Origin of the sequence: Flavobacterium panici, assembly GCF_903819335.1 — a bacterium.
Lineage (GTDB): Bacteria > Bacteroidota > Bacteroidia > Flavobacteriales > Flavobacteriaceae > Flavobacterium > Flavobacterium panici.
On sequence record NZ_CAIJDE010000034.1, the window covers coordinates 346,029 to 403,699 of the forward strand.

At 33.5% G+C, this 57,671-nt stretch carries 45 protein-coding genes and 1 tRNA gene; 18 read left to right on the forward strand and 28 right to left on the reverse strand.

The features are described from left to right. Nucleotides 1-147: 147 nt before the first annotated feature. Complete coding sequence (locus FLAPXU55_RS07745; protein WP_180857198.1) at nt 148-1,065, reverse strand: helix-turn-helix domain-containing protein; 918 nt, start codon at nt 1,063-1,065, stop codon at nt 148-150. Nucleotides 1,066-1,136: 71 nt separating this feature from the next. Beyond that, complete coding sequence (locus FLAPXU55_RS07750; protein WP_180857199.1) at nt 1,137-1,940, reverse strand: SDR family oxidoreductase; 804 nt, start codon at nt 1,938-1,940, stop codon at nt 1,137-1,139. A 360-nt stretch (nt 1,941-2,300) separates the two neighbouring features. On the opposite strand from FLAPXU55_RS07750, the gene dnaE reads away from it, so the two are divergent. Together dnaE and FLAPXU55_RS07760 are read left to right on the forward strand one after the other, a co-directional pair. Further along, complete coding sequence (dnaE, locus tag FLAPXU55_RS07755; RefSeq protein ID WP_180857200.1) at nt 2,301-6,839, forward strand: DNA polymerase III subunit alpha; 4,539 nt, start codon at nt 2,301-2,303, stop codon at nt 6,837-6,839. A 177-nt stretch (nt 6,840-7,016) separates the two neighbouring features. Continuing rightward, nucleotides 7,017-7,949, forward strand: a complete 933-nt coding sequence (locus tag FLAPXU55_RS07760; RefSeq protein WP_180857201.1) for an outer membrane beta-barrel protein — start codon at nt 7,017-7,019, stop codon at nt 7,947-7,949. A gap of 209 nt (nt 7,950-8,158) precedes the next feature. Here FLAPXU55_RS07760 and FLAPXU55_RS07765 read toward each other — a convergent pair whose 3' ends face one another. From FLAPXU55_RS07765 to FLAPXU55_RS07780, 4 genes are all read right to left on the reverse strand, one after another. After that, nucleotides 8,159-9,154, reverse strand: coding sequence for a Gfo/Idh/MocA family protein (locus tag FLAPXU55_RS07765; RefSeq protein ID WP_180857202.1), 996 nt, complete (start codon nt 9,152-9,154; stop codon nt 8,159-8,161). Between the two features lie 403 nt (nt 9,155-9,557). Then, complete coding sequence (locus tag FLAPXU55_RS07770) at nt 9,558-11,666, reverse strand: prolyl oligopeptidase family serine peptidase (protein WP_180857203.1); 2,109 nt, start codon at nt 11,664-11,666, stop codon at nt 9,558-9,560. 258 nt (nt 11,667-11,924) lie between these two features. After that, nucleotides 11,925-14,132: a TonB-dependent receptor gene (locus FLAPXU55_RS07775; protein ID WP_180857204.1), complete on the reverse strand. Its 2,208-nt coding sequence runs from the start codon at nt 14,130-14,132 to the stop codon at nt 11,925-11,927. 151 nt (nt 14,133-14,283) lie between these two features. Then, nucleotides 14,284-14,637: a hypothetical protein gene (locus FLAPXU55_RS07780; RefSeq protein WP_053471482.1), complete on the reverse strand. Its 354-nt coding sequence runs from the start codon at nt 14,635-14,637 to the stop codon at nt 14,284-14,286. 214 nt (nt 14,638-14,851) lie between these two features. On the opposite strand from FLAPXU55_RS07780, the gene FLAPXU55_RS07785 reads away from it, so the two are divergent. Then, on the forward strand, nt 14,852-15,559 hold the full coding sequence (locus tag FLAPXU55_RS07785; RefSeq protein WP_180857205.1) for a porin family protein: 708 nt from the start codon (nt 14,852-14,854) through the stop codon (nt 15,557-15,559). Here the strand turns inward: FLAPXU55_RS07785 and FLAPXU55_RS07790 are convergent. Then, the gene (locus FLAPXU55_RS07790) at nt 15,554-16,159 is read right to left on the reverse strand and encodes a hypothetical protein (RefSeq protein WP_235992004.1); all 606 of its coding nucleotides are present in this window, start codon (nt 16,157-16,159) and stop codon (nt 15,554-15,556) included. The two genes, FLAPXU55_RS07785 and FLAPXU55_RS07790, sit on opposite strands and share 6 nt — an antisense overlap. Nucleotides 16,160-16,528: 369 nt before the next feature. Here FLAPXU55_RS07790 and FLAPXU55_RS07795 point away from each other — a divergent pair, with 369 nt between their 5' ends. The 4 genes from FLAPXU55_RS07795 to FLAPXU55_RS07810 all read left to right on the forward strand — a co-directional run bounded on the left by FLAPXU55_RS07795 (nt 16,529) and on the right by FLAPXU55_RS07810 (nt 21,281). Continuing rightward, complete coding sequence (locus tag FLAPXU55_RS07795; RefSeq protein ID WP_180857206.1) at nt 16,529-18,997, forward strand: bifunctional UDP-N-acetylmuramoyl-tripeptide:D-alanyl-D-alanine ligase/alanine racemase; 2,469 nt, start codon at nt 16,529-16,531, stop codon at nt 18,995-18,997. Between the two features lie 68 nt (nt 18,998-19,065). Continuing rightward, the gene (gene mscL, locus FLAPXU55_RS07800) at nt 19,066-19,449 is read left to right on the forward strand and encodes a large conductance mechanosensitive channel protein MscL (RefSeq protein ID WP_180857207.1); all 384 of its coding nucleotides are present in this window, start codon (nt 19,066-19,068) and stop codon (nt 19,447-19,449) included. Between the two features lie 85 nt (nt 19,450-19,534). Beyond that, on the forward strand, nt 19,535-20,146 hold the full coding sequence (locus FLAPXU55_RS07805; protein WP_180857208.1) for a hypothetical protein: 612 nt from the start codon (nt 19,535-19,537) through the stop codon (nt 20,144-20,146). 142 nt (nt 20,147-20,288) lie between these two features. Next, complete coding sequence (locus FLAPXU55_RS07810; protein ID WP_180857209.1) at nt 20,289-21,281, forward strand: aspartate-semialdehyde dehydrogenase; 993 nt, start codon at nt 20,289-20,291, stop codon at nt 21,279-21,281. A 179-nt stretch (nt 21,282-21,460) separates the two neighbouring features. Here the strand turns inward: FLAPXU55_RS07810 and FLAPXU55_RS07815 are convergent, their stop codons facing one another. The 4 genes from FLAPXU55_RS07815 to FLAPXU55_RS07830 all read right to left on the reverse strand — a co-directional run bounded on the left by FLAPXU55_RS07815 (nt 21,461) and on the right by FLAPXU55_RS07830 (nt 23,979). Then, nucleotides 21,461-21,778: a 2Fe-2S iron-sulfur cluster-binding family protein gene (locus FLAPXU55_RS07815; protein WP_012023404.1), complete on the reverse strand. Its 318-nt coding sequence runs from the start codon at nt 21,776-21,778 to the stop codon at nt 21,461-21,463. 58 nt (nt 21,779-21,836) lie between these two features. After that, the gene (locus FLAPXU55_RS07820; protein ID WP_053469914.1) at nt 21,837-22,316 is read right to left on the reverse strand and encodes a hypothetical protein; all 480 of its coding nucleotides are present in this window, start codon (nt 22,314-22,316) and stop codon (nt 21,837-21,839) included. A gap of 217 nt (nt 22,317-22,533) precedes the next feature. Continuing rightward, nucleotides 22,534-22,773: a NifU family protein gene (locus FLAPXU55_RS07825; RefSeq protein WP_053469915.1), complete on the reverse strand. Its 240-nt coding sequence runs from the start codon at nt 22,771-22,773 to the stop codon at nt 22,534-22,536. Between the two features lie 75 nt (nt 22,774-22,848). After that, the gene (locus FLAPXU55_RS07830; RefSeq protein WP_053469916.1) at nt 22,849-23,979 is read right to left on the reverse strand and encodes an Mrp/NBP35 family ATP-binding protein; all 1,131 of its coding nucleotides are present in this window, start codon (nt 23,977-23,979) and stop codon (nt 22,849-22,851) included. 417 nt (nt 23,980-24,396) lie between these two features. Between FLAPXU55_RS07830 and FLAPXU55_RS07835 the strand changes: the two genes are divergently transcribed. After that, nucleotides 24,397-26,016 carry a L,D-transpeptidase family protein gene (locus FLAPXU55_RS07835; RefSeq protein ID WP_053469917.1) on the forward strand — a complete coding sequence of 540 codons (1,620 nt, stop codon included), beginning with the start codon at nt 24,397-24,399 and terminating at the stop codon, nt 26,014-26,016. A 64-nt stretch (nt 26,017-26,080) separates the two neighbouring features. Here FLAPXU55_RS07835 and FLAPXU55_RS07840 read toward each other — a convergent pair whose 3' ends face one another. The 3 genes from FLAPXU55_RS07840 to FLAPXU55_RS07850 all read right to left on the reverse strand — a co-directional run bounded on the left by FLAPXU55_RS07840 (nt 26,081) and on the right by FLAPXU55_RS07850 (nt 30,767). Beyond that, nucleotides 26,081-28,507, reverse strand: a complete 2,427-nt coding sequence (locus FLAPXU55_RS07840) for an ABC transporter permease (RefSeq protein WP_180857210.1) — start codon at nt 28,505-28,507, stop codon at nt 26,081-26,083. Nucleotides 28,508-28,643: 136 nt separating this feature from the next. Continuing rightward, a complete protein-coding gene (locus FLAPXU55_RS07845) occupies nt 28,644-29,351 on the reverse strand; it encodes an ABC transporter ATP-binding protein (protein WP_180857211.1) in 708 nt (235 codons plus the stop codon). A 171-nt stretch (nt 29,352-29,522) separates the two neighbouring features. After that, entirely contained in the window at nt 29,523-30,767 is a 1,245-nt protein-coding gene (locus FLAPXU55_RS07850; RefSeq protein ID WP_180857212.1) for an efflux RND transporter periplasmic adaptor subunit, read from the reverse strand. A 158-nt stretch (nt 30,768-30,925) separates the two neighbouring features. On the opposite strand from FLAPXU55_RS07850, the gene FLAPXU55_RS07855 reads away from it, so the two are divergent. Together FLAPXU55_RS07855 and FLAPXU55_RS07860 are read left to right on the forward strand one after the other, a co-directional pair. Further along, the gene (locus FLAPXU55_RS07855; protein WP_180857213.1) at nt 30,926-32,278 is read left to right on the forward strand and encodes a sigma-54-dependent transcriptional regulator; all 1,353 of its coding nucleotides are present in this window, start codon (nt 30,926-30,928) and stop codon (nt 32,276-32,278) included. A gap of 207 nt (nt 32,279-32,485) precedes the next feature. Next, on the forward strand, nt 32,486-33,811 hold the full coding sequence (locus FLAPXU55_RS07860; RefSeq protein ID WP_180857214.1) for a sensor histidine kinase: 1,326 nt from the start codon (nt 32,486-32,488) through the stop codon (nt 33,809-33,811). Nucleotides 33,812-34,033: 222 nt separating this feature from the next. Here FLAPXU55_RS07860 and FLAPXU55_RS07865 read toward each other — a convergent pair whose 3' ends face one another. From FLAPXU55_RS07865 to FLAPXU55_RS07885, 5 genes are all read right to left on the reverse strand, one after another. After that, nucleotides 34,034-34,360 (reverse strand): MGMT family protein, encoded by a 327-nt coding sequence (locus tag FLAPXU55_RS07865; protein ID WP_180857215.1) that lies wholly within the window; start codon nt 34,358-34,360, stop codon nt 34,034-34,036. 201 nt (nt 34,361-34,561) lie between these two features. Further along, on the reverse strand, nt 34,562-35,200 hold the full coding sequence (locus tag FLAPXU55_RS07870) for a LysE family transporter (RefSeq protein WP_053469924.1): 639 nt from the start codon (nt 35,198-35,200) through the stop codon (nt 34,562-34,564). Between the two features lie 41 nt (nt 35,201-35,241). Next, nucleotides 35,242-35,919, reverse strand: a complete 678-nt coding sequence (gene trmB / locus FLAPXU55_RS07875) for a tRNA (guanosine(46)-N7)-methyltransferase TrmB (protein WP_053469925.1) — start codon at nt 35,917-35,919, stop codon at nt 35,242-35,244. A 499-nt stretch (nt 35,920-36,418) separates the two neighbouring features. Then, on the reverse strand, nt 36,419-37,801 hold the full coding sequence (locus FLAPXU55_RS07880) for an ammonium transporter (RefSeq protein ID WP_180857216.1): 1,383 nt from the start codon (nt 37,799-37,801) through the stop codon (nt 36,419-36,421). Between the two features lie 263 nt (nt 37,802-38,064). Beyond that, entirely contained in the window at nt 38,065-38,553 is a 489-nt protein-coding gene (locus FLAPXU55_RS07885) for a nuclear transport factor 2 family protein (protein WP_180857217.1), read from the reverse strand. Nucleotides 38,554-38,880: 327 nt separating this feature from the next. On the opposite strand from FLAPXU55_RS07885, the gene FLAPXU55_RS07890 reads away from it, so the two are divergent. Further along, the gene (locus FLAPXU55_RS07890) at nt 38,881-39,564 is read left to right on the forward strand and encodes a hypothetical protein (RefSeq protein ID WP_180857218.1); all 684 of its coding nucleotides are present in this window, start codon (nt 38,881-38,883) and stop codon (nt 39,562-39,564) included. Nucleotides 39,565-39,705: 141 nt separating this feature from the next. On the opposite strand, the gene FLAPXU55_RS07895 is transcribed toward FLAPXU55_RS07890, so the two are convergent. Next, nucleotides 39,706-40,020, reverse strand: a complete 315-nt coding sequence (locus FLAPXU55_RS07895; protein ID WP_053469929.1) for an HPF/RaiA family ribosome-associated protein — start codon at nt 40,018-40,020, stop codon at nt 39,706-39,708. 341 nt (nt 40,021-40,361) lie between these two features. Between FLAPXU55_RS07895 and FLAPXU55_RS07900 the strand changes: the two genes are divergently transcribed. Beyond that, nucleotides 40,362-40,598: a hypothetical protein gene (locus tag FLAPXU55_RS07900; RefSeq protein WP_053470135.1), complete on the forward strand. Its 237-nt coding sequence runs from the start codon at nt 40,362-40,364 to the stop codon at nt 40,596-40,598. 33 nt (nt 40,599-40,631) lie between these two features. On the opposite strand, the gene FLAPXU55_RS07905 is transcribed toward FLAPXU55_RS07900, so the two are convergent. The 6 genes from FLAPXU55_RS07905 to FLAPXU55_RS07930 form a co-directional block, all read right to left on the reverse strand. After that, nucleotides 40,632-41,054, reverse strand: coding sequence for a very short patch repair endonuclease (locus FLAPXU55_RS07905; RefSeq protein WP_180857219.1), 423 nt, complete (start codon nt 41,052-41,054; stop codon nt 40,632-40,634). 2 nt (nt 41,055-41,056) lie between these two features. Next, nucleotides 41,057-42,730, reverse strand: coding sequence for a hypothetical protein (locus tag FLAPXU55_RS07910; RefSeq protein ID WP_180857220.1), 1,674 nt, complete (start codon nt 42,728-42,730; stop codon nt 41,057-41,059). Continuing rightward, on the reverse strand, nt 42,727-44,307 hold the full coding sequence (locus FLAPXU55_RS07915; RefSeq protein WP_180857221.1) for an AAA family ATPase: 1,581 nt from the start codon (nt 44,305-44,307) through the stop codon (nt 42,727-42,729). Before FLAPXU55_RS07915 ends, FLAPXU55_RS07910 begins: the two co-directional genes overlap by 4 nt. Next, on the reverse strand, nt 44,304-45,560 hold the full coding sequence (gene dcm / locus FLAPXU55_RS07920) for a DNA (cytosine-5-)-methyltransferase (RefSeq protein ID WP_180857222.1): 1,257 nt from the start codon (nt 45,558-45,560) through the stop codon (nt 44,304-44,306). The genes FLAPXU55_RS07915 and dcm overlap by 4 nt, the downstream gene beginning before the upstream one ends. After that, nucleotides 45,557-45,778, reverse strand: a complete 222-nt coding sequence (locus tag FLAPXU55_RS07925; RefSeq protein ID WP_180857223.1) for a helix-turn-helix domain-containing protein — start codon at nt 45,776-45,778, stop codon at nt 45,557-45,559. The genes dcm and FLAPXU55_RS07925 overlap by 4 nt, the downstream gene beginning before the upstream one ends. A gap of 196 nt (nt 45,779-45,974) precedes the next feature. Next, the gene (locus FLAPXU55_RS07930; RefSeq protein ID WP_180857224.1) at nt 45,975-48,437 is read right to left on the reverse strand and encodes an AsmA family protein; all 2,463 of its coding nucleotides are present in this window, start codon (nt 48,435-48,437) and stop codon (nt 45,975-45,977) included. A 240-nt stretch (nt 48,438-48,677) separates the two neighbouring features. Between FLAPXU55_RS07930 and trxA the strand changes: the two genes are divergently transcribed. Next, on the forward strand, nt 48,678-48,995 hold the full coding sequence (gene trxA / locus FLAPXU55_RS07935; protein ID WP_008466289.1) for a thioredoxin: 318 nt from the start codon (nt 48,678-48,680) through the stop codon (nt 48,993-48,995). A 200-nt stretch (nt 48,996-49,195) separates the two neighbouring features. Here the strand turns inward: trxA and FLAPXU55_RS07940 are convergent, their stop codons facing one another. Together FLAPXU55_RS07940 and FLAPXU55_RS07945 are read right to left on the reverse strand one after the other, a co-directional pair. Then, a complete protein-coding gene (locus FLAPXU55_RS07940; protein WP_180857225.1) occupies nt 49,196-51,271 on the reverse strand; it encodes an ATP-binding protein in 2,076 nt (691 codons plus the stop codon). After that, complete coding sequence (locus tag FLAPXU55_RS07945; protein WP_053469936.1) at nt 51,272-51,976, reverse strand: LytR/AlgR family response regulator transcription factor; 705 nt, start codon at nt 51,974-51,976, stop codon at nt 51,272-51,274. A gap of 203 nt (nt 51,977-52,179) precedes the next feature. Between FLAPXU55_RS07945 and FLAPXU55_RS07950 the strand changes: the two genes are divergently transcribed. The 5 genes from FLAPXU55_RS07950 (at nt 52,180) to FLAPXU55_RS07970 (ending at nt 57,290) form a co-directional block, all read left to right on the forward strand. Continuing rightward, nucleotides 52,180-52,731: a hypothetical protein gene (locus FLAPXU55_RS07950; RefSeq protein WP_180857226.1), complete on the forward strand. Its 552-nt coding sequence runs from the start codon at nt 52,180-52,182 to the stop codon at nt 52,729-52,731. A gap of 53 nt (nt 52,732-52,784) precedes the next feature. Continuing rightward, nucleotides 52,785-53,369, forward strand: a complete 585-nt coding sequence (locus FLAPXU55_RS07955) for a DUF4082 domain-containing protein (RefSeq protein ID WP_180857227.1) — start codon at nt 52,785-52,787, stop codon at nt 53,367-53,369. A gap of 264 nt (nt 53,370-53,633) precedes the next feature. Continuing rightward, entirely contained in the window at nt 53,634-56,207 is a 2,574-nt protein-coding gene (locus FLAPXU55_RS07960) for a M1 family aminopeptidase (RefSeq protein ID WP_180857228.1), read from the forward strand. After that, complete coding sequence (locus FLAPXU55_RS07965; protein WP_180857229.1) at nt 56,204-57,130, forward strand: DUF58 domain-containing protein; 927 nt, start codon at nt 56,204-56,206, stop codon at nt 57,128-57,130. Before FLAPXU55_RS07960 ends, FLAPXU55_RS07965 begins: the two co-directional genes overlap by 4 nt. Before the next feature lie 86 nt (nt 57,131-57,216). Continuing rightward, nucleotides 57,217-57,290 (forward strand) — tRNA-Asp (locus FLAPXU55_RS07970). Nucleotides 57,291-57,671: the final 381 nt, after the last annotated feature.

The following is a 57,671-nucleotide window of genomic DNA, read 5'->3' on the forward strand; positions in this document are numbered from 1 at the left end:
TTTTGAAGGCTTTTAAAGGAGTTTTTAAGACGTTATTTAGATTCAATAAATCATCTAAATACTACGACATCCAAGAAGTGTATTTTTATGAAATATTATGCTTTTTTAAGACAAAAAGGACTTTTTTAAAGAGAATAATTTCGAAGATTAATTCAATGAGTTTTTAAACTCTAATGGAGTAAGGGTGGTTTTCTTTTTAAACAGTTTACTAAAGGACTGAGGATATTCAAAACCCAATTGATAGGCAATTTCTGCCACCGAAAGATTGGTTGTCATCAGGAAATCTTTTGATTTTTCTATTAATTTGGAATGAATGTGCTGCTGAGCATTTTGCCCTGTTAAATTGCGAAGCATATCGCTTAAATAATGACTGGAAACATTTACTTGTGAAGCAAGAAAATCGACTGAAGGCAAACCTCTTTTTAGGGTTTCGGCGTTATTGAAATAATCATTTAAAGTATTTTCTACTTTAAGTAATAAATCATTGCTGACCGTTTTTCTGGTAATAAATTGGCGTTTGTAAAAACGATTGCTGTAATTCAGCAAAACATCAATATATGAAATGATAACATCCTGGCTCATTTCGTCAATAGCCGTATGAAGTTCATTGTCAATGCTATTTAATAAACCTATAATTGTTGTTTTTTCGCTGTCGGAAAGATGAAGCGCTTCATTCGTATCGTAAGAGAAGAAACCATATTTTTTAATGTTTTTCCCTAAAGGATAATTTCTAATAAAATCCGGATGAAAAAATAGTGTGTAACCGTGATATTCGGTTCCTTCTTCATTATCCGTAAAAATTAATTGATTGGGAGAAGTGAACATTAAACCGCCTTCGTTAAAATCATAATAACCCTGACCGTAACCCATTTTACCATTAGTAGAATATTTATAAGATATTTTATAAAAATCGAGTAAAAAAGAGTTATTCGTTTCCGCTTTAACAGCCAGTATTTTATTGTCAACCAAACTGATCATAGGATGCAGTGGTTTTGGCAGATCAAATAAAGTATGGAACTGCGATACAGAGGAAATTTTGGTTGGAGTATTGTTTTTCTTTTCCATGATATAAAGGTATAAAAAATGAAAATTAATACCGCACAGATTATCAAAACCTGAGCGGTATTAGAAATAGATTAAGCTCCCAAAAATTGTTTGCCAAATGAAGCGCGAAAAACTTCGTCACCTTGTTCTAATCTTTGTTGGTAAAGTGCTTTTGCATCTTCTCCCGCCACATATCTAAGTTTGTTTTTTCCGTCTGTAGCAGCTTCATAAACAACATCGGCAATATGTTCCGGAGTCGATGCCATTTCAAACATTACATCTACATTTTCAAACATTTTGTCTGCCATTGCTTGGTATTCAGGTTTAACTCCAGTATCAAGTGAACCGTGTAAAAATTCTGTTTTAATGCCACCTGGAGAAACTGTTTTAATATTGATTCCAAATTGATTCAATTCATAAGCCATACTTTCGCTCCAGCCTTCTAATCCCCATTTTGTTGCGTGATAAACAGAACCTAAAGGAAAAGAAATCAATCCGCCAATAGAAGTAGTTGAGATAAATAATCCATTTCTTTTTTCTCTGAAATACGGAATAAAAGCATTCGTAACACGAATAGTTCCTAATAAATTAGTGTTTAATTGTTTCGTGATTTGGTCATCGTTAAAACTTTCCAAAGGGCCAATTAATCCATAACCAGCATTATTAAAAACGATATCAATATCGCTTAATGCAATTGCTTTTTGGACCGTGCTTTGTATTTGATCATAATTTGTAACGTCTAATGGTAAAAGGGTTACGTTTTCTAAACCAGCAAGTTCAGTTTCCTTTTCTGGAGTTCTCATTGTTGCAATTACATTCCAGCCTTTTGCCTGAAATAATTTTGCTGTTGCTTTTCCTAAACCTGATGATGCGCCTGTGATAAAAATTGTTTTCATGATTATTATTTTTTAATTGTTATAATTTGATGAAGCAAAGTTCAGCATACAGTACAGCTTAAAAGTGTTCATTTTGGTGTAATGAGTATCCAAAATGAATAATCGGAGTTTTTTAAGAAAAAAAGAATCAAATTCGGTTCTTTTTATGTTTAGAAAACAAAGATGTTAATTATGCTTTTGTTGATAACTTCGTTTTTCATTCGCTTAAAAAAAAGCGTAAATTTGAACTTCTTCCATTTTTCATTTCGATTTTTGTTATGTTTCATGTTGTCAGTATTTTGCAACATGATAGACTTGGAATTTGGACACGAGCGAAGCGAACTGGCGAAGCAATTTTAAAATTTGACTTTTTACAACTCTATGTATTTAATATTCGATACCGAAACAACCGGATTACCAAAACGCTGGGATGCCCCAATAACCGATTCTGATAACTGGCCTCGCTGTATACAAATTGCGTGGCAGCTTCATGATGAAATGGGACAGCTTATTGAGCATCAGGATTACTTGGTAAAACCAGAAGGATTTAATATTCCGTATGATGCCGAGCGTATTCACGGAATCTCAACTGAATTGGCTGAAGCCGATGGAATCTCACTGGCCGAAGTTTTAGAGAAATTCAATATCGCGTTAAGCAAAACCAAATTTATTGTTGGACAGAATTTAGGTTTCGACGTTAATATTATGGGGGCTGAATTCCATAGAATGGGAGTGGAGTCTCAAATGAGTTCAATGCCTGTTTTGGATACTTGTACCGAAGTTACAGCTTCATTATTACAACTTCCCGGAGGTCGTGGAGGAAAATTCAAACTTCCAACTTTGACCGAATTACACAGCTATCTTTTCGACCAGCCTTTTGCGGAAGCGCACAACGCAACTGCCGACGTTGAGGCAACTACGCGTTGTTTCCTGGAATTGGTTAGAAGAGAAGTTTTTACAAAAGAAGAATTAGACGTTCCGCAGGGTTATTTCAAAGACTTTCAGGAAAGAAATTCGGATCCGTTTAAGCTTATTGGTTTAAAGCATATCAATTTGAAAGCAGCTTCTGATAAAATCAGAGAACAGCTTAAAGCTTTACAAGTTGACGATAATCAAACTACTGTTTCAGAATCTGATAAAGCAGATTTTAAAGCGGCAAAATTTGCACATCTACACAATCATACACAGTTTTCAGTTTTACAATCTACAATCGGAATTGGAAATATTGTTGCGGCTGCAGCCAAAAACGGAATGCCGGCCGTTGCGATGACTGATACCGGAAACATGATGGGTGCTTTTCACTTTGTGAGCGCCGTTATGAATCACAACAAAGCAGCATCTGGAAAAAACAAAGCTTTGGTTGAAGCCGGAGAAGAACCGACAGAAACAGAGGTAAAACCAATCGTAGGCTGCGAGTTTAATATTTGTGAAAACCATTTAGACAAAAGCAAAAAAGACAACGGTTATCAGGTTGTTTTATTGGCTAAGAACAAAGCCGGTTATCATAATCTGGCTAAAATGGCTTCGATTGCTTATACCGAAGGATTTTATTATGTACCGAGAATTGACAAAAATATAGTCGAAAAATACAAAGAAGATATTATGGTTTTGTCTGGGAATTTATACGGAGAAATTCCGAGTAAAATCCTGAACATTGGTGAAAACCAAGCCGAAGATGCTTTGATTTGGTGGAAAGAACAATTTGGCGAAGATTTCTATTTAGAAGTAATGCGCCACAATCAGGAAGATGAAAATCGTGTCAACAAAACCCTGATTGAATTTTCGCAAAAACACAATGTCAAATTAATTGCGACCAACAATACTTATTATTTAAATAAAGAAGATGCCAATGCACACGATATTTTACTTTGTGTAAAAGACGGCGAAAAGCAGGCAACACCTATTGGACGTGGACGTGGTTACCGTTACGGACTTCCAAATCAGGAATATTATTTTAAGTCGGAAGAGGAGATGAAAAAACTCTTTTCTGATCTGCCCGAAGCGATTATCAACATTCAGGAAATTATTGATAAAGTTGAAGGATATTCGCTTTACCGAGATGTATTGCTTCCGAAGTTTGATATTCCGGAAGAATTTATAGTTCCTGAAGATGAAGCGGACGGAGGTGTTCGAGGGGAAAATAAATACCTGCGACACCTTACAATGGTTGGTGCCGCAAAACGATATGGAGAAATTACAGAATCGATTCAGGAACGTTTGGATTTTGAATTATTAACGATTTCAAATTCAGGATATCCAGGTTACTTTTTGATTGTACAGGATTTCATTGCCGAGGCCAGAAAAATGGACGTTTCGGTAGGTCCCGGACGTGGATCTGCAGCAGGTTCGGCCGTTGCGTATTGTCTCGGAATTACCAATATTGACCCCATTAAATACGACTTGCTTTTTGAGCGTTTCCTAAATCCTGACCGTGTATCGATGCCCGATATTGATATCGACTTTGATGACGAGGGTCGTGGACGTGTAATGGATTATGTAATTAATAAATACGGTCAAAAACAGGTGGCGCAGATTATCACGTATGGTAAAATGGCAACCAAATCAGCGATTCGTGATACGGCTCGTGTACTGGATTTACCATTATTTGAAGCCGATAGAATTGCGAAACTGATTCCGGGAATGATGCCGTCCAAATGGAATTTGGCGCGTTTTATTTCAGAGAGTGAAGAGGAAGTTAAAAAAGCCCTTCGTTCGGACGAATTTGATAATGTAAAAGAATTAATCGCCATTGCCAATGAAGGTGATTTGGCAGGAGAAACCATTCAGCAGGCAAAAATCCTTGAAGGATCGATGCGTAACACGGGAATTCACGCCTGTGGGGTAATCATTACGCCATCGGATATTACGAATTACGTTCCTGTAACAACAGCAAAAGATTCTGATTTATATGTAACGCAGTTTGATAACTCGGTTGCAGAAAGTGCCGGATTGCTTAAAATGGACTTCTTGGGTTTGAAGACCCTTACGCTGATAAAAGATACCGTTAAACTGGTAAAATACAGAACAGGAATTGATCTGGATCCCGATACATTTCCTATCGACGATGAAGAAACGTATGCGCTTTTCCAAAGAGGTGAAACTGTTGGAATATTCCAATACGAGTCGCCCGGAATGCAGAAATACATGAAAGATCTAAAGCCAACGGTTTTTGGAGATTTAATTGCCATGAATGCACTTTATCGTCCGGGACCTTTGGAATATATTCCTTCTTTCGTTCGAAGAAAAAACGGTGACGAGGAAATTAAATACGATTTAGATGCCTGTGCGGAATATTTGTCTGAAACATACGGAATTACGGTTTACCAAGAGCAGGTAATGCTTTTGTCTCAGTCTTTGGCAGGATTTACAAAGGGTGAGGCCGACGTTTTGCGTAAAGCGATGGGTAAAAAACAAAAAGACGTACTAGATAAAATGAAGCCGAAGTTCGTAGAACAAGCAGCACAAAAAGGTCACGATGCCAAGATTCTGGAGAAAATCTGGAAAGACTGGGAAGCCTTTGCGAGTTACGCCTTCAACAAATCACACTCGACTTGCTATGCGTGGATTGCCTATCAAACGGCTTATTTGAAAGCACATTATCCGGCCGAATATATGGCAGCGGTACTTTCGAATAACATGAACGATATCAAACAGGTTTCGTTTTTTATGGAAGAATGTAAACGTATGGGATTACAGGTTTTAGGCCCAGATGTAAACGAATCGTACTATAAATTTACGGTAAACGATAATTACGCTGTTCGTTTTGGAATGGGTGCGATTAAAGGTGTTGGTTCCGGAGCTGTTGAAACTATTGTAGAAAACAGAAAAGATGGAAGGTATAAGTCAATTTTTGATTTAGCGAAACGAATCGATTTGCGTGCAGCCAATAAAAAAGCAATTGAAAACTTAGCACTTGCAGGAGGTTTTGATTCATTCGAAGGAACAACAAGAGCACAATATTTCCATGATGATGGCGACGGAATTACATTCTACGAAAAAGCGATGCGTTACGGATCGAAATTTCAGGAAAATGAAAACTCATCGCAGGTAAGTTTGTTTGGAGAAACCAGCGAAGTACAAATTGCAGAACCTGTTGTACCGCCATGTGAAGACTGGAGTACAATGGAAAAACTGGCAAAAGAAAAAGAGGTTGTAGGGATTTATATTTCCGGACATCCGCTTGATGATTTTAGATTTGAGATGAAATACTTCTGCAACGCCCGATTAGAAGCGTTGAAAAGTATGAATGAATATGTAGGTAAAAATCTAAACTTTGCCGGAATCATTAATAACGTACAGCATCGTGTAGCCAAAAATGGAAAAGGCTGGGCCGTATTTAACTTGGAAGGATATGACGAAAGTTTTGAGTTTAAGATTTTTGGTGAAGAATACTTGAAATTCCGCCATTTCCTGATTCAGAATAATTTTGCTTACCTGAAAATTTTGATAAAAGACGGCTGGGTAAACCATGATACAGGTAAAAAATCAGAACCCAGAATGCAGTTTGTTGAGGTACGACAGCTTCAGGATATTTTAGAAGCTTTTGCTAAAAAATTGATTCTTTTATTAAATATCAAAGATCTTCAGCCTGAGTTTATTCATAAATTAAGTCATTTATTCAACGAAAATAAAGGCGATAATACCGTGAGTTTTGACATCATGGAAATCGAAAATGTCAAGCGTTTAGTTGAGGTTGAAACCACAAGCGAATTTGAAGACAGTGAAGATGCTGTTTTTGAAGATGAAAATGATGATAATGAAACTGTTGCCGGAGAAGCTAAAATGCAGGAAGTAAAAGAAGTCGAAGAAGTGAAAGTTGTAACCAAATTAACGATGCCAAGCAGAAGGTTAAAAATCAGAATTTCGGCCGAACTTCTTCAGGAATTAGAGAAAATGCAGATAAATTTTAAGCTGAACTAAATTTTAACAGTTAAAATTTAAAAGAATATAAAATTTTAGTGTTAAAAATATGCATGCATAATACTTTTTTAGTAATATTGCCCGAAATTACAACGATTTCGTTCCAAGTCTAACAATGCAAACTATAAGGATATGTTAAAAAATTCTAAGTTTGTATAAATTAATTAAATCAGAATTATGAAAAAGAACCTATTTTTATTAGGACTATTAGTTTGCTCTATGGTTACTATGGCGCAGACAGAAAAAACAGACAAACCAGAAAGCTGGTATTTTAAATTGGGTGGGTCATATTTCATCCAAACTGCTGCTGCTGAATTCCCAACTGTATCTGGGGCACTACCTAATACAGATGTTTATGGACCAGATGGTACGACTTTAATTTCTAGAGAAACTAATCATGGTTCTTTCGGACAAGGATTCCGTACAGGTTTAACGGCTGGATATCGTTTTACGCCGCGTTTAGGTGTGGAGTTAGGATTTAACTATTTTAATAGTGCAGATAAAACTATGGTTGAAACAACTCATAGATTAGTAGCTGCCGGACCAACTTTTGCAACTGGTAAAGCAGTAGGAAAACTTGAAGCTTATGATATTGCTCCTGCAATCGTTTTGTTTTTAGGAGAAACTCATGGTTTTGAGCCTTATACTAAAGTTGGAGTTATTGTTCCTGTTCACGGTACATTAGATATCGAAACTACTAGAACATATACAAACCCAGCGGGAGTAACAGAAACTTATTCAAAAGATGTAATTAAACCAAACCCAACTGTTGGATTTACTGCAGCATTAGGAACATCTTATAAATTAGGAACACACATTTCTCTTTTTGCTGAATTAGAGTACCGTAACTTTACAGTACACGGAAAAACAAAAGAAACAGAAATATATACTGAAAACGGTGTAGATAAATTAAACACACCTACGGCTTTCCGTCAAGATGCATCATATTCTGCAAGCCATACTAAGTATGTAAAACAAATTAATACTACTTCAAACAGTAAAGTAACTAATGCAGCTGGTTTTGACAATACAAAAGCAACTGATGATATTAGTTCTTACGTTGGAATTTCTGGTTTAGGATTTACTTTTGGTCTTAAATACAGCCTATAATTTTTTATAGACGTTTTATAGTTTTTTGAAGAAAAGGATATTCGAAAGAATATCCTTTTTGTTTTTTGTCATTTCGACTGAAAGGAGAAATCGCACTCGGGAATCCACAAAGAGAATCGCCAATCTTTGTCGAGTTTCTAGTGCGATTTCTCCTTTCAGTCGAAATGACAAATACTGTTTACTCTTCGACTTCGCTCAGAGTGACAATCTTAAGAGTTCGAATTCCTAAACTCCTTTAAAACTTCATCAATAACCCAGGTCGTTCTTGCTCCTGAAATTCCTTTAGATGGAGAAGCACCTTCTTTACCTAAAAGTTCAGCCATAACAGTTTCTATAAAAGGCTGTTGAATATGAAGTGGATTTTCTATCGTAATACTTTCTTTTTTACCATTTGTATATTGAATATGAATGGGATCATTTCCAAAAGTTGAAAACGAGATTTTACCTTTATCACCCACAATTTCAGTATTGTCATAACGCTCAAAACTGGCAAAATTCCACAAACCAGATCCGTGAATTCCGTTTTCAAATAAAAATGACATAGAAACCGAGTCTTCAGCAGGATAAGCTTGTAATTGAGAAGTCGCATGACCGCGAACCGATTTTATCGGACCTAAAACAAAATCCAGAAAATCTAAAGTATGGCAGGCCAAATCAACAAAAATTCCACCGCCTGAAATATGCGGTAAAACTGTCCACGGAAGATTAATTTCGTCGTCGTAACGAGCTTCAAAAGGATGATATAAAACAGTATTTACATGACGTATGTTTCCTAATTTTCCCTTGTCAATTATTTCTTTTATTTTTAAAAAGCGTGGTAAGCCTCTTCTGTAATAAGCAACAAATAAAGGAACATTATGTTCTTTACAGGCGCTGATCATTTCATTACATTCTTCAAAAGTCAAAGCCATAGGTTTTTCAACATAAACAGGTTTTCCGGCTTTGGCACACAAAAGAGTATATTCTTTATGAGAAGATGGCGGCGTAGCAATATAAACCGCATCAACTTCAGGATCGTTTATTAAATCGACTGCATTCGAATACCATTTCGGGACGTTATGGCGTTTGGCGTAATCTTCGGCAAGCTTTGCATCTCTTCGCATCACAGCAACCAAAGAAGAATTCGGAGCTCTTTGAAAAGCCGGTCCGCTTTTTACTTCCGTTACATTCCCGCAGCCTATAATTCCCCATTTTATAATTTTCATCGTTTGGTTATTTTAGTTATTCAAATTTAAAAAAAGGTTTGCCACGAATTGCACTAATTTCCACGAATTATTTTTTGAAGTTTTGCCACAGATTAAATAGATTTTCACAGATTAATAATAAAATCAGATAAAAAAATCATTTTAATTCTTTTAATCTGTGGCAAAAAATAGACACAAATTCACGAATTATTTTTTCCCGCAGATTTAGCAGATTCCACAGATTTATTTTACACATAGAATCAGCTTAATCTGCAAAATCTGCGTGAAACAAATTAATAAAGCCACAGATTAAAAAGATTCACACAGATTTTAAAAATCCATCTAATCCTTTTAATCTGTGGCAAAAAAATAGCCACGAATTCACAAAAGTAAATTCGTGGCTATAAAATTTTAACTTAAAGTCTTACTTCTTAGGTAAAGCTTTAAATCCCATATTATAAAGAGTGAAAGCCTGGATGTCTACATTTTCCTGAATTGTAGCCGCAACAGATTTCCCTGCGCCGTGACCTGCTTTTACATCAATTCTAATTAAAACAGGATTTTCTCCCGCTTGTTTGTCCTGTAATTCAGCAGCAAATTTAAAACTGTGCGCCGGAACTACACGATCATCATGATCTCCGGTTGTAACCATTGTTGCCGGATATTTAGTGCCGCTTTTAACGTTTTGAACAGGTGAATATCCTTTTAAGTATTCAAACATTTCTTTATTATCCTGAGCCGTTCCATAATCATATGCCCAACCCGCACCAGCTGTAAAGGTATGGTAACGAAGCATATCCATAACACCAACCGCAGGTAAAGCAACTTTCATTAAATCGGGACGCTGCGTCATTGTTGCGCCCACTAATAAACCTCCATTAGATCCTCCGCGAATCGCTAAATAATCAGATGAAGTATACTTTTGAGCGATTAGATATTCTGCAGCAGCGATAAAATCATCAAACACATTTTGTTTTTGAAGCTTTGTTCCCGCATCATGCCATTTTTTACCATATTCACCGCCGCCTCTTAAATTGGCAACCGCATAAACACCTCCGTTTTCCATCCAAACCGCATTCGAAATACTAAATGCAGGCGTCAAACTAATATTAAATCCGCCATAACCATAAAGAATCGTTGGGTTTTTACCATCTAATTTTGTTCCTTTTTTATAGGTAATAATCATAGGAACTTTTGTGCCGTCTTTTGAAGTATAGAAAACTTGTTTAGACTCGTAATCTTCACTTTTAAAATCAACTTTTGGTTTTTGATACACTTCTGATTTACCAGATTTTGGTTCAAAAGAAAAAATGGTTCCCGGAGTTGTATAGTTTGTAAAACTGTAGTATAAAATCTTTTCTTCCTTTTTTGCGCCAAATCCTCCGGCAGTTCCAACAGCAGGAAGTTTAATTTCGCGAACTAGTTTTCCGCTGTAATCGTATTGTAAAACCAATGAAACAGCATCTTTTGTATAATTGGCAAAGAAATAGCCGCCGCCTGTAGATGGAGATAAAACATTCTCTGTTTCTTTAATAAAATCTTTCCAGTTTTCCTGTTTTGGATTACTGAAATCTACCGAAACCACGCGTCCGTTAGGAGCGTTATAATCCGTTTGTATAAATAATTTACTTCCTTCGTTTTCGATAATATTATTATCACTATTGAAGTTGTCTACAATAGTAATAATCGGACTGTCTGGTGTTTTTAAATCTTTAATATAAAGTTCATTTCCGTAAGTCGAATTAGCAGCCGTAATCACTAAATAATGATTGTCTTCGGTCACATAACCGCCAACATATCTTCTTTTTTGATCTGCGCCAAAAATGACTTTATCTTCTTTTTGAGAAGTTCCTAACTTATGAAAATACAATTTGTGCTGATCTGTTTTTGCAGAAAGTTCACTTCCTTTTGGTTTATCATAACTAGAATAATAAAAACCTTCATTTCCAAGCCATGAAATACCGCTGAATTTTACATCAACAAGAGTATCTTCCAGAACTTTTTTAGAAACGGCATCAATAATAATCACTTTTCTCCAGTCGCTTCCGCCTTCAGAAATCGAATATGCCGCTTTGTTTCCATCTTTAGAAAAATCTAATCCGCCAAGCGAAGTAGTTCCGTCTTTTGAGAAAGTATTTGGATCCAGAAAAATCTCTTCTTTGCCACTTTGATCTTTTCTGTAAATAACAGATTGATTTTGAAGACCGTTATTTTTAGAGTAATAAGTAAACTTTCCTTCTTTTGATGGAGCGCCTATTTTTTCATAATTCCAAAGTTTTTCCATTCGTTTTTTAAGTTCCTCACGAAACGGAATTTTATCTAAATATCCATAAGTTACTTCGTTTTCAGCTTTTACCCAAGCTCCAGTTTCAGCAGATTTATCATCTTCAAGCCAACGATACGGATCGCTTACTTTCGTATCAAAATATACGTCGACAGTTTCTCCTTTTTTAGTTTCCGGATACTGAATTTTGTTTTGTCCAAATGAAATTCCTGCAGTTGTAATTGCCATTATAAGAAAGGTTTTTTTCATAGTTTTTGATTAACAGTTGTAGCAAAAATAGCACTTTTTGTGAGATATTTTTTAACCGCAAAGACACAAAGTCTTTTCGCAAAGTACGCAATGTTTTTAATCTCGCAAAGACGCGAAGTCGCAAAGAATTTTAAAACTTTGCGTCTCTGCGTCTTTGCGAGATTTTTTAAGTGCTAAGGATATTTTCTAATCACAAAGCTTAAATAAAACCTTGCGAACTTTGTGAAAACTCCTTGCGCTCTTTGCGGTTAAATAAAATTATAAATTGAAATTAACGCCCAGAACGATGTTTCTTCCAATATTTGGGATTCCGTCTGTTTTTAATCTTGAAAGGTGCGCAATGTATTTTTTGTCGAATAAATTGTTTCCGTTCAGGTTGATGTCAAAAGCAGTTTTACCCAATTTTACTGTTCCTCCAAAACCTAAATTTACCAAAGTATACCCTTTAGAAGCAGTTTCGAAACCACTCACATTATCCTGGCTGAAAGTTGAAGACACGTTTAAAGAAGCAAAACCTTCACTTAACCAGTTTTTGATATTAAATTCAGTTCTAAGCGTATTATTCCAGTTGTTTGCAGGAATTAACGGCAGGTAATCGTTATTATCTTTTTTACCCGTTACAGTTTCAAAACTAGTTTCAAAATGCAGCCAGTCTAAAGGATGCGGGTGAAAATGTATACCAGCTTCACCTCCGTACAATTGTGCATTATCCTGAACATAAGCAAAAACATCATTATCATCACGCGTTTCTCCAGTTGGCGAAGTGTAGATATAATTATTTACATGATTGTAAAATCCGTTTACGAAAAACTCAAAATGCGTGTTTTTGTATTCTAAATTCAAATCAGTCTGAACATTTTGTTCTGTTTTCAAATCAGCATTTCCAATTTCATAGCGATTTGTTCCTTCGTGAACCCCGTTTGAAGTTAACTCCGCTAAGTTTGGCGCTCTAAATCCGGTTGCAACATTTAAACGAAGTGTAAGCGGTTCAGCCAGTTTTGTTTTATAACCTAAAGAAGCATTAAAACTGTCAAAAGATTTGTCAAGAGGTAAAAAATAACCTTCTTCGCCTTCAATTCCGTGCGCATCAGAAGTAACGTTTCTGTTGTCAAAACGTAATCCGGCTTGTAAAACGCTGTTGTCCCATTCGTAATTTGCAGTTCCAAAAACACCAAAATCATTTGTTGTCGCATCTGGAATTAAATATTCTTCACCCGAATTTTTATTCGTTTGATGCATTCCCTGAACACCTACAATCGTTTCAATTTTTCCGAATTTAGGAAAATGATATTTTAAATTGTAATTCAAAGTATTCAGTTTCATGTGAAGCGAAGCATTGTTACTGTCTTCAAACTCGCTTCGGTCATTTGAAATATATCCCAAATCAACATCCAGTTTTGAGTTTTCAAAAAAGATCACATTGTTTAAACTCAATAAATGATTAAAGATTCCCTGTCTTGGAAACTGTGTGTCTTTACTTGAAGATTGTTCTGCAATTCCATCTTCAGGAATCCCAATATCCAGTTTGTTGTAATTGTATCTTAAAACACTTGAGAAACTTGAATTACTGTAACCAATTCCGGTTTTAAAATCCGTTTCATTGTAACGAGAGTTTGTTACGCGGTCGCCATCAGCAATTTTATAATCAGAATGAGTATTATAACTTCCACGCGCCAGAAATTTCCAATTGTCAGTAGACGTTTTTAATCCAATAGAAGAATTACTTCCTTCCGTATTTGTAAAATATTTTTGACTGAAATTAGCTTTAAAAGTACCGGCATCAGCAAATTTTTCAGGATTAAAGTATAAAACCCCTCCTAAAGCATCAGAACCGTACAATAGCGATGCCGGGCCTTTAATAACTTCAACACTTTCAATTCCGGCATCGTTTAAACCTAAACCATGTTCGTCTCCAAACTGCTGGTTTTCGATACGAACGCCTTGAGAATATACTAAAACACGGTTTCCGCTCAATCCGCGAATAACAGGTTTACCAATAGATGTTCCGGTAGAAATTTGCGAAACCCCAGGAATAGTTGCCAAACCTTCAATTAAAGTTGAAGTCCCTTTTTGCTGTAAAGTTTTAATGCTTTCATGCTCGATTTTCATTACGTTTTGCGATTGCAATTTGTTGAAAGGCGTAGAAACCACAACTTCATCCATTTCTAAAATAGATTCTTCGAGTGTTACGTCAACAGTATTTTGTTTTACTAATTTTAAGATATTTTTATTTTGAGTGGCATATCCAACATAAGAAAAAGACAGGCGTAAATTTCCGTTTGGAAGATTGTTTAATTCGTATTTTCCGTTTGCATCAGTCGTTGTTCCTTTATGCAATTCTGATGCGTAAACAGAAACGCCCGGTAATGGCTGGTTTTGATTGTCAGTTACTGTTCCTGAAACCGAATTTTGGGCAGAAAGCAAGCCCGAAAACCCTAAAACAAGGGCAATTATTAATTTTTTCATTTGAAAATTTTGCTATAGTTAAATGGATTTTTTTCTTTTAAATGAAAAACTTAAACGAACAGTAAAGTATTCTAATCCCAATTTAATAAACAGGATTAGGAAACTCAAAGTTGTTTTGAATTTAGATTTTAAAAAAAGAGATGTTGAATTATTAAGAAACTATAGCAGCGGGAGGGCCACGTAATAAATACGAAGTTGTTGAAACGGAGAAAATCTTTTCTGACAGCGGGAAAAAATAAGGGATTTCGCTGCTGAAAGAATGAAATTGAAAAGAGAAAGTTTCCGGAACAATATAACTTCCAAAAGCAAAATTACAAACATAACAAAGGTCGTAATTATGGTGCTGATGCGTTATTTCGCCACTTGGATCATTATAATTGTGGTGACATTGTTTTTCTGAAAGCTGTTTTACAATATGCTCATAACTGTGTATGGACTGAAACAATATCGAGAACAATATTGTGACAGCAAAAGAGAAACTTAATATGAGCTGTTTTTTCTTCATACAGGACAAAGGTATAAAAGATCAAATTCATTTTTTGAATTCTAATGCAGATTCTTTGAAAAAAGTTCAGCAAACACAAATATTCGTCATCAAAAACAGAATAATTGCTTTCTAATCGCTACCTGAACTATCATTATATTATATTTGTAAGTGAAATAAATCGATTCAATTAAGCGTTTATTTTACAGAACCTCTTTTAAACTCAAAAAATTATATGCGATTTCTATTTAGCTGTTTGTTTTTAGTTTCATTTTTTAATGCTTTTTCGCAAGAAGATGTCAAAGCAGAAATAAAACCTATAGTTAAAATAGATTCTTTGTACAGAGAAGATCAGTTTTATTTTTCTGTAACCTATAATATGTTTACAGATATTCCTCAAAAATTCAAACAGAACAAATTTTCCCTTGGACTTTCGGGCGGATTTTTGCGCGACATGCCAATCAATAAAACCAGAACAGTTTCTATTGCAGCTGGTTTAGGATTGAGTTATCAAAATTACTATCAAAATTTTGGTATTTCAAAAGATGGAAACGGAGCCGTAGTTTATAATGTTGTAGATGCCGGAGAAATTTCTTCAAATCGATACAGACAATATTCTGTAGAACTTCCAATAGAATTTAGATGGCGTAATTCGACCTATGAAAGCACAAAATTCTGGAGAATTTATGGCGGAGTAAAATTAAGTTATATCTTTTCTAGTACTTCTATTTTAGACGATGGGGAAAATACATATCGTATAAATAATAATGATGCCATTAATAAATTCCAATACGGGCCTTATATTTCTGCGGGTTACAATACCTGGAATGTTTATTTGTATTATGGTTTGAGTCCGCTGTTTAAAGATGGTGTTACCACATTAACCGGAGAAAAAGTAACCATGAAAACGCTCAACGCAGGATTGATATTCTACATTTTATAACCACAAATACAAAAATAATACCTGAGGCAAAACACCAATTAACAAACCAATTGATATTTCTTTTGGTGTATGAGAATTCATTTCTAATCGGGACGAAGCCACAATTCCAGACAATAAAATTAACAACGCGCCCCAATACGGATTGTGCATTTGTAAATGAATATTTAATCCAATTGCAAAGATTGTAAACCCTGTAATAGCGGTCATGTGCAGACTTGCTTTAATTTTAAAAAGCGAGCATACCAAGGCTAATATTGTACTAAATAGCGCACCCAGAAAAAAGAAATGCAATTCAGGATAACGGGTAATTACAATACTTCTTTTTACTAATAAAATATATAAAAAGCATTGTAAAATAAGCGGAATGCGACGCTGGGAGTTTTCCGGAAGCATCATCGATTTTACATGTCCGGTTGAGCGTAACAGCATGAAAAACAGAATGGGAACAATAATGGTAATAACCAAAATTTGAAACAGAACAAAGTATTTTTCCTGCGTTGTAAAAATATCATCCTTACAATAAAGGTATAATAATGTAGCGTACATCGATATAAAAATCGGATGGAGTATATAGGAGAATAATGGAAGTATTTTTTTCAAAACGTATTATTTTGTGGTATTGAACAAATATAAGGAATTAATGTTTTTTGCAATTAACTGCGTAAATTTTCACAAATTATTAGCATTTTTCTTTGCCACGAATATTTATTTTTTTTGCCACGAATTACACTAATTTCCACGAATTATTTTATTTGCTGGATGCTTAAAATATTAGCCACAGATTAAAAAGATTCTCACAGATTAGAAATCCTTTAAATCCTTTTAATCTGTGGCAAAAAATTAAAGAATAATTCGTGGAAATTAGTGCAATTCGTGGCAAACCCATTTTCACATTTCAAAATAAATTAAGAAATATTAGTGTAATTCGTGGCAAACCTTTTTTTAAATTTGACAAAAAGAAATTACTAAATGAGCATAAATTTAAAAAGCCTAATCCCAGTTTTTAACGCCGAATGGATAGGTTCAGATTCTGATATTTTTGTAGATCATATTTCGATCGACAGCCGTTCATTACAAAACGGGTCTAAAACATTGTTTATTGCCCTTTCTGGGGTCAATAATGATGCTCATTTGTATATTTCAGAATTGATTGAAAAAGGTGTTCAGAATTTTGTCGTTCAGGATATTCCCGAAAATGTAAAAGGAAAAGCTAATTTTTTCCTCGTAAAAAACACACTCAAAGCACTTCAGGAATTGGCAGGATATTATCGTGATTTATTCGATTTCCCTATAATTGGTTTAACCGGAAGCAACGGAAAAACCATCGTAAAAGAATGGCTTAATTTCCTTTTAAGTCCCGATTATAATATTATCCGAAGCCCAAAAAGTTACAACTCGCAAGTTGGCGTTCCGCTTTCTGTTATTGCCATAAATGAGAAACATAATTTAGGAATTTTCGAAGCTGGAATTTCAACGGTTAATGAAATGATTAATCTCGAAAAAATCATCAAACCTAATATTGGCGTTTTAACCAGTATAGGTTCTGCGCACGATGAAGGTTTCGAAAATCTGACACAAAAAATCAAAGAAAAATTACTGCTTTTCAAAAAGTCGGCCGTAATAATCTATCAAAAAAATGAATTGGTAGATCAATGTCTTTTAGATTTTTCGGCGGAATTTCCACTTCAAAACAGAACGTTATTTTCATGGAGTTTTACAGACGCTTCTGCCGATGTTTTTATTCTGATGAAAGAAACTAAAAATGATTCGACAGTAATTAAATATCAATATAAAGACGAGGTTTTCAATTTAGAAATTCCGTTTAGTGATTCGGCTTCTATCGAAAATACCATTTCCTGTTTATTGGTTTTACTGCGTTTTAACTATGATTTTGAAGTTATTCAAAATCGTGTAAAATTGCTTTATCCGGTTGAAATGCGTCTTGAAGTTAAAAACGGAATCCACAATTGCAGTTTAATTGATGATAGTTACAGTTCCGATTTTCAGTCGCTGAAAATTGCATTGGATTTTTTAGAAAGCCAGAAAAAAAATGCTTCAAAAGCTGTTATTTTATCTGATATTTTTCAAAGCGGATTTTCAAACGAAGAACTTTATTCTAAAGTTGCCCAGTTAATTTCTGATAATAAAATCAACCGAGTTATCGGAATTGGAACCACGATTTTATCTTTTGCAGATAAATTCCCAAACAGCACGATGTTTCAAAATACGGCAGCATTTATTGCCGAAATTGAAAACTTGAATTTCAATAATGAAACCATTTTAATAAAAGGGGCAAGATCATTTCAGTTTGAAGAAATCGTTTCGCTGCTGGAGGAAAAAACGCATGAAACGGTTCTCGAAATTAATCTTGATGCCATAAATCATAATTTAAATTACTTCAAATCAAAACTTGCCGACGATGTAAAAATTATGGTTATGGTAAAAGCTTTTGGTTACGGAAACGGCGGACTTGAAATTGCAAAATTACTTGAACATAATAAAGTAAATTATTTAGGTGTGGCTTTCGCCGATGAAGGAATTTCGCTGAAAAACGGCGGAATCAAACTGCCAATTATGGTTTTAAATCCAGAATCGACCAGTTTTCCGTCGATAATTCAGTATAAATTAGAACCTGAAATTTACAGCATAAAAGGATTAAACGCCTTCTTGAAAATTGCCAGAGAAAAGAATTTAAAAGATTTTCCAATTCACATTAAAGTCGATACAGGAATGCATCGTTTGGGTTTTGAAGATAATACAATCGATGAGTTAATTGCGACTTTAAAAGGAAATTCAACCGTTCGTGTTCAAAGTATTTTATCGCATTTGGCAACAAGTGACGATATGAACCATTATGATTTTGTCATTCAACAGATTAATTTATTTGAGAAATTATCTTCAAAATTAATGACAGAATTAAACATAAACCCAATTCGTCATATTTTAAACACATCCGGAATTAGCAATTTCCCAGATGCACAATATAATATGGTTCGTTTAGGAATTGGTTTATATGGTGTTTCTAATGATCCATCAGAACAGAAATATCTGGAAAATGTGGGAACTTTAAAATCGATCATCTCACAAGTTCGTACGATTCCAACTGGCGACAGCGTAGGGTACGGACGTCGTTTTATGGCCGAAAAAGAAACCAAAATTGCCACAATTCCAATTGGTTATGCAGATGGAATTTCGAGATTATGGGGCAATCAGGTTGGTTTTGTAACCATTAAAAATCAAAAAGCCTATATCGTAGGAAGCGTTTGTATGGATATGTTAATGGTTGATGTAAGTCATATCGATTGTAAAGAAGGCGATTCGGTAATTATTTTCGGCGAAAGCCCAACCGTTATCGAAATGGCCGAAGCTTTAAAAACCATTCCGTATGAGATTATGACAAGTATTTCGCAGCGTGTGAAACGAGTATTTTTTAGATAGATTTTGGAAACTCTAAAGAAAATTACGTATTTTCGGTATAATTAATTTATAAACTAAAAGAAATAATTATGAGTGTATTTTCAGAATTTAAGGAATTTGCAATGAAAGGCAACGTAGTCGATTTGGCTGTCGGTGTGATTATTGGAGCAGCTTTTGGTAAAATTGTAAGCTCATTAATTGAAAATGTAATAACACCATTGATATTGAAACCGGCATTAGACGCGGCCCATTTATCAACTATCGAAGAACTGACGGCTTTTGGAGGTGTCAAATATGGTTTGTTTCTATCGGCAGTAATTAACTTTATAATCGTTGCTTTTGTTTTATTCTTAATCATTAAAGGAATAAACAATCTTAAAAAGAAAGAAGATCCTGCTCCCGCTGCACCAGCCGGACCGACTCAGGAAGAACTGCTTACTCAAATTAGAGATCTTTTGAAAAATAAACAATAATACAATATACCGCTACACTAAGTCTAACTTAACCGCTTCTTGATTGGAGCGGTTTTTTTAATCTAATACTAAAGATTGTAAGAATATGAAAATACAGGTTTTAAATGACCGAGTTCAGAAGCTTTTTAGGAGCGGTTCATATTCTATGGATATAACTAAACAAATTGAAGCAGAGCTTAAAACGTTAAAGAAAGAAAAGGCAGTTGCTATTTCAGATCTGTTGCTGTTTAATTTGAGCAATAAAGATTTAAAAGGAGTGAACGCTATGCTGGGTTTTTTGATGGCTGTTTATGATTTTGAAGGAGAAGAAGAGCAGATAATAAGTCTTACCCTGATTGAAATACTGGCAAAACTTACACCATTGTATCGTAAATCAGGTAATCTGGAGATAGAAACTTTGTATTATTTGATTTTTGATATTATTTTTCAGAATACGGGTCTGATAGAAGAATTAGATCTGAAAGCAAAAGAGGCTCTGATCTGCGAAATTATTGAAATATCAAAATTGAAATATTCAGAAGACAAAAGTAAGGATAGTGATTTACTAATGGCGCTTCAAAAAATTATAGATATCGGATTTTATTTTGGAGATCAGAAAGGAAAAGAAATGTTAGAAAGTAGCTTTTTGAATCATTTCGATGAATTTGTTGCAGGTTGTGCAAAAGATGAATTGGAGACAAATTGGTCTGATAGTTAAAATTATTTGGGATTCATGTAATTTTACATATTGTTTAATTTATAACATTTTGTTATTTTTTGTGAAGCATGTTGTTTTCGTTTTTATTATAACTATTTTTGCAGAGTAAAATTAGATTAATAGCTATTTAAAAATATAAATAATGAGAATTGCAGTTGTAGGTGCTACCGGAATGGTTGGCGAAGTAATGCTTAAAGTTTTAGCAGAAAGAAATTTTCCTGTTACAGAATTAATTCCTGTTGCATCTGAAAGATCAGTAGGAAAAGAAATTGAATATAAAGGAACCAAATATAAAGTTGTTGGTTTACAGACCGCTGTAGATATGAAAGCTGATATTGCAGTTTTTTCTGCCGGAGGTGATACATCATTAGAATGGGCTCCAAAATTTGCTGCAGCCGGAACAACTGTTATTGATAACTCATCTGCATGGAGAATGGACCCGACTAAGAAATTAGTAGTTCCGGAAATCAATGCATCTGTATTAACAAAAGAAGATAAAATTATTGCAAATCCAAACTGTTCTACTATTCAAATGGTAATGACTTTGGCTCCTTTGCATAAAAAATACAACATTAAAAGAATCATCGTTTCTACTTACCAATCTATTACAGGAACTGGTGTAAAAGCGGTGAAACAATTAGAAAACGAGTACGCAGGAATTCAGGGTGAAATGGCTTACAAATATCCAATTCACAGAAATGCAATTCCTCACTGCGATAGTTTTGAAGATAACGGATACACTAAAGAAGAAATGAAATTAGTACGTGAAACTCAAAAAATTCTTGGTGATAACACTATCAGAGTTACAGCTACTGCAGTTCGTGTACCGGTTGTGGGTGGACATAGCGAAGCAGTAAATGTTGAGTTTACAAATGATTTTGAAGTAAATGAAGTTCGTGAAATTCTACACAATACTGATGGAGTAGTGGTGCAGGATAATTTAGATACATTTACTTACCCAATGCCATTATATGCAGAAGGTAAAAATGATGTATTTGTTGGGAGAATCCGTCGTGATGAAAGCCAGCCAAACACATTAAACCTATGGATCGTTGCTGATAACTTAAGAAAAGGTGCTGCAACAAACACGATTCAAATTGCTGAATATTTAATCGCAGCAGGTTTGTATAACTAGAGATTAAAGAAAATTGTTATAAAGAAAAAGCCGTAATTGCAGCAATGTAATTACGGCTTTTTTGATGCCTTTTGTTTGTGTATAGAGAACAGAAACCCGACAGGTTTTTATAAACCTGTCAGGTTTAAATCGTAACGATAAAAAAAGCGAGAACCAATTTGATTCTCGCTTTTGTATTTTTAATATTCAGGAGCCAGTTCTAATTCGAGTCCTTCTAATTCTTCAGTAATTGGGATCTGACAGCCTAAACGGCTATTAGATTTAACATAAAACGCTTCCGAAAGCATAGCCTCTTCTTCATCTCCCATTTCTGGTAACGCAACATCATTTAGAACATAACACTGGCAGGAAGCACACATGGCCATTCCTCCACAGGTTCCTTCAACAGGAAGTTCGTATGCCTTGCATAACTCCATTATATTCATTGCCATATCAGTCGGAGCCTGTAATTCGTGTATAACTCCTTCTCGATCTTTAATCTTTATTAATACATCCATTTATTATTGGAATTTTATTGGTAGGATTTTATAACGTGAAAAAATCCTCGTATTTATACTAACTCGTAGGTTTTGTGCTAAAAGCGTATTCTTTTCCGTTGCTTTCTTTAAGACGCATTTTTACGCCTAAAATAGTATCGCTTTTCTCAAGAATTGTAATAACAGCAACTACTGAATAATAATCTCTGTCAGATTGAAAAATTAATGTGCCTTCGTAAGTAGAGTTTAAAACTCCTTGTTTGTCTGTCGTTGCAGAAACCTTTCTCGGATTAGAAAATTGCGCTGAACTGTAAGTAGCTTTGTTTGAAAATTTTCCTTTTCCATCAACAAAATCGTACAAGAAATCATAATTCCCAATACTTAAAGTTCCAGGTACATCAGCAGGGTTAATTGAAAATACAATTTTTCCTGAGTATGTAAAATCTGACCATTCTTCGGCTTCGCTTATCCAAGCTTTGTCAACAACAACTGTTTTATTTTGCGCATAAATGCCTGACGCAAAAAACACTAACAAAAATAGAGTGTAAAATTTCTTCATAAAATATAAGATTAAGGGTTATGTCACAAATTTAAGTTAAAAATGTAACAAATAGTTAACTAAAACTCTTAAATCTTTATATTGTTTTTTATGAAATCCTCAAAAAACCACAATAATCGAGCTGGTTTATTGAATTTTTATAAATCTTTCCACTTAAAGGCCTATTATTCTTGTTAATTCAACAAATCAAAAACAACAGGAAAAATATCGTTTTTTGTTACATGATATTTACCACAGTTTCAATTTGCGGTGCATATTTTTTTATAGTAGTTTCTACTCCGGCTTTAAGTGTCATCTGGTTTACGCTGCAGCTTATGCATGCGCCTTCCAGACGAACTTTTACATGTTTATCGTCATCTATAGAAATTAGCGAAATATCTCCGCCGTCAGACTTTAAGAATGGCCTGATTTCGTCTAAGGCCAATAAAACATTATTTGTTAATTCTTCTGTTGTCATAATTAATGTGTCAATTGTGAAAATGTGCCAATTAGATAATTATCTAATTGCCGTATTATCTCATTATCTAATTATTTAATTTTTTTTAACTGCAGAGCAGCCTGCCATAGTTGTAATTTTAATGGCTTCAGTAGCAGGAAGACTTTCGTTTCTGTTTACTACTTCCTGAACTACGTTTCTGGTGATTTCTTCAAAAACAGCTTCAATAGGCGATGCAGTTTGTAAAGCTGCAGGACGTCCGTAATCTCCCGCTTCACGAATAGACTGTACAATTGGAACTTCCCCTAAAAACGGAACATCTAAATCTGCTGCAAGATTTTTTGCACCTTCTTGTCCAAAGATATAATATTTATTATTTGGCAATTCTTCAGGTGTAAAGTAAGCCATGTTTTCGATAATTCCCAAAACAGGAACATTAATATTATCCTGCATAAACATCGAAACTCCTTTTTTAGCATCGGCAAGAGCTACAGCCTGCGGTGTACTTACTACAACAGCTCCCGTAATAGGTAAAGACTGCATGATAGAAAGGTGAATATCTCCAGTTCCCGGAGGTAAATCAAGAAGCATGAAATCTAATTCTCCCCAGTCTGCATCAAAGATCATTTGGTTTAATGCTTTTGCAGCCATTGGACCTCTCCAGATTACTGCCTGGCTTGGTGCTGTAAAAAATCCAATAGAAAGCATTTTAATTTCATAACTTTCAATTGGTTTCATTTTCGATTTTCCGTCAACAGTAATCGAAACCGGTTTTTCATTCTCAACATCAAACATAATTGGCATAGAAGGCCCATAAATATCGGCATCTAAAACTCCAACTTTAAAACCCATTTTTGCAAGCGTAACGGCAATATTTGCAGTAACGGTTGATTTACCAACTCCTCCTTTTCCGGAAGCAACGGCAATAATATTTTTAATTCCCGGAATAGCACGACCTTTAATTTCGGCTTTCTCCGGAGTTTCAACTTTAATATTTACTTTAATTTTAGCATCGGTAGATATTAATTCGTGAATCGTTTTTTTAATATCGTCTTCAGCTCTTTTTTTAATATGCATCGCTGGCGTATGCAATACTAAATCAACAACAACTTCGTCGCCAAAAGTAAGTACGTTAGCAACCGCACCGCTTTCGACCATATTTTTTCCTTCTCCAGCTATAGTGATTGTTTCTAAAGCTTTAAGAATTTCTTTTCTATCTAATTTCATTTTATTGTGCTATTATATATGGAAAGAAACCGATTTAAAAATCTATATTAATTTAAACTGATTTCAGAGTGCAAAGATAACAGATTAAGTTCGGATTTAAACCCTTTTAAATTGTATTTATTGATATTGAGATTAGCCAAAATGATGAATCCTGATTATTTAAAACCATTAAAATTCAAAAATAGGTTTTGAAACCTTATTCTGTAATGATTTCTTATAATTATAACGAATACTAAAATGTATGAAATTTACAGCAGTAAATGTAAGAATTGTCAAATATCTTGATTAAATTTGAGTGCCTTAAATCTAAGATTTCCAAATAGTACAAAAAAGTATGAAAACTTATTTTTGGAGCTTCGTTATGAGTTTTCGATATTTTTTAAATGATTTAATATTAAAAATTTAAACCTTAAAAATATGCGAAATTTTACTTCTCTTACTGTAATTATTGCTTGTAGTTTTTTAATGTTTTCTATTAATGCGGCAAGCCATACATCGAAAATTAAAAATGAAAATTCTGAGTTTGAAAACATTTTTAAACTCAAAAACAAATTCGTTTTAGGAACAATTGATGCCGCTTCAATAAATAACTTTTATGCGAAGTATCCCAAACTAAAAAAATATCAAAAAGACGTTGAAGATCTTTATAAAAAGAAAGCATATAACACGATTTGGCATGATGATAAAAGTATCAGCGAATTTGGCGCCTTATTATATCATAAAGTAAGCCTTTTAGAAGAGCAGGGAATCAATGCCGAAATGCCTTATATGGACTTGGTTGACAATGTTTTTAATGAAAATGTTTCAAATAAACTGCCGCAAATAGACACAGAACTGCTGTTGTCAAATATGTATGTATTTTATGCCAGTAATGTATATTCCGGAGTGGATGCAGAGACTTTGAAAAAAATTGGCTGGTATCTTCCAGCCAAAACAATTTCGTACGATCGAATTTTAGATTCGTTAATGGGTGATCCCAACCGATTGAATAAGGATGAAAACCTTCTTTTTGGCCAATATTATAAACTTCAGGATGTTTTACAGAGATATCGAAATATTGAAAAAAACGGTCTTTGGAAAAAAATCGAGATTGACGAAGCAAACTTTAAGGAGCTAAAACCTTTAGACAGCGGAAAAGTTATCCAGCAAATTAGAGAACGTTTGTTTGTAGTTGGTGATTTAAAAGAAGATTCTAAAAGTCAATATTATGATCAGGAAATGATGGACGCCGTTTTAAAATACAAAAAACGATATGGACTCAAACTGAATTATACTTTTACAAAAGAACAAATTGATCAGATGAACGAGCCAATTGGAAACAGAATCCGCACCATTATGCTGAACATGGAACGCTGCAGATGGATTCCCACTAAACTGGCAAAAGCAGATGAATATGTAATGGTAAATATTCCGTCGTTTAGACTGGTTTATGTAAAGAATGGAAAATATGATTTGGTTTCGGATGTTTTTGTGGGAACGCGAATGACAGAAACGGTGATTTTTAGCGGTAATATCGACCGAATTGTTTTTAGTCCGTATTGGTATGTTCCAACAAGCATTATTCAAAATGAATTAAAACTGAAAATAGCCGAAGATAAAAACTATCTCGCTGATCATAATATGGAATGGAATGGAGGCCATGTAAGACAAAAACCAGGTCCGGACAATTCTTTGGGATTAGTCAAATTTATGTTTCCAAACCCAAATGATATTTACCTGCACGATACACCTGCAAAAAGTTTATTTGAATTTGAAAAACGAATTTTCAGCCACGGCTGTATTAATGTAAAAGAAGCCAAACAACTGGCACTAGAAATTTTAAAAGACAATCCTGAATGGCCGGTTGATAAAATTAATCAGGCGATGAGCGGCGAAAAAGAAACTACCTGCATGCTCAAAAATAAAATTCCAATTTATATAGGATATTTTACCGCCTGGGTAAACGATGACGGCGAAATTGGCTTCTATCCAGATGTTTATGACCGCGATAAACGTTTAGATAAACTGCTGTATGCTGATCCGGTTGCCTTAAAATAAAAACAAATCCCCGTCAAGATTCTAATATCTGACGGGGATTCTTTTAAAAAAATGGTCTACAAGTTTATTCGTATTTTAAATATTTTAAAACGTCTATTTTGGTTACCTGATACGCTTTTGCCAAAACAATCAGCAAAGTAAGAACTAACAGCGAAACAAGCGCAATACTAAACGGAACGGGCGAAACATTAATTCTGAAAGCAAAATCCTCCAGCCATTTTTGCAATAAAATATAAGCCGGAACAATTCCAATTCCAAATCCCATTAAACAGAAAAGAATATATTGTTTAGATAATTCTTTCAGTAAAACATCAGTTTCTGCGCCAAGTGTTTTTCTAATCGCAATTTCTTTCAATCTTCTTTCCATCGAAAATGATGCCAAAGCAAACAGTCCAAAAATAGCAATCGTGATTACAACCAGATTCAGGATAAAAAACAAATCTTTTTGTTTGACTTGCTGCTCATAAGTTTTTGCAAATCCTTTGTTTACAAATTCATAATCAAAAGGATAATCTGGATTTACATTTTTCTCCCAATATGTTTTTAATTTTTCTAATGTTTCAGATAAATTATTTGGAGAAACTTTTATATATACATTATCAAAGTTATTCCATTTCAATGTTTTAAGATTAACAAAAATCATTGGCGGAACTTTATTCTGCAATCCCGTAATGTGAAAATCCTTTACAATTCCAACAACTTTAAACTTTAAATTTCCCTTTTCATCTCCCCAGCCAGAAGTGATCACCGTATTTATAGGATTTTTAAGTCCTAATGATTTAGCCAGTGTTTCATTTATAAGCCAGTTGCTAACAGTATCTGATGCAAATTTTGGAGATAAATCACGACCTTCAACCACTTTAATTTTCATCATATCAAGAAAACCAAAATCCATTTCAACATTTCGCGGCTGAACAAAAACACCATTGTGCGTAAAACCAGAACTAGAATTAGTACTGTTACCAAATGTACCGGCAAAAGTAGAAACGTCCTGAACGCCTGATATTTTAAGAACTTCTTGTTTTGTTAATTGATATTTTTCACCCTTTGTTTTATAATCGTTATGATTAAATGGAACTCTGATAACCTGATTACCATTAAAACCAAGATCTTTATTCATCATATAATCTACCTGAGAATTTACGATCAAAGCACCAATGATAAAAAATGTTGCAATTCCGAATTGAAAAATAAGCATCGAATTTCGAATCCAGATACCGCTTTTACTTCTGGAGAAATTACCTTTTAAAACTTTTAAAGTTTCGAAATTTGAGATATAAATGGCAGGGAATATACCCGCAAGAATGATTACTAATCCAAAAATCAAAATGAGCTGCAGGTAAAATTCACCGCCATTCATAGTCAAAGTCTTTCTTAAAAAAGAATTATAATACGGAAGAGAAAGTTCAACAATTGCCAAAGCAAACAAAATAGACAACATTACAATTATTGTTGTTTCGAATATAAACTGCGCTATAATTTGGTTTTTTGAAGCACCAACAATTTTACGAACACCAACTTCCTTAGCACGTTTTATGGCAGAAGCTGTGGCAAGATTAATATAGTTTACCAATGATAAAACTAAAATTAATATTGATAAACCAGCCATAATATAAATAAGCTGTAGGTTTCCTTTAAACTCCGGAGTAGCAGATCCCGAAGTTTTTGTGCCATGTAAATGCAGCGTTTTCAGCTGGTCAAGTATAATCTCTATTTCTCCATTTTCTTTGATGTACTGCTCAACCGTCTGTCCGCTTTCTTTAGCATCTTTTAGAGTTCTGTTTACATAATTTACGTTATGCATTTTCTTCAAAACCGAAACAGGATCAGCACCTTTTTTAATTTTAATCATCAAACCATAATTAAAATTACCCCAGCTGTTAATATCACTTTCACGCACAATGTCACCAAAAACATAGTTAGGTTCAATAGAAGAAGGTGTCACAATGCGATAAACAGATTTTACGATATAGGACTTATCATTGTAAGTAATGGATTTTCCGATAGGATCTTCATTATTAAAAAGCAGTTTAGCCTGTTGTTCAGAAATAGCAACGCTGTTTTTCTCTTTTAAAATATCTTTTTTAGCACCTTTTAGGATTGGAAAAGGGAAAAAATCAAAAAAGTTATTATCAGATACCATTATCTTTTTATCGATTACTTTTTTGTTCTGATACTTTATAGCAGCTTCGTTATACCAATTATGCATAAAGGAAATCTGCTCAATTTCAGGAATTGTTGCCTTGCAGGTTTGTCCAAACGGAATTGAACTTGTAGCCCAGGTGTCTCCGGTTCTTCCTATTTTATTCAGAACCTGATATACATTTTCTTTCTCCGGATTCCATTGATTGTAAGCGTGCTCATTATTCCAGTATAAAATGGCAAAAATCACGCTGGCAACCCCAATGCTCAATCCTAAAACATTTAAAAGCGAAAACAATTTGCTTTGCCTTAAATGATAAATAAATATTTTAAACCAGTTAAAAATCATGGTATAAGTTTTATAATTACGTTAGTTATTTTTTGGTCTAAAGGCTGTTTTGCCTTTTATAGAAGGGTAAAAATTTTGCAAACAAATCCCACCAGAACTAAGATTGCAGTAATAACAAATTTTATCATTTTTTCGATTATTTAGCGTCCATAAAAACATCAACATTGCGTTGATTTAATTTTTCAGAGAATATAACACCGTCTTTCATATGAATCGTTCTTTGCGAAAAAGAAGCATCATAATCAGAGTGGGTAACCATCAAAATTGTAGCACCTTTAGCATGTAAATCAGTTAAAAGTTCCATTACCTCATTACCATTTTTACTGTCCAGATTTCCTGTTGGCTCATCGGCAAGTATAATTTTAGGATCATTAACCAAAGCTCTTGCAACCGCAACCCTTTGCTGCTGACCTCCTGAAAGCTGCTGCGGAAAATGTTTCAAACGATGTGAAATATTTAATTTCTCAGCAATAGCTTCAATTTTTTGTTTTCTGTCTGATGCTTTTACATTATTGTAAAGCAAAGGCAGTTCGATATTATCATAAACCGAAAGTTCATCGATCAAGTTGAAGTTTTGAAAAATAAAACCAATGTTTTCTTTACGAACAGCAGCTCTTCCTTTCTCCTTTAAACCAATCATTTCCTGATCCAGTAATTTATAACTTCCAGTAGAAGCGCTGTCTAAAAGCCCGATAATATTTAATAAAGTAGATTTCCCGCAGCCAGAAGGCCCCATAATAGTTAAAAAATCCCCTTTTTTAATTTCTAAATTAATACCGCTTAAAGCAGCAGTTTCAACTTCTTCTGTTCTAAATACTTTGGTTAAATTTTGTATCGTTATCATATTTTAAAAGATTAGTTATTAATTACGTTTTTTGATTGATGATTGATGTTTTTATATTTTGGTTTCGCCACGAATTCCACGAATTAATTTTTCGTAATGCGTATAATAATTAGTGTAAATTCGTGGCAGACATTTGATAAACTGCGACTGAACACCGCGACTGTAAACTAATTACTGCGACTGAATCGAAAGTTCCTCAATATCCTTATAATCTGAATAAGAAGAAATAATCACAGATTCGCCTTCTTTCAAACCCTCCAGAACTTCATAATACGAAGGATTTTCTCTACCTAATTTTATATTTCTTCTTTCGGCTTTATTTCCTTTTACTACAAAAATCCATTTCCCCGCAGTTTCCTGATTAAAACTTCCTTTTTGTACAACCAGTATTTTATTTTTCTCAGATAAAATCAGCTTTACTCCAAAACTTAAACCGTCCTGCAAAGCAATCTCTTCTTTAGATGTAAAAGCTAATTCTACAATAAAATGCCCGTTTTTAACTTCCGGAATTACTTTAGTAACAATAACTTCCAGCGTTTTCCCTTTAAATTCAACCTGACCTTTTAAGCCTTCGCGAATTTTTTCCAAGTAAAACTCATCAACATCGGCAGATAATTTATATCCTTTTTTAGAGTCAATTTTTCCAATGCTTTCTCCAGCCTGAAACGTCTTTCCTAAAACCGGTTCAAAAGAAGTCAGTCGGCCAGATTCTGGAGCAGTAATCAAAAAATTCTTTTTATTGTTTCTTAAAATCTCCAAACTTATTTCCATTGTTTGAATTGAACGGTTAATTTGAGAAATCTGCAATTGATTCGATTGTTTTTCTTTTTGAATGCTTTGCTGAATTGTTTTTTTGCGTTCTTCCTGAAAACGAAGACTTTCCTTAAAAGTATTCCAGTCGTTTTTTGAAATCACATCTTTGGCAAACAATTTTGCATTTAAATCATACAATCTTTTAGCATCATTATAATCATGCTCGATTAAAACATAATCTTTAGTCAAATTCAATTCCTGATTTCTAATGTTTAGTTTTCCCGTATTTAAATTGTTGATCTGCTCGATAATAGCAGTTTCCTGAGTCAAATAATTCAGTTCTGTATTTGGGTTGTATAAACGAGCCAGCGATTGTCCTTTTGTAACCATTGCACCGTTTTCTACAAAAATCTCTTTTACAGATCCTCCTTCTGTAACGTTTACAAGCATTACATTTAACGGCTCAACTTTTGCCTGAAAAACCACAAAATCTTCAAAAAAAGCTTTTTCAACTTTATGAATTGAAAGTTCCTCGGCTTTTACATTTAAACTTCTTTTTGGATTAAAAGAAAAAAAGAGAATTGCGGCCAAAGCTAAAAAAACTCCAATTGCTATTGTGAGATATCTAAATTTTCTATTTTTACGAGGAATTATCGTGTCCATTTTTTTAAATAATTTACTGATAATCAATAGGTAAATACTGTGCCATAAAATTTATTTTTTGCAAAGCCCTGATTTTAAACAGGCTTTAAAAAACATCCAAAAACAAAGTGTTCGATAATGAACAGTTGACCGTTCAAAATCGGACAAAAAATATCAGTATGAGAAAAAAGCAAGCCCAAATATTAGTCGTTGACGATCAGGAAGAAATTCTTTTTTCGGCAAAAATGATTCTTAAAAAACATTTTGAAACGATTTTTACAACAAACAATCCCAAAAAAATCATTTCAATTTTGAGCGAAAACGAAATTAATGTCGTTTTGCTGGACATGAATTATAGAATTGGTTTTGAAGACGGACGAGAAGGAATTCATTGGCTGAAAGAAGTAAAAACCCTTTCACCAAATACAATTGTCATTTTAATGACCGCTTTTGGAAAAATTGATACAGCGGTTGAAGGAATAAAAATTGGCGCTTTTGATTATGTTTTAAAACCTTGGCATAACGAAAAATTACTCGAAACAATTGATAAGGCTGTTGCCGAAAGCCGAAAAAACAGCAAAAAACAAGTTGTTGAAAAAACAGAAAAAAGATATTTTGTAGGTACATCTCAAAAAATAAAACAAGCGTATTCTATTGCCGAGAAAGTAGCCAAAACAGATGCAAATGTTTTGATTTTAGGTGAAAACGGAACGGGTAAATATGTTTTTGCAGAGTTTATCCACCAAAATTCGGTACGAAAAAAAGAACCTTTTATTCATGTTGATTTAGGATCTTTAAGTGATAATTTATTCGAAAGCGAGCTTTTTGGATACGCAAAAGGCGCTTTTACAGATGCCAAAACCGATACGCCCGGAAGGTTTGAAATGGCACAAAACGGAACCATTTTTCTGGATGAAATTGGGAATATTCCGCTTCATTTACAATCCAAATTATTGCACGTTCTGCAAACTAAAACCTTTACACGTTTAGGCGAAAGCAAACCAAGACCTTTAAATGTCAGAATAATTTCGGCAACAAACAATGATATCAAAGCTGAGGTAAAAAGCAAAACCTTTAGAGAAGATTTGCTCTACAGAATTAATACAATGGAAATAAATCTTCCGTCACTTCGCGAAAGAAAAGATGATATAGTTCCGATGGCAAATTTTATTCTTGAAAATATCGCCGAAAAATACAATCATGGTCCCGAAGCTTCGGGATGGCATTTTGAAGAAAATGTCGCGCCATATTTAGAAAAATATCCATGGAAAGGAAATGTTCGTGAAATGGAAAACAAAATAGAACGCGCCCTTATTTTAGCCGAAAATAACACGATTTCTGTAACCGATTTAGATATTCTGGATTTTGAAGAAATTCAGGAAAATGATAACCCATTATCTGAAATGGAAAAAACGGCAATCGAAAAAGCGCTTTTTAAACATCACGGAAACATCTCAAAAACCGCCGAAGAATTAGGTTTATCAAGAGCCGCTTTGTACAGAAGAATTGAAAAATACGATTTGAAAAACTAAGATAATTTTGGCCACAGATTTTACAGATTAAAAAGATTTTTCTTTTACCTAAATTTTAGTTTCTCGCAGATTCTGGAGATTTAGCTGATAAAAATGAATTATAATTAATCCCCAAAATCTGCAGAATCTGCGGGAAACTAAAGATTTCAAGATAAAGTATAAAAAATCATTTTAATCCTTTTAATCTGTGGCAAATAAAAAAAAACAATGAAAAACTGGAAATTTTATAACGCTTTATTTGTGAGAGTCTTGTTTGTCATGATTCTCTTTTTTGTCTGCGTTTTTCTAATCTATAAAATGTTCTATTATAATGCACTTTTGGTTGGCTTTTTTGCTTTTATATTTTTAGCCGAAATGTATATTTATGTAAAAAACCAACTCCAGTTTTACGATAGAACACTGCTTTCGATTCTTCAGAATGATTTTTCTACCAATTTTCCGGAAGAAAATAAAAAAGATAATTTTAAAAGCCTGTATCTTTTATATGAAAATTTAAAAGTGCAGCAACAAGAACAGACATCAAAAGAAATGATTTATCGTTCGCTTTTAAATAATATTGACACGGCAGCTCTAATCTTAGAAAAAGAAAACGAAGACTGGGATATATTTTTGATGAATGACTGTTTCTCTGATTTATTTAAAGTTCCAAAAGTAAGCCATTGGAAATATCTTAAAAATTACCTGCCCTCACTTTGCAATGAAATTGAAAAAACCGAATTCAGCGAATTAAAATCGGCAATTTCGATTAAAATTGAAGAACAGGATTTGCAGACTTTTATGCTGCAGACTTCAAAAACGCAAACCTATAATAAAGAATATTATATCATTTTATTAGACAGTATTCAGCGTGTTATTGAGAAAAAAGAAAAAGAAGCGTGGATTAATTTAATGAAGATTATTTCGCATGAATTAATGAATTCACTAACGCCAATTCGTGCGCTTTCGCAGAATTTACTTCATATTGTCGATCAGGAAAGTTTAGAAGAAGATGATTTTGACGACATTAAAAGCAGTATTTCGACCATAATAAACCGAAGCGATCATTTGCAGGTTTTTGTAGAAAATTACCGTAAACTCGCCATGCTGCCAACGCCAACCAAACAAATGACGCCAATAAATGCTCTTTTTGAAGACTGCCTCCGAATTATGAGTCCGATTTTGAAAGCGGAAAATATCGAATTGATAAACGATATTCACAGTTCACGTTCTATTATGATTGATAAAAACCAAATGGAACAGGTAATTATTAATTTGATTACCAATAGTGTTTATGCTTTGAAAGAAAAAAGCGAAAAGAAAATGTATTTGTCGAGTTATACCGAGAACAATCGCTTTTTCATTTCAATTTCGGATAACGGAAAAGGAATCGATCCGGAAATTCAGGACAAAATATTTCTTCCTTTTTTCACCACCAGAAAAGATGGCGCCGGAATTGGTTTAACGCTTTCTAAAAACATTATCGAAGCGCATGGCGGCTACCTAAGCTACCAAACCGATGAAGATAAAACCAGCTTTGTGATCTGCCTTATTTGATATGAACCATATAAGTGATATAAGTTCATTTAAAAAGAAGTATTAGTATTCAACTTTGACAAAGTTTCCTTCGCGTCTCCTACAAGGTTTCTAAAACCTTGTAGGTATTTTATAGTTACCAATTATAGGTAATTAGTTAAAAGATATTTATACCTACAAGGTTTTAGAAACCTTGCAGGAAGCTCTAAAATGAACTTATATAACTTATATGGTGAAAAACATTTAATACTGCACTTCAGGTTTCCAAAAGTGTTTTTCGAAATCGACAATTTGATTGTTTACTACTTTAATACCTTCGTTTTCTAAAAGCTGCTGCATTAAATTAGTTCCGTCAAAATGATGTTTTCCTGTCAAGAGTCCTTTTTGGTTTACGACTCTATGTGCAGGAACATCGTCCATATTATGGCACGCATTCATTGCCCAACCTACCATTCGTGCTGAACGTGCGGTTCCTAAAGCCTTTGCAATTGCACCATAAGAAGTTACTTTCCCAAACGGAATTTGTCTGGCAATCACATAAACTCTTTCGAAAAAATTTTCCTCAGCCATAATTATTTTTTTGCCACAGATTATACGGATTAAAATGATTTTTTTTGGTCTATAAAAAATTAAGTTTCTCGCAGATTTTGCAGATTTAAACAGATTATTTTTTTTAAAATCCTTTTAGTTCTTCTAAATAAATCCGTGTAAAATATTTAACCCCAAAGTAAAAAAAATCATTTTAATCCGTTAAATCTGTGGCCTATAAATTTATCCGAAATAATAATTCAAAATATTAAAAAGCGTCACAACGGCAACTAATCCCGTAATGCTTCCAATAATAGTATTCATGTTTCGCATTAAGTAATCGGTTTTCTTTTCGATTTTTTCAAAGAAACCAATATAGCTGTACAAAACAGCAAATGAACCCAAAATAGATCCTAAAACAAAAGTGAAAATAATGCTGTTTTCAAACACAAAAAGATTGTACGAAGCCAAAGTCACACTTACCACAACATAATACGGAATAGGGAAAAAGTTTAATGCAGAAAGCAGCATTCCAAGAAAGAAACGGCTTTTTTTACTGCTCTTTTTAATCTTCGATTTCTTTTTGGTTTTTGGCTCTTTGGCAATAAACAAAAAGTATATGGTTAAGATCGAAAAAATAACAAAACCTATTTCACGTAATAAAGTAACAACATCCGGACGATTGTCGATTACCTGTGCAAATAATACCGCAACGTAAACCTGAAAAAAAATCACTAAAACAGCTCCAATAACAAACCATAAAGCATTCTTTTTTCCTTCTTTCAGGTTTATTTTGGCTGCCGTCATATTGATTAATCCCGGCGGAATAATCCCAATTGCAGCGGCAATAAAGCCTGAAAGTAATGGAGTAAGATATACCATTCAGTAGTTTAAGCGATTAAAAGATGTTTTTTAAAATTAAATTAGTCTTTAATTTTAAAACGAATATACGTAATTGCCTTGTTAATTTCTAAATATTGTTTTTCATAAAATGTTTGAAAAGCAGTAACTTCTTCCGGGCTTCCTTCATTTCTGTATACATTATGATTAGCATACAAAACTTCGTGGCCTTCTCCATGAAGCAGTCCAAGCGTATAACCGTGCATAAATTCGCTGTCGGTTTTAAGATTTACGACACCGTCTTTTTTAAGGATTTTTTTGTATAATTTCAAGAACTCAGAATTCGTCATTCTGTGTTTTGTTCTCTTGTATTTTATCTGTGGATCCGGAAAAGTAATCCAGATTTCATCTACTTCATTTTCGGCAAAAATATGATTGATTAGTTCGATTTGAGTACGAACAAAAGCAACATTATGAAGTCCGGTTTCAACAGCAGTTTTAGCACCACGCCAGAAACGCGCACCTTTAATATCAATTCCGATAAAATTTTTGTTGGGATATTTTTCTGCTAATCCAACTGAGTATTCACCTTTCCCGCATCCTAATTCTAAAACCAGAGGATTATCATTTTTAAAGAAATCCGAATTCCATTTTCCTCTTAAAGGCATTAAATTACCTACAACTTCTTCTCTTGTTGGTTGAAAAACGTTTTGAAATGTTTCGTTTTCTCTGAATCTTTTTAGTTTATTTTTACTTCCCACTTTTTACAAAAATTTTCAGCAAAATTAAGGAATATAAACGAATGAAAATAGCTGAATTAGGTTTAAAATAAGTTTGCCACGAATTGCACGAATTTTCACGAATTAATTTTTGCCACAGATTATTGGGATTAAAAAGATTTTTCTAAACATTAATCTTTTATCTCGGAGAGATTATATATCGGTAGAAAAAATGTGATAGTAATAAAAATGTCCCGTAGGGATTTATGTTTTAGATTGTTTGCCACGTATTACACTAATTTTCACGAATTAATTTTTGCCACAGATTATTAGGATTAAAAAGATTTCTCTAAACATAATCTTTTATCTCGGAGAGATTATTTATCGGTAGAAAAAATGTGATAGTAATAAAAATGTCGTATAGGGACTTATTTTTTAGATTGTTTGCCACGAATTACACAAATTTCCACTAATTTTTTTTCGATCATACTGATTAAATTAATTCGTGAAAATTCGTGCAATTCGTGGCAAAACTTTATTTTCAACCGTAATGCGGTTCTGTAATTGGTTTTAATTTTGGATCTAATGTTTCGTCGTGCTGCGATAAATCAAGCCCGATATGTTCGTTTTCTTCAGAAACACGAAGCGGAATAATGAAATTCGTTACTTTAAATAAGAAATAAGCCCCAAAGAAGGTAAAGATTGAAACCAGAACTAAAGCCATCATATGATGTGCAAATACATTCCAGCCTCCGTGTAATAAACTTGCATTTTCGCCATGCGCAAAAATAGCTGTTAGAATCATTCCCATAATTCCTCCAACACCATGACAGGCAAAAACATCCAGCGTATCATCAAATCTTTTTGATAAACGGCAATTTACAACAGAGTTTGAAACCAAAGCCGTAACGAAACCAAAGAACATACTTTCTGGAACTGAAACGAATCCTGCGGCTGGCGTAATTGCTACCAAACCTACAACAGCTCCAATACAAGCTCCAAGAGCAGAAACTTTTCTTCCGTTCATTCTGTCAAAGAAGACCCAGGTTAACATGGCTGCCGCCGATGAAGTTGTAGTAGTTGCAAAAGCCATAGCAGCGGTTCCGTTGGCTGCAAGTGCAGAACCAGCGTTGAATCCGAACCAGCCAAACCATAACATTCCCGTTCCTAATAATACAAAAGGAATATTGGTTGGAATATGCTGACTGTTTTTTCTTTTTCCTAAAACTAAAACACCCGCCAAAGCTGCAAAACCAGAACTCATATGAACTACAGTTCCTCCGGCGAAATCTTTTACTCCAAAATAACTTCCTAAAACTCCTGTTGGATACCAAACAGAATGGCACAAAGGCGCATAAATAAAAATGGTAAATAAACTGATGAATAATAAATACGATATAAAACGAACACGTTCTGCAAACGAACCTGTAATAATTGCCGGAGCGATAATAGCAAATTTCATTTGGAACAAAGCAAACAACATAAACGGAATTGTGCTTGCTAATTTTTTATGCGGAAGAATATTTACATAATCCATAAAGGCAAAAGTGGTTGGATTTCCGAAGAAACTATAAAAGTGATCTCCAGAACCAAAACCTACAGGTTCTCCAAATGCAAGACTAAAAGCGACAACAACCCATAAAAGTGTTACCACACCCAGACAGATAAAACTTTGCAGCATTGTCGAAATCACATTTTTACGGCCTACCATTCCACCATAAAAGAAAGATAATCCCGGCGTCATGATTAAAACCAGACAACAAGAAGTTAACATCCAGGCAACATCCGCAGGGACGATATGGTCGGTTGTGCCAAATTCAGACAATACATAACTATTTTCAGTAACATTTGGCCAAAAAGCCCCAATAATACAAACGATGCTGATAATGATAAAGGAAATGATCCAGCGTTTCTCTATTTTCATTTTTTCAAATACTTTATTGAACCCTATTTTTTTTGGGGTCAAAGTTAAAAAAAATTAAATATTTAGATTTTAAGGGCTGTTAAAATAGTGGTTGTGTTTTGATTTTAGTCGATTTTGTAAAATACTGATCGCTTTTTTAATAGTTTTTCATTTTACTATTCCAAAACACACCCAATATTGTCAATTATACTATAATTAATTTGATACCGACGCTTATAAAGTCCTATAAAAGTTATGTTTATAAGAATAAAGCATAAAAATGTTTATTTTTTTTGAAGCTTCGCAATCAAAGCGTCTTCAATTGGTGCTTTTATTTTGGTTACAGCATCAACCTCATCATTCGGAATTGTCATTGATAATACATAATGCTGAATTTTCCATTCTTTGCCCACTTTTACCAAAACTCCAGAACCGCGGCAGATTTTCATTTGCGTATCCAATAACTCATCAAACCAAGCTGTTTTTCCAGATTTATCAAAAAAGATATGACGTTCAAGCGCTTTAAAATTCCAGGTTGTTCCTTTGTCAAAAAACGGTTTTGCCCAAATTGAGAATTCTTTTTTAGTCCAGTTTTCGGTTGCGTCAGTTCCTATGTAAATCGCATCATCGGCTAAAGCATTAAAATAAGCATCAAATTTTACCTCGCCAGCAGCTTTGTGCCATGCATCAAGAGTTTGATTGATTTTGTCTTTGTCGGTTTGAGCATTTGCAAAAGAAGCAACGAATAAAAGTAGTAGAATTGTTTTTTTCATGAGAGATTTTATTTGTGATTAAAGATAAGCAATTTTTGATGGCGCACGGATTTTACAGGTTTAACCAATTTTTCTCATTTTATGTCATTTCGACGAAGGAGAAATCTCCACGAGAAGCTCGACAAAGATTGGATTCTAGGGGCGGAGTTACTTACGGAGATTTCTCCTTCGTCGAAATGACAAACAGTATTCTTAATTAATTTACTTTAACAAAAACTCAGAGTTTTTGAGAGATTAAACGACAAAGCAACTTAAATTATCTTACATAACTTATATGGTTTAATCTTAAAAAAGTGATTATATTTGAGTGCTTTAAAATATCCTAATATGAATCCGAAAATCTTTATAAGTTCACTCGCTATAACATCATTACTTTTTGTTTCCTGCAAAAAGGAATTAGAACCACAGGAAAGTACTGCAACATCTGAATTGGTAAGACTTGGACTTGCCAAAGACACAACAAAAACACCATCAGTAGTACAGCAGAATCAAACTCAAGCTTCGGCTTCAAACCCAAACACGGTTTTAAGCGATACAAAAGGATTAAATCCGGCTCACGGACAGCCGGGGCACCGCTGCGATATTGCAGTTGGAGCGCCTTTAAATTCTGCACCAACACAGCAAGTGCAACAGGTACAGCAAGTTCAAACGCAAGGCGGACAAACGGTGCAAGTAAATCCAAATCAAAAAAATGTAGTTACTACTACAGTGGCTGCGCCAGTAAAAGTTGGAAAAGGAATGAATCCGTCGCACGGACAGCCGGGGCATAGATGTGATATTCCGGTTGGAGCGCCTTTAAATTCTCCGGTAGCGGTTAAAACTACTCCCGCAGCTTCGACACCACAAGGCGGAACAATGACACAAAATGTAACCGTTCCTGCAGGAAATCCAGTTCCGGCTCTATTAAGCACCGACGCCAATAAAACAGTTGCAGAAGGAATGAACCCAGCACACGGACAGCCCGGACATCGCTGCGACATCGCCGTAGGAGCGCCTCTGCCAAAATCATAAAGAAAAGTTGCAAAGATGCAAAGTGACAAAGGTGCAAAGTAAAACAAGCGCAAAGAAAACTTTGAACCTTTGTACCTTTTCAAAATACATAAAAAAAAGACGTTTCAATCTGAAACGTCTTTTTTTTATGTATTTTGAAATTTAGTGCGCTTTCAGTTTTTCGAAAGTTGTAGTAAGTGTTTTTTTAGCTTTGCTCAAAGCACCGTTAAAAGCTTTTTCAAGAGTTTCGGCATGTTCAGTTACAGTGATTGGCTGTAGTTTTGCTGTACGAACTTCAAGAACACATTTTTTATCATTTAGGCTGAATTTCTCTCCATTTTCATCTCCAAAATGAACTTCAATGCGTGTGATTTTATCTTCAAAACGCGCTAAACCTTTTTCTAATTCTTCAGAGAAATATTTTTCTAATCTTTGGTGTCCTTCGATGTTTTTGTCGGTATTGATTTGAATCTTCATAACGGTTTATATTTAATGTTTGTTTCTCAAAGCTATTTTTTTTGGACCGAAAAGCCAAGCGAGTTAATAAAACATTATGATATTTTTAGTGTTAATTTTTTATTCTGAAGAAGGAAGAATCGCACCAGAAACGCCATAACAACGAGTAAACTAAATTGTAGAAAACCACATAATTCGCTCGGGTTTTTTAATATCTTTGCAGTCCTAAAACTTTCAGACTATGAACATGAAAAAACTTCTTGCCCGTGTGGTACGCTGGCGGTATTGGAAACAACTGCAACGCTCTGAAAGGCGTAGGACAGCTAACCCATACGGGTTTATATTCCTTAAATTTTCAGACTATGAGTACAAACACCCTTTCCAAAGAAACAGAAATTCGATTAACAGATTTCTTCAACAAAACTGTTGATCCAGAAAGTCTGGCAAAAGCGATTCGACAAATCAATTATTTAATTGCTTTAAGTATAATTCGGGATTGCGAAACTTTTCAAAACGAGAAAACAAATCTTGAAAAAGGTTATTATTGGCTGAATGAATTAGCCGAAATTTTGAATCCTTATTTTGAGGTTGAAAATTAAGAAAATGTAAAAAGCCACTGCGAAGTGGCTTTTTTATTTTATAGTTTGTCTTTCGTTTATTGCGTTTTGAATTTCGAGAATGCAGGTGTCTAAATTCTTTTTAATATCGTTGCTCCAAAAACGTAAAATTTTCCAGTTTTGAGATTCTAAATAGGTATTTACTTCGATATCTCTTTGCATGTTTCGTTCGATTTTTTTGATCCAGAATTCTGCGTTGGTTTGTGGTTTTTTGCGGGTTTCCCAATCTTTTCCATGGAAGAATTCTGAGTCTACAAAAATGGCAATTTTAAGTTGCTTAAATGTGAAGTCCGGTTTTCCGAAAACTGTTTTGTTGTTTTTCCGATAACGGTAACCCAGATGCCATAATGCCTTTGCTAAAGCAATTTCCGCTTTAGTTTCTGTGCTTTTGATCGCACGCATGTTTTTGGAACGTTGTTCTGGATTGTGGACGTCCATGTTTAAGTAAATATTTTTGGGGTAAAGTCTTTAATTAAAAGTATTAATGCTTCCTTGTCTTTATCTTTTGTATGTATGGCAATTAATAAAGTATTTTCTTTTATTTTTATAATTTTTCCATTCAATAATTTGAAATAGGTATTTATGAAAAGCTTTAACTCATCCTCTGTGAAATCTTTTTCGTAAAAACTAAATTCACAATCTTTGGGAGAGTTAAAATGATTTAAAAATTCATCTCTAAAATATCTTTTTGTGCCGCTTCTAAAAGAGCTTATATTCAAAGTATTATTGCTTGTGTAGGATTTTAAAACAAATAAGAAATTAATTCTATATTGTAAAACAAACAAAGTATCTCTGTCAAAGATTCTATCTTCAAAATGAAATGATTTTTTTACTTTTTTATATTTTTTTAGAATTGGGTCATCAAAATTACTTTTATCATGTAGATGCCCATATATAAAGAAATTTGGGGAAATATTATATCCTTCAGTTATTGAATCGCGGTAACGAATTTTATTGTAAGCATTGTTATTGTTTAATAGATCAATATTAAACTGAATTACATTTTTTGCATATGTGAATTGCTTATAAGTTGATATTTTTCCAGCTGAGGAATCTGATTTGTAATATTTTGAATCGCCTATATAAAATATATTGTCAGTGTCAATGATAGATTTGTGTTCAAAAATATGATCAATTATTTTTCCATCATTATTGTTCTTTAATTTGTCAATTGAAATGCCATTAACTTCTTTTTCATAGATTTCATCTGTGAAAAGTTTATCAATCATATCTTCAAAAACAATATTGTAGTTTCTTACCGAAATAAACTCTTCATTTTTCCTTTTAGGACTACTTAAATCAGTTTTGCTAAAGTATAATTCGCATAATTGATACATCCTTTTTAATGCATCAGCAAAATATCTGTGTTTAATCTTTCTAAGTTTAGAGAGACCAGTTCTTTGCAGTTTGCTAAATTGATTGCCAGTTATTAGTTTGTAACTTTTATCAATAGTAATAGGCAAGTCATGTTCTGTTTTGAAATGATTGAGAATTGAAAAAAAATAACTTAATAACTCTTCTTCTTCATTTACTTTTTTATGTTTGTTATGAATATTAATATATATAGGAGCACCTTTTGGTGAGAAAATAGGCAATGATTTTTGGATCGTCTTTTCCCATTTTGCTTTTTTTGCTTGGTTTGATATATATTCAATATGATGATACAAAAGAGTATTTTTATTCTTTTTATAAAAGTTAGTAAAGCTTAAAACTAAATCTAAATATGAATACTCTTTTAATCCTAGATTAGAATTGAGTTCAAAAGTTTGACTGCTATCAATTATAATTGTTTTTCTATGGCGACTTTTAAATTCTACTAAACTGTTATAGAAATAAATCAAAAGTTGTCTGATCCATAAGTAATTTTCATTGTGTTTAAATGAATCTTTTAGATCTAAATCAAATAGTTCTTGAGGTGAAAAGTTGAAGGCTTTGTTTTTTTTAATAAAAACTTTTGGAAGAATGTAAACCAATTCATTTTTGGTAAATGAATGAAAATAACCAACACAATTAATTGTTCCGTAAATTCCATCCTGAATATAGAATTTAGGATCATCAAATACTTTGCTTAAAGTTGTAATACTATATTTTTCACCTTCAATTAATATTTTCATGACTCTATGTTTTCGTCCTCATCTTCTTCATCTTCTTCATCTTCATCTTCATCTTCCTCAGTTAAATCTTCAATAGGAATGATTTCGACTTTTAAAATATCTAATAATTTTAAAAGCTTAGTTATTCCGTTTTGGTTTAAAGGGAAAAAATCTTCATAAGATGTGTTTTTCTCTATTTCTTCAAATATAGAATCTTCCTCATCTTTGAAAACATCAATCCATAGGTAAAAAACTACTTTGTTTATGAACTCTTCAAAGTTAATCTCGCTTTTGTTGTCGGCTTTTATGAAATAGTTTCCAATACATTTGTCTTGCCCTAAATTGGAATTTGTTTTAATTCGGGCATTTACTTTTTTGATAAAATCGATCCAACTAAAATAGCCATTATTAATTTTAATTATGTAATTGAAGGAGTCATTTGATGATCCATCCTCATTTATTGGTTCGTAATTTATTGGAACATATTCCCAATTCCATCTTCTTTTAAATGCACTGTCCATAGGAAAAAGTGATTGATCTGAAGTATTCATTGATGCTAGAATATTTAAGTTTTCAGGTAGCATTATTTTACCATCACTAATTCCTTTACAAGTCGGAGGTAATACATTCTGTAGGTAAGATTTTAAATCTAAGGAAGGAGAGATTGAATATTCACTCTGTCTGTCTAGGATCTGAAATATATCGCCAAATATTTCTGCGCAATTACCTCTGTTGATTTCTTCAATAGCAAGATAAAAATCCAAATGAGGATTTAACCAGGCATTTGTATAAATTTTCGTAAAAACCTCAGGAACAAAAGAATATGTGATATTTCCATCTTTGTCTGATGTTGGTTTATATCCTCCAACAAAAGATACATAATCATAATCAGGATGAAATGTAATTCTTTCTTTCTGTTCTTCTGGAATTTGTTTTAAAACTGTTTCAATCTTGAATGACTTTCCAGAACCAGGGGCACCGTAGTAAATTTTTTGTAATAAGTTTGCTCTCGTTACAGTTGCGGGAGTGCTTGAATTTAATAATTCAATTAGTCTATGAGACTTAGTAAATGTTATTGCAATACCTGCAATGTATGATGTACTTTCATTAACAACATTTGCTAAATTTAAAACTGGTGAAACAAAAAAATCTCCTCTGTTTATCGTTTTACTGCCATACCACCAATTATAATCTGCTAAAAATAGTTTAAAGTAAGCTCTATCTTCATCATCTTGAAAATATGCATCAATAATTGTTAAAAGATCTTCTGGAATTTCTTTAGTTTTTTTTATTTCAACAGTTGATTCTTTGGAAATTTGTAAAATATTATAGATTTCTTTATACTTAAATAAGGCCGTCAAATAATCATAGAAATAAGAAGCTATAAAAAACCATTGATTTGGGAATGGGATTTTAAGCCCTTTAGGGGTTATAATTGTAGATGTAAATCTATCATAAGTAATTCGATCGGTTGTTCCGTGTAAAATTTGAGAAAATTCTCTTTTAAAATCTTCCGAAAGGATAAATTCTGAGTTATTGTATTTTAGACATTCAGCTTTTGCAAGTTGTCCCAATTTATTCAAGTCTTGTAAAATCATAAAAGTTGTTTTTTAATTTCATTAAAAATAGTTTGAATAACAGGAACTGAAACACTATTTCCAAATTGTTTGTAAGACTGATTGTCTGATACAGGAATAATAAAGTTGTCAGGATATCCTTGTAAATTTGCAGCTTCCCTAGGTGTTAACTTCCTTGGGTTTTTATTTTTTTGTTCAATCAAAATCTCGCTACCATCTTTATAATATCTTGCTGATATAGTACTTGTGTAATTAGAATCTGTGGTGAAAGAAGAAAAACCAAAACCATTTCCTTTTTCTCCATGTTCTTTTCTTCTTCTAATATGACCCGCATAAAGTTTATCCGAAATAGTGTATTTCGGATCTACATTATTGGAAAGTATGTCACCAACTTTTGTTTTTTTAACTTTTGAGATATCTTTAGAATCAAAAATAATATTTTCATTTTCATCAATTCCCAAAGGAAATTTGAATTCTCTTTTACTTTCTTTAAGCCAAGCTACAATAAAGATACGTTCTCTGTTTTGAGGTAATCCAAAATTTTTAGAATTTAAAACTTCTTTTTCAACATTATATCCTAAATCATCAAAGGTTCTCAAAATGGTCTTTAAAGTATTTCCTTTATCATGGTTTTTTAATCCTTTTACATTTTCAAGAAAAATAACTTTGATTGGGTTTCCGTTTTCAATTCTTTTATTGATGATATCGGCAACATCAAAAAACAAAGTTCCTCTTGTATCTTCAAATCCTTTTTTCAAACCGGCATGTGAAAAAGGTTGGCATGGAAAACCTCCACATAAAACATCAAATTCTTTAGGGATATACATTTTTGTACTATCTTTTGTAATATCACCAAAAGGTGTCTCTCCAAAGTTTGCACGATAAGTAATTTGTGAAAACTTATCCCATTCACTTGTGAATATACATTTTCCTCCAAGATTTTGTAATGCCATTCTAAATCCACCTATTCCTGCAAAAAGATCAATAAATTTGAATTCGTAATTTTCCGGAGTAGGAAAAGGAACATTTTCTACTTCAAAAAGTAATTGTTGTATGGCAGTATCTTCAAGTATGTTTAACTTTTCTTCTTCATTTTTGTATTCAACGATTTGTTTTAAGTACTCGGTAGCTTCTTCTTCAAAATGATCTTTAACTCCATTGTGATAATTATGCAGATAATGGGTCACAACAGCTTTTCTATTATCGTCTTCTTCAACAAAACGAATTTTAAATTTTTTACCGTCAAATTCATCAATTGATATTTTCTCTTTCATTTTTTAAAATTCTTATCATTAAAAAAAGCTCCAAAATCAGTATTAAGAGCTGTGATTATTTTTTCTATAATTTCTATTGAAACATTTCGCTGACCTTTTTCAATATCTGAAATGTAGTTTCTGTCAACGTTAGAAATATTGGCTAAATACTCAATTGAGTATCCTTTTTGTTCTCGAAGTTCTTTGACTTTGAATCCGAATTTTTCCTTGATATTCATAGTTTATAAAAGTAGGTTCGTGCGTACAATTGACCCGCGTACAATTGACCTCATTCTGAAATAGTTTTCAACTTGATTATTAACTTTTTTGAAGTATGAAATTTAGTTTCAAGATTTAGAAGCGTACAAATCTTTGTCGAGTTTCTAGTGCGATTCCTCGTTCCTCGGAATGACAAACTGTGGGGATAATTTTTACTTACTTCTCCTTCTTCCCCCACTTAATCTTCATTTTTCCTTCATCATCAACGGCAAGTAAATGAAGCACAATACCACGCTCACGAACAGCATCGCGTTCGGCTTTGCTGGCGAGTTTGGCGTCGTTTTTAGAATTTCTTAATGGGATTGTCAGGGCGAGATTGGTGCCTCGGCCGAAAGAATAAATTCCGTCAACATCGATATTTAGGACGCTTGAACTTATGGTTAAATTATTTACGTCGATTTGTTCTCCGCGCATGTTGAGGTTTCCGGATAAATCGCTGAAAGTGATGTTCTTGACATCGCGAAACGGAAAAGCAAATTTTCCCACTTTTACAATTGGTTCAAAGTTGAGCAATGCACCTTGATTGACGGTGAAATTCAGTTTTCCATGCATCGAATTGGTTATTAATTCGCCACGGCTGTTGATAAAACCGCTTACGTTTGCCGTGCTTGTCAATCTTCCTTTTATGTTATTTGGATTAAAAGACGTGATCCCGAAGTTGTTGAACGATTTCAAAAAACTCGCAATATCAACTCTGTTTACCTGTGCATTTGAACTGAAAGCATAGTTTTTCCCGCTTGGCAACACTTCACTGTTAAAAGTGATGCTTCCGCCGGAAGTCTGCAGCGAACCATTTTTTATGACCAATTTAGAATTCAACATTGAGATTGTTGCTCTGGTATTGGTTGCGGTTAGCTTGTTGTAATTGATTTTATCTGCTTTAATGTCAATTACCACAATGCAATTTTCGATTACGTTTCGCAAATGATTGGAAATCGTCGTTCTTTTATTGTTTTTAAGTGCAGCTTTCTTTTTTTGCGAAGTAGCCAAAACGCCCAAAAATTGTTTAAGATCAATATTAGGACAATAAATGTTCCAGTTTACGACCATTTTTTCGGGAGCATCGTAATAGAGGTTTAGAAAATTATCGATTTTTCCGTCTATAAAAATGGTGTTCTTTTTATGTTTGTAGGCAATTTGTTTAATGAATAAAGCTTTCTCGGTAAAATCAAGATGAATATTGGTTTTTACGGCCTGAATATTTTTCGGAATATAATGAAACGAAGCATCATCAACATCGACATTTCCTATAAACCTTGGCTTGGTAATGTACAAATCGACAATATCAAACTGAAATTTTAACTTGGCTTTGGCGTGGCCTTCTTCAAAATGAATCCACTTTTCGTTGCTTACCTGATTAAGTCTTTCAATATCAAAATCAGAACTTACGTTTCCGGTTGCGATGGGTTTTTCGAGATTGCTAATTACAACTTGCGGAATGGAAAGCGGAATGTTTTCATATTCTCCCGAAAATCGGGTTAAAATTACAGCCGAATTCGGATCGTTAAATCCGTCTTTTGGTTTGAAATTATTCGTAAAAATCCCTCTGAAACTACATTTATCAATTCGTCCGTCGGGAATGGTGAGTTCGTTGTTTTTGGCTACAGCCTGAACCACAATTTTAGGATCATCATGAACATTCAAATCGCCTTTTAAATCACAGTTTACATCGATTGGTTTTTTCAAATCAAACCGATTCAGTTTCGAACTTATATTTCCAGACAATAAATTAGAAGCATTGCTCCATAAAATACGAGTATTGATATTGATTCCAAAAAGAGAATTGGTTTTGCCAATATTGAAATAAGCCACAATATCAAAGGAATCAGAACCAATTTTTAGGTTTTTGGTCGAAACATCAATTTTTTGCTTGTCGGCTTTATAAGTAAGAGACAAAGTTCCTTTGAGTTCTTTTTGTTTGGCAAAACTTCCGTGGACGGTATTAAAAGCTAAACTGTTTATTTGAGTATCGATAAACAAATCGGTATTCCAGTCGTCTCCGTCATAATCAACTTTTGATTTTAAGCTGTGAACATCAAAATCAAACAATTTATTTCCAAGCTGATTATCTATAATAATATGAACATCGCTGAGGTCGATTTCGTCAATCGTGGTTTCGGGTTTTGATTTGTTTTCGGGAGATTTTTTCTTTTTCGGTTTAAAAATATCAGAGTTTGTATAACCGTCTTTAGTTTTGTAAATATAAATATCGGCGTCGTTAATCAGGATTTTATGAATGTTGACTTCATTTTGCAACAAACTCCAAACATTTAAACGTGCTTCAATTTCCTGTGCTTTCAGTAAAGTATGATGGTGCGTATTCCATTTATTGTCCTTGAGTTCGACATGTTTTAAGGCCAAAGTAAAATTAGGGAAACCGGTTAAAAACTTATATTGAAAATCGCCAATATGAAACTTTCCGTTTATATTCTCATTAATCTTGGTATTGATCTTAGCAATAATCTCGGTTTTATTCCGGTTGAAGTAAATTGATAATCCTCCACAAGCCAATAAAAGCAATCCAATTAGTATCAGAATAAAAATACCAAAACGTTTGGCGTATTTTTTAAAATGAACCGACTGGAAAAATGTTTTTATTTTGTGTAAAGTTTCCTTCATTTTGTGTGGATTTTACGGACTAATAAAGATAAGTATAAAAAACGACTTTCTTTACGATAGTTAGAGCTTGTAAATAAAGAACATGTGAATGTTATAATAATTGACGATACATTTATAATCAAAACTAATTTGGGAATGGTGTATGATTTGTTTTTAATTTTTAACTTTGTACCTCAGTTTTGAAGTATTTAAAAAGTCTCCCGAGACCAAAGCTGAGAATAACTTTAAAGAAAAATAATTATGGCATTAGCAATAACAGATGCTACTTTTGACGAAGTAGTTTTAAAATCAGATAAACCAGTAATGGTAGATTTTTGGGCAGCATGGTGCGGTCCTTGTAGAATGGTTGGTCCAATCATTGACCAATTAAGCGAAGAATATGCAGGTAAAGTTGTGGTTGGTAAAGTAGATGTAGATGCTAACCAGGAATTTGCTGCTAAATATGGTGTGCGTAACATACCAACCGTTTTGGTGTTTCAAAATGGTGAAGTAGTAGGAAAACAAGTAGGAGTTGCTCCGAAACAAGCCTACGCTGACAGCTTAGACGCTTTGTTGTAATCGTAAGATTATGATTTATATAAAAAAGGCCTGATTTTTTCAGGCCTTTTTTATTGTTTAAATATTTGACAAGTTTTTTTGCCACGAATTTCCCGAATTTCCACGAATTATAATTTTAATAACAACTTGCATAGACAATTTTTTGAGCATAAAAACAAGAAAAAAATTCGTGAAAATTCGTGAAATTCGTGGCAAACTTTTTAGAATATAATCGTAAAAGTTGTTCCGAAATCTGGTTTTGAAGAGACTTCAATTTTGCAATTGATTGCCGTTGCGAGATCCCGAATTAAATGCAATCCTAAACCGGATTTGATTCCTATAACTTCAGAATCGTCATAAAGAGCTTTGAATTTTTCCTGATTTCCGCCCGCACCGTTATCGGTTATAGAAAGAAAAATTTGGTTGTTTTCCTGCCAGGCTTTCCATATTATTTTGGGGTTTTCTCTTTTATCAAGCGCTTTTATGGCGTTTCCGGTTAAGTTTCTTATAATCGTTTTCAGGTAATTTTCATCTGTAGTAAGAATAATGCTTTCCGGATTTTCAAACAAAATTGAAATGTTCTCATTGCTCGAAAAATGCTTTTGTATTTCATCAAAAATAGCATCCACCGGAATTTCTTTAAAATGAGGTTTGAAGTTTTCCATCTGGCCTTTACTCCAAAGCAAAATGTCTTCCATAGAAGTTAGTAAATTTTCGGCTCCCGAAATTACTTTGGTCTGCATTCTCGCAGCCGTTTCTTCGTCAATTAATTCAGGATTTTCTGTTTGAAGATGTAAAAAATGAATCAAATTAGAAACCGGACTTCTTAAGTCATGATTTAAAATGCTAAAGAATCTCGCTTTAATTTTATTGGCTTCGTCTAATTCCTGATTTAAAACCTGTAATTTTTGATTGGTTTTTTTTCTGTTTTGATTTTGGTTGAATAATAACAATCCGATAATTGCAACCAACGCTAATCCTGAAATTAAATACAATCGTTGTTTTTTAGCTTCGTCAATCTGGATGTTTTTAATTGTGTTTTCAGTCGAAAGGTTGTTGATTTTTTGCTGTTTGGTTTTATTTTGATAACGGGCTTCGGCATTTGCAATACTTTGTTTCGCCGATTCGTGCATCATTTCGTCGTTGTACTTGCTATAGATTTCGTTATAATGAAACGCTTCTTCCCAAAGTCCCAGCGCAGCATAACTTTGAGAGAGTTTTTTATTTATAGTAACAAAGAATTCTTTGTCATAATTTAAAGCATTTACCGATGCTTTTTTCAAGGTTTCAATCGCACTTTTATAATCTTTCTTTTCATACAAAACTCTTCCCATTATTGTATTGGCTTCCATCAGAATTTCTTCATCTGTAGATTTTTGTCCAAATAGAACAGCTTTTTTAGCATAATAATAAGCAGTATTCGTTTGACCCTGATCAGCATAAAATTTAGACATACTTTGATTCGCAAAACTTAAGTTGAGAAACAAAGAATCTTTTGCAGTGGGATACGTATAAATTAACTTGTAATATTTTTTAACGCTGTCGGTTTTTTTCTGCGCGGCAAAACACTGCATATAATAATTGCATGAAAAGGCACTAATATATGGAGAGGTTTTTATATAAGGTCTTGCTTCATTCAGGTATTCGATTGCTTTGTTAAATTGTTTCATTTTAACGTAAGCACTTGCAATCTGACAATAGGAAACGCCAATATTTTCGGTATTGGCAACGCTTTTCACAAGCAGTTTTTTATAATTGATCGCTTTTAACTGATAATTAATAAAATTTTCATATTCAGAATAATCAAGATAATATTCTCCTAAACTTCCGTTTAAAACGGCCTGCGTATACGTGTTTTTGGTAGTGTCGAGTACTTGTTTGATATACGCTATTAATTTTTTTCTTTTGGAAGTTTCATTAAGTGCATAATAAGCATAATTAAGACGCATTAAAGCCGAAGTTTCGTTTTTAAGATGCTTTACTTTTTGAGCATATTTCAGGGCAAGTTCATAATTTTCTGCTGCTTTTTTGCTTTGATTATTGTTGAATTCGTAAGCGTTTCCTTTTAAAAAATAAAACCTTGATTTATAAGCCAGATGATCTCCGGAAAGTTGAATTCCTTTTTGTGAAACAATTAGCAGTTTTGGATAATCTTCTAAGTCTAAAATCTCGTTGGTGTATTTCAGCCAGGCTTTAAGTTTTTCGTTTCTGGTTTTAAGTCTTGCTAAATTAGGTTCCTGCTGCGCAAAAACAGAAATACTGATGAAGAACAAAAACAAAAATCCGACTTTTTTCATCTAAATCAGGTTTAAGTTTTCTTTGTAACTTCTCCCAACCGGAATCGTGACATTATTGTTTAAAATGATTTCCGTAGAATTCATCTTCTGAATAAACTGTTTCTGAACGGCATAACTTCTGTGAATCCTTATAAACGATTGAAAATGATCTTCTTTTAAAAGATTTCCAATACTCGATAAAACGCAATGCCTTTTTTTATCGGTAATAATCAAAGTATAATCTTTTAAAGCTTCGAGATATAAAATTTCGTGAAGTTTAACTTTAGTCTGATCGTGGCCTTCTTTTATATAAATAGTATCACCGCCAATGCTGGCTTCAAAAAGAGAAGCTTTTAGTTTAATTTCCATAAACTCTTCAATTCGGCTTACGGTTTGCGTAAAGCGATCCAGTTTTAAAGGTTTTACGATAAAGTCCAGCGTTTCTATTTGAAAACTTTCAACCGCATGTTCAGGATGTGCAGTAATAAAAACACAAACGGGAATCTCTAAAGCTTGTTTCCTGAATTCAATACCGTTTAAATCCGGCATATCAATATCCAGAAATAAGATATCAACTTTTTTTTCTTCGATAAACGGAAGCGCATCTTCAGCAGAATCAAAAACACCTAAAATATCCAGAATCGGGAATTTTTTAGCAAAAGACAATACAGTAAGTCTGTCAATTTCGTCGTCATCAACAATAATACAAGAGTATTTTTTCATCATTCAAACTATGTTTTATGTCGTCTGTCTATTTAAAATGTTGTTTGTCTATTCACTGTTTTTGCCCATGTTTTATTGGCGCACATTTGCCTTGTAATTAATTCAGGAGCTCAAAATAACTATCCCTGACAGCTTTAGGATTTCTACAAAAATAATGTTATTGAATTAAATAAGAACGATTTGACCAATTTAAAACTAAAATTATTATGAAATTTTCTAAAACCCTTTTATCAATTTTTTTACTAGCAATTTTTACAATTTCATGCAGCAGCGATGACGGAAAAGACGGAGTAGACGGAACTAACGGAGTTGATGGCGCTGTTGGTGCAACAGGACCGGCCGGAACAGCAAATGTTATTTACAGCGCATGGCTTACAGCGCCTACAGCAGTCGCAGAAACAATAGATGGAACCTCTGGATTGTCAACTAGTATTGCTGCACCACAATTATCATCAGATATTCTTTCAAAAGGAACCATATTGGTTTATGTGTCTTTTGGAACAGGTACTTACACAGTGCCATATACATCTACAGCAGGCGGATTTGTTAATACAATTACGGCTATTTCTACTGTGCAAAAAATCAAATTATTCAGATTTAGACATGATCAAGGAGGAACGGTAGGTTTGCCAACAAGTCTTAACTGGAGATATATTTTAATTCCCGGAGGAGTTGCGGCAACAGCAAAAACTGCAAAACTAGATTATTCTAAAATGAGCTACGAAGAAGTTTGTGCACGTTTAAACATTCAGCCGTAAGCTTAATACAATCAATTAAGTAAATCAAATAAGAACTAATAAATAAAGATATTATGAAAACTTTAAAAACACTTTTTACCATTTTATTCGTTGCAATTTCTATTACTTCGTGCAGTAGTGATGACGATAAAGACAATACACCAGCATTTGAAACAGAAAACCCGCTTGCAGTTTATTATACTCAAACCGGATTTAATACAGTTACTAATTTTGTAAACGCTGGAGATTACGAATTTGGATTGGTTTTTACACCAACTGTAAAAGGAAATATTAAAGCCATTACGTTAAAACTGCCTGCTGCAAATTCTGCAGTGCGTGTAACGATTTGGGACTATGCAGGAAAAGCAGTATTGCGTTCAGAAACTGTAAATGTTGCCACAGCAGATGTTCAGGTTACTAAAGAAATCAGTGTTTTTGCTCTTGAAAAAGATAAAAAATACATGATTACAATGAATTCTAATGATTGGTATAAAAAGGCCAAGGCAGATCTAACCAATACTGTTTACCCTATTACTGCCGGACATATCATATTTAATGAATATAGATGGATCAGCGGAACATCACAAACTTTCCCAACCAATGTTTCTGCAAATTACAATGCAGGAGATTTAAGTTTTGATTTTCAACAAACTGAATAATTTTATTTTTGGATAGTTTAATTAGTGAGTTTGTAAAAAGGTTTGACAATCGTCAAACCTTTTTTTGTTTTTGCCATGAATTAAGCCAATTTCAATGAGTTTTTATTTTGCATACCTTACGATCTTTTCCTGTAAAATATTTAAAAATTGATTTCTTTTGTTTTAAACAGATAATATAATTCGTGAAAATTAGTCCAATTCGCGACTGACTTTTTTAAATGTTTGTTTTTTCCTATTTTTAACGAATCTTATATCTCTTTAAAAATGAAAATCTTCTATAGCTTTCTTTGTTTTATTGTGTTAATTACAAATGGTTTTTCTCAATCAAAAGAAAAAGAAAGTGCGTTTTTAGAAAATGGAGTTTCAGAACAATTGGCTCAATTTCGTAAAAACCAAATTTCAGATATTCAATACGAATTGTCTTTTGAAATCCCAACACAGAAAGAAGAGAATATTAATTCTCATTTGAATATAAATTTGAATTTATCTGGTTTAAGCCAGTCTTTACTTTTAGATTTTAAAGAGAAAACTTCAAACATAAAAACAATTGAAGTAAACGGAAAAAACATTACAATTATTCATGAAAATGGACATATTGTAATTTCTTCTTCGGCTTTAGTTTTAGGAAAAAATACTATTTCAATTTCCTTTATCGCAGGCAATTTATCGTTAAACCGAAACGACGAATTTCTGTACACACTTTTAGTTCCAGATCGCGCGAGTACATTATTCCCATGTTTTGATCAGCCAGATATAAAAGCCACTTATAAACTGAGTCTTTCCGTTCCAAAAGACTGGTTGGTTTTGGCTGGAGCCGATGTAAAAGAGAAAGTCGAAAAAGGCGATTTCATAACATACAATTTTGGAGAATCAGATAAAATGAGTACTTATTTGTTTTCTTTCGTTGCCGGAAAATTCAAAAGTGCAACGCAAAAGCCAGGTTTAGAAATGACAATGCTGTATCGCGAAAATAACCCAGAAAAGATAAAATCCAGTACCGATACGATTTTTAATCTCCATCAGCAATCTTTAGATTTTCTGGAAAAATATATCAATTATAAATTTCCGTTTCAAAAATTGGATTTCGCTGCAATTCCGGTTTTTCAATACGGCGGAATGGAGCATGTTGGTGCCATTCAATATAGAGAATCGACTTTGTTTCTGGACAACAGTGCAACCGACAGTGAAAAATTAAACCGCGCAAAACTTATCGCGCACGAAACCTCGCACATGTGGTTTGGCGACTTGGTAACAATGAAATGGTTTGATGATGTTTGGATGAAAGAGGTTTTTGCCAATTTTATGGCCGATAAAATCATGAATCCAATTTTTCCGAAAGTCAATCATAATCTTCAGTTTTTTACAGCGCATTATGGTAACGCTTTCGCGGAAGACCGATCTTTGGGCACACATCCGATAAAACAACATTTGGAAAATTTAAAAGATGCCGGATCGCTTTACGGAGCCATTATTTACAATAAAGCCCCAATTATGATGCGTCAGTTAGAAGCTTCGATGGGCGCAGCAGCCTTTCAAAAAGGAATTGAGAAATACATTAAAAAATACGCCAACAATAACGCCGACTGGAATAATCTCGTAGAAATCCTTGATGCCGAAACACCGCTCGACATGAAAAAATGGAGCGAGGTCTGGGTTAATAAATCAGGCAGAGCCATTTTTACAGATAAAATAGAATACGATTCAAAAGGTCAAATTAAAAAGTTTGAAATTCAGCAAAATGCCGAAGATAAATCGAATAATATCTGGCCTCAGGTTTTTCAAATTGGTTTAGTTTATGATGATAATGTGAAAGTTCTAAACGCTGCTATTAAAGACAAAAACATTGTTTTAAAAGAAGCTGCCGGACTTGAAAAACCAAACATAATTATTTACAATTATAATGGTTTTGGATACGGCGTTTTTCCGCTTGACGGCAATAATTTAGATTATATTTCAACATTGAAAGATGAGGTTGCAAGAGCTTCTGCCTACAGTAATTTGTATGAAAACATGCTAATTGGGAATATTTCTCCAGATGAAGCTTTTAATTGTTTTTTTAAAGGAATTCAATTTGAAGAAAATGAATTGGTTTTGCGAATTGTATCTGGTAATCTGAATACGATTTATTGGAGATTTTTAACCCAAAAAGAGCAAGAAAGAGTTCAGACTTTATTGAGCTATACATTATATTCACGTTTACAGACCAATTCATCTGCCAATGTAAAAAAGACTTTATTTGGTTTGTTTAGTTCGACTGCGTATTCCTCTTCGGCGAAAGCCAAATTATATCAAGTTTGGAATAAAGAAATCGTAATTCCGGGTTTAAAATTAAACGAAGATGATTTTACCAATATGGCAATGAATTTAGCGATTTTCAAACATGAAAAAGCAGATGAAATTTTAGAAAAAACCAGAACAACAATTTCAAATCCTGATAAACAAAAACGTTTTGAATTCCTGCTTCCGTCATTATCAAAAGACGAATTGGTTCGAAATGCTTTTATGGAATCTTTAAGAGACGAAAAAAACCGAGAAAAAGAAGCTTGGGTTGAAATTGGTTTGAGTAATATTCATCATCCGCTTCGTCAGGAAAGTGCTAAAAAATATATTAGATTTTCATTAGATTTGGTTGATGAAATCCAGCTTACCGGAGATATTTTCTTTCCGAAAGACTGGCTTGAAGATACCGTTGGGAAATATTCGTCTAAATTTGCTTTTGATGAAGTACAGCGATTCTTAAAAGAAAACCCTAATTTTAGTCCGATTCTGAAAAGGAAATTATTTCAGGCCACAGATTTGCTTTACAAAGCACAAAATATTAAAAAAGAAACCGAATGAAAATTGAATCGGAAATAGAGAAAGTTTCAAGTTTTCAGCATCTCGAAATGCTGGCAAATCAGGTTGTAGAAGGCTTTATATCCGGAATGCATAAAAGTCCGTTTCATGGATTTTCGGCCGAATTTGCAGAGCACAAAGTCTATAACGCAGGCGAAAGCACTAAACATATTGATTGGAAATTATTTGCCAAAACCGACCGTTTGTATACGAAACGTTTTGAGGAAGAAACCAATTTGCGCTGTCATCTTATTGTCGATAATTCGTCGTCAATGCATTATCCCGAACTAAAATCGAATCAGCCATTTTATGAAAAAAAGATTGGTTTTGCGGTTTTGGCTTCGGCAGTTTTAATGAATATTTTAAAGAAACAGCGCGATGCCGTTGGTTTAAGCGTTTTCTCCGATAAATACGAATATTACGCTCCGGAAAAAGGAAGTGATCGTCACCACAGAATGCTTTTGAATAAACTGGAAGATTTATTGGTTCAGCCAAAAGTCAAAAAAACGACCGATACCATTACATATCTGCATCAAATAGCAGAGAAAATGCACCGCCGTTCGATGATTATTTTGTTTACGGACATGTTTCAGGCCGAAGATGACGAAAAGCTTTTTAACGCTTTACAGCATTTAAAGCACAACAAACATAAAGTAGTTTTGTTTCATGTGGTTGATAATGAGACGGAATTGAAATTTGATTTTGATAACGCACCAAGAAAGTTTATCGACTTAGAATCGGGAGAAGAATTTTCAATTTTTGCCGATAATGTTAAAGTTGAATATGAAAAAAGGGTAGAAGCTTACTTTAAAAACCTGGCTTTAACCTGCGCCAAGAACCAAATTAAGTACGTTCCAGTAAATGTGGGCGACAATTTTGAAAAAATATTGACTACATATTTAGTTGAAAAACAAAACTTTGGCTAAGAATTTGAAAATTTATTTCATTTTTTTTGTCAAAACACTTGCAGAAATGAAATTCTGTACTATCTTTGCAACCGCAATAACGCAGAGGTTTGGTAGTTCAGTTGGTTAGAATACATGCCTGTCACGCATGGGGTCGCGGGTTCGAGTCCCGTCCAGACCGCAATATTGGGAGAAGCCTTTCTTAACAGAAAGGCTTTTTTGCCCAAATACGGTATCTAAGATTAGTTGTGTTGTTTTGCTACGACTTTGTAACTCGTAGCTGGTTTAGTAGTTAGACCAATGAAAAGCTTTCCACTTTTGTGGATGGCTTTTTTGATTTAAGACACTTTTGATTTTTGTTTTTAACCGCAAAGTACACTAAGATTTACGCAAAGGTCGCAAAGTTTAATTAAGCTTTGCGACCTTTGCGTTTTTATACTCATTGCATTTTAAATATAGCCCGTGGTTTCAACCACGGGAAACGGAATTGTGGTCATCATTGTGTCCCCGTGGTTGAAACCACGGGCTATGTTTAAATAGGATAAATATTTTTATTTGACAG

What these genes read in the sequence shown, in the direction of transcription:
- FLAPXU55_RS07745 (WP_180857198.1), bottom strand. Translation starts at nt 1,065, where the DNA reads ATGGAAAAGAAAAACAATACTCCAACCAAAATTTCCTCTGTATCGCAG.
- FLAPXU55_RS07750 (WP_180857199.1), bottom strand. Translation starts at nt 1,940, where the DNA reads ATGAAAACAATTTTTATCACAGGCGCATCATCAGGTTTAGGAAAAGCA.
- dnaE (WP_180857200.1), top strand. Translation starts at nt 2,301, where the DNA reads ATGTATTTAATATTCGATACCGAAACAACCGGATTACCAAAACGCTGG.
- FLAPXU55_RS07760 (WP_180857201.1), top strand. Translation starts at nt 7,017, where the DNA reads ATGAAAAAGAACCTATTTTTATTAGGACTATTAGTTTGCTCTATGGTT.
- FLAPXU55_RS07765 (WP_180857202.1), bottom strand. Translation starts at nt 9,154, where the DNA reads ATGAAAATTATAAAATGGGGAATTATAGGCTGCGGGAATGTAACGGAA.
- FLAPXU55_RS07770 (WP_180857203.1), bottom strand. Translation starts at nt 11,666, where the DNA reads ATGAAAAAAACCTTTCTTATAATGGCAATTACAACTGCAGGAATTTCA.
- FLAPXU55_RS07775 (WP_180857204.1), bottom strand. Translation starts at nt 14,132, where the DNA reads ATGAAAAAATTAATAATTGCCCTTGTTTTAGGGTTTTCGGGCTTGCTT.
- FLAPXU55_RS07780 (WP_053471482.1), bottom strand. Translation starts at nt 14,637, where the DNA reads ATGAAGAAAAAACAGCTCATATTAAGTTTCTCTTTTGCTGTCACAATA.
- FLAPXU55_RS07785 (WP_180857205.1), top strand. Translation starts at nt 14,852, where the DNA reads ATGCGATTTCTATTTAGCTGTTTGTTTTTAGTTTCATTTTTTAATGCT.
- FLAPXU55_RS07795 (WP_180857206.1), top strand. Translation starts at nt 16,529, where the DNA reads ATGAGCATAAATTTAAAAAGCCTAATCCCAGTTTTTAACGCCGAATGG.
- mscL (WP_180857207.1), top strand. Translation starts at nt 19,066, where the DNA reads ATGAGTGTATTTTCAGAATTTAAGGAATTTGCAATGAAAGGCAACGTA.
- FLAPXU55_RS07805 (WP_180857208.1), top strand. Translation starts at nt 19,535, where the DNA reads ATGAAAATACAGGTTTTAAATGACCGAGTTCAGAAGCTTTTTAGGAGC.
- FLAPXU55_RS07810 (WP_180857209.1), top strand. Translation starts at nt 20,289, where the DNA reads ATGAGAATTGCAGTTGTAGGTGCTACCGGAATGGTTGGCGAAGTAATG.
- FLAPXU55_RS07815 (WP_012023404.1), bottom strand. Translation starts at nt 21,778, where the DNA reads ATGGATGTATTAATAAAGATTAAAGATCGAGAAGGAGTTATACACGAA.
- FLAPXU55_RS07820 (WP_053469914.1), bottom strand. Translation starts at nt 22,316, where the DNA reads ATGAAGAAATTTTACACTCTATTTTTGTTAGTGTTTTTTGCGTCAGGC.
- FLAPXU55_RS07825 (WP_053469915.1), bottom strand. Translation starts at nt 22,773, where the DNA reads ATGACAACAGAAGAATTAACAAATAATGTTTTATTGGCCTTAGACGAA.
- FLAPXU55_RS07830 (WP_053469916.1), bottom strand. Translation starts at nt 23,979, where the DNA reads ATGAAATTAGATAGAAAAGAAATTCTTAAAGCTTTAGAAACAATCACT.
- FLAPXU55_RS07835 (WP_053469917.1), top strand. Translation starts at nt 24,397, where the DNA reads ATGCGAAATTTTACTTCTCTTACTGTAATTATTGCTTGTAGTTTTTTA.
- FLAPXU55_RS07840 (WP_180857210.1), bottom strand. Translation starts at nt 28,507, where the DNA reads ATGATTTTTAACTGGTTTAAAATATTTATTTATCATTTAAGGCAAAGC.
- FLAPXU55_RS07845 (WP_180857211.1), bottom strand. Translation starts at nt 29,351, where the DNA reads ATGATAACGATACAAAATTTAACCAAAGTATTTAGAACAGAAGAAGTT.
- FLAPXU55_RS07850 (WP_180857212.1), bottom strand. Translation starts at nt 30,767, where the DNA reads ATGGACACGATAATTCCTCGTAAAAATAGAAAATTTAGATATCTCACA.
- FLAPXU55_RS07855 (WP_180857213.1), top strand. Translation starts at nt 30,926, where the DNA reads ATGAGAAAAAAGCAAGCCCAAATATTAGTCGTTGACGATCAGGAAGAA.
- FLAPXU55_RS07860 (WP_180857214.1), top strand. Translation starts at nt 32,486, where the DNA reads ATGAAAAACTGGAAATTTTATAACGCTTTATTTGTGAGAGTCTTGTTT.
- FLAPXU55_RS07865 (WP_180857215.1), bottom strand. Translation starts at nt 34,360, where the DNA reads ATGGCTGAGGAAAATTTTTTCGAAAGAGTTTATGTGATTGCCAGACAA.
- FLAPXU55_RS07870 (WP_053469924.1), bottom strand. Translation starts at nt 35,200, where the DNA reads ATGGTATATCTTACTCCATTACTTTCAGGCTTTATTGCCGCTGCAATT.
- FLAPXU55_RS07880 (WP_180857216.1), bottom strand. Translation starts at nt 37,801, where the DNA reads ATGAAAATAGAGAAACGCTGGATCATTTCCTTTATCATTATCAGCATC.
- FLAPXU55_RS07885 (WP_180857217.1), bottom strand. Translation starts at nt 38,553, where the DNA reads ATGAAAAAAACAATTCTACTACTTTTATTCGTTGCTTCTTTTGCAAAT.
- FLAPXU55_RS07890 (WP_180857218.1), top strand. Translation starts at nt 38,881, where the DNA reads ATGAATCCGAAAATCTTTATAAGTTCACTCGCTATAACATCATTACTT.
- FLAPXU55_RS07895 (WP_053469929.1), bottom strand. Translation starts at nt 40,020, where the DNA reads ATGAAGATTCAAATCAATACCGACAAAAACATCGAAGGACACCAAAGA.
- FLAPXU55_RS07900 (WP_053470135.1), top strand. Translation starts at nt 40,362, where the DNA reads ATGAGTACAAACACCCTTTCCAAAGAAACAGAAATTCGATTAACAGAT.
- FLAPXU55_RS07905 (WP_180857219.1), bottom strand. Translation starts at nt 41,054, where the DNA reads ATGGACGTCCACAATCCAGAACAACGTTCCAAAAACATGCGTGCGATC.
- FLAPXU55_RS07910 (WP_180857220.1), bottom strand. Translation starts at nt 42,730, where the DNA reads ATGAAAATATTAATTGAAGGTGAAAAATATAGTATTACAACTTTAAGC.
- FLAPXU55_RS07915 (WP_180857221.1), bottom strand. Translation starts at nt 44,307, where the DNA reads ATGATTTTACAAGACTTGAATAAATTGGGACAACTTGCAAAAGCTGAA.
- dcm (WP_180857222.1), bottom strand. Translation starts at nt 45,560, where the DNA reads ATGAAAGAGAAAATATCAATTGATGAATTTGACGGTAAAAAATTTAAA.
- FLAPXU55_RS07925 (WP_180857223.1), bottom strand. Translation starts at nt 45,778, where the DNA reads ATGAATATCAAGGAAAAATTCGGATTCAAAGTCAAAGAACTTCGAGAA.
- FLAPXU55_RS07930 (WP_180857224.1), bottom strand. Translation starts at nt 48,437, where the DNA reads ATGAAGGAAACTTTACACAAAATAAAAACATTTTTCCAGTCGGTTCAT.
- trxA (WP_008466289.1), top strand. Translation starts at nt 48,678, where the DNA reads ATGGCATTAGCAATAACAGATGCTACTTTTGACGAAGTAGTTTTAAAA.
- FLAPXU55_RS07940 (WP_180857225.1), bottom strand. Translation starts at nt 51,271, where the DNA reads ATGAAAAAAGTCGGATTTTTGTTTTTGTTCTTCATCAGTATTTCTGTT.
- FLAPXU55_RS07945 (WP_053469936.1), bottom strand. Translation starts at nt 51,976, where the DNA reads ATGATGAAAAAATACTCTTGTATTATTGTTGATGACGACGAAATTGAC.
- FLAPXU55_RS07950 (WP_180857226.1), top strand. Translation starts at nt 52,180, where the DNA reads ATGAAATTTTCTAAAACCCTTTTATCAATTTTTTTACTAGCAATTTTT.
- FLAPXU55_RS07955 (WP_180857227.1), top strand. Translation starts at nt 52,785, where the DNA reads ATGAAAACTTTAAAAACACTTTTTACCATTTTATTCGTTGCAATTTCT.
- FLAPXU55_RS07960 (WP_180857228.1), top strand. Translation starts at nt 53,634, where the DNA reads ATGAAAATCTTCTATAGCTTTCTTTGTTTTATTGTGTTAATTACAAAT.
- FLAPXU55_RS07965 (WP_180857229.1), top strand. Translation starts at nt 56,204, where the DNA reads ATGAAAATTGAATCGGAAATAGAGAAAGTTTCAAGTTTTCAGCATCTC.